Source organism: Nocardioides hungaricus, from assembly GCF_054782915.1.
On the sequence record NZ_BAAGRO010000035.1, the window covers coordinates 112,330 to 157,355 of the forward strand.

At 72.2% G+C, this 45,026-nt stretch carries 42 protein-coding genes, 1 tRNA gene and 1 other RNA gene (1 of these 44 running past the window's edge); 12 read left to right on the forward strand and 32 right to left on the reverse strand.

The window, feature by feature from the left end:
• The 3 genes in view from ACYVKX_RS15750 to ACYVKX_RS15760 are tightly spaced (each overlapping or abutting the next) and all read right to left on the reverse strand, a layout consistent with a single transcriptional unit that may run on beyond the window.
• Positions 1–33, reverse strand: the 5' portion of a protein-coding gene (locus ACYVKX_RS15750; protein ID WP_460834254.1) for an NAD-dependent epimerase/dehydratase family protein. It extends 1,008 nt beyond the left edge of the window; 33 of the gene's 1,041 nt are visible here — the first part of the coding sequence; it begins with the start codon at positions 31–33; its stop codon lies off the left edge, out of view.
• A complete protein-coding gene (locus tag ACYVKX_RS15755) occupies positions 30–800 on the reverse strand; it encodes a glycosyltransferase family 2 protein (protein WP_460834256.1) in 771 nt (256 codons plus the stop codon). The genes ACYVKX_RS15750 and ACYVKX_RS15755 overlap by 4 nt, the downstream gene beginning before the upstream one ends.
• Positions 797–1,996, reverse strand: a complete 1,200-nt coding sequence (locus ACYVKX_RS15760) for a nucleotide sugar dehydrogenase (protein ID WP_460834258.1) — start codon at positions 1,994–1,996, stop codon at positions 797–799. Before ACYVKX_RS15760 ends, ACYVKX_RS15755 begins: the two co-directional genes overlap by 4 nt.
• Positions 1,997–2,129: 133 nt before the next feature.
• Here ACYVKX_RS15760 and ACYVKX_RS15765 point away from each other — a divergent pair, with 133 nt between their 5' ends.
• Together ACYVKX_RS15765 and ACYVKX_RS15770 are read left to right on the forward strand one after the other, a co-directional pair.
• Positions 2,130–3,971: a hypothetical protein gene (locus ACYVKX_RS15765; protein ID WP_460834260.1), complete on the forward strand. Its 1,842-nt coding sequence runs from the start codon at positions 2,130–2,132 to the stop codon at positions 3,969–3,971.
• The gene (locus ACYVKX_RS15770) at positions 3,968–5,182 is read left to right on the forward strand and encodes an acyltransferase family protein (protein WP_460834262.1); all 1,215 of its coding nucleotides are present in this window, start codon (positions 3,968–3,970) and stop codon (positions 5,180–5,182) included. Before ACYVKX_RS15765 ends, ACYVKX_RS15770 begins: the two co-directional genes overlap by 4 nt.
• Here the strand turns inward: ACYVKX_RS15770 and ACYVKX_RS15775 are convergent.
• Both ACYVKX_RS15775 and ACYVKX_RS15780 read right to left on the reverse strand, forming a co-directional pair.
• The gene (locus ACYVKX_RS15775) at positions 5,080–9,207 is read right to left on the reverse strand and encodes an alpha-(1->3)-arabinofuranosyltransferase domain-containing protein (protein WP_460834266.1); all 4,128 of its coding nucleotides are present in this window, start codon (positions 9,205–9,207) and stop codon (positions 5,080–5,082) included. The two genes, ACYVKX_RS15770 and ACYVKX_RS15775, sit on opposite strands and share 103 nt — an antisense overlap.
• Positions 9,204–9,944, reverse strand: coding sequence for a class I SAM-dependent methyltransferase (locus ACYVKX_RS15780; protein ID WP_460834268.1), 741 nt, complete (start codon positions 9,942–9,944; stop codon positions 9,204–9,206). The genes ACYVKX_RS15775 and ACYVKX_RS15780 overlap by 4 nt, the downstream gene beginning before the upstream one ends.
• A gap of 39 nt (positions 9,945–9,983) precedes the next feature.
• On the opposite strand from ACYVKX_RS15780, the gene ACYVKX_RS15785 reads away from it, so the two are divergent.
• Positions 9,984–11,141, forward strand: coding sequence for a glycosyltransferase family 4 protein (locus ACYVKX_RS15785; protein WP_460834270.1), 1,158 nt, complete (start codon positions 9,984–9,986; stop codon positions 11,139–11,141).
• Positions 11,142–11,152: 11 nt separating this feature from the next.
• Here ACYVKX_RS15785 and ACYVKX_RS15790 read toward each other — a convergent pair whose 3' ends face one another.
• Both ACYVKX_RS15790 and ACYVKX_RS15795 read right to left on the reverse strand, forming a co-directional pair.
• The gene (locus ACYVKX_RS15790) at positions 11,153–11,308 is read right to left on the reverse strand and encodes a hypothetical protein (protein ID WP_460834273.1); all 156 of its coding nucleotides are present in this window, start codon (positions 11,306–11,308) and stop codon (positions 11,153–11,155) included.
• Between the two features lie 34 nt (positions 11,309–11,342).
• Positions 11,343–13,073, reverse strand: a complete 1,731-nt coding sequence (locus ACYVKX_RS15795) for a hypothetical protein (protein WP_460834278.1) — start codon at positions 13,071–13,073, stop codon at positions 11,343–11,345.
• 30 nt (positions 13,074–13,103) lie between these two features.
• Between ACYVKX_RS15795 and ACYVKX_RS15800 the strand changes: the two genes are divergently transcribed.
• Complete coding sequence (locus ACYVKX_RS15800) at positions 13,104–14,372, forward strand: lipopolysaccharide biosynthesis protein (RefSeq protein WP_460834281.1); 1,269 nt, start codon at positions 13,104–13,106, stop codon at positions 14,370–14,372.
• Here the strand turns inward: ACYVKX_RS15800 and polA are convergent.
• The gene (polA, locus tag ACYVKX_RS15805; protein ID WP_460834283.1) at positions 14,331–17,009 is read right to left on the reverse strand and encodes a DNA polymerase I; all 2,679 of its coding nucleotides are present in this window, start codon (positions 17,007–17,009) and stop codon (positions 14,331–14,333) included. The two genes, ACYVKX_RS15800 and polA, sit on opposite strands and share 42 nt — an antisense overlap.
• Before the next feature lie 42 nt (positions 17,010–17,051).
• Here polA and ACYVKX_RS15810 point away from each other — a divergent pair, with 42 nt between their 5' ends.
• Positions 17,052–17,483, forward strand: a complete 432-nt coding sequence (locus ACYVKX_RS15810; protein ID WP_460834286.1) for a PaaI family thioesterase — start codon at positions 17,052–17,054, stop codon at positions 17,481–17,483.
• A gap of 152 nt (positions 17,484–17,635) precedes the next feature.
• On the opposite strand, the gene ACYVKX_RS15815 is transcribed toward ACYVKX_RS15810, so the two are convergent.
• Positions 17,636–18,217 (reverse strand): GNAT family N-acetyltransferase, encoded by a 582-nt coding sequence (locus ACYVKX_RS15815; protein WP_460834290.1) that lies wholly within the window; start codon positions 18,215–18,217, stop codon positions 17,636–17,638.
• Between the two features lie 109 nt (positions 18,218–18,326).
• On the opposite strand from ACYVKX_RS15815, the gene ACYVKX_RS15820 reads away from it, so the two are divergent.
• On the forward strand, positions 18,327–19,073 hold the full coding sequence (locus ACYVKX_RS15820) for a DUF554 domain-containing protein (protein ID WP_460834293.1): 747 nt from the start codon (positions 18,327–18,329) through the stop codon (positions 19,071–19,073).
• Positions 19,074–19,103: 30 nt separating this feature from the next.
• Here the strand turns inward: ACYVKX_RS15820 and ACYVKX_RS15825 are convergent, their stop codons facing one another.
• The 6 genes from ACYVKX_RS15825 to ACYVKX_RS15850 all read right to left on the reverse strand — a co-directional run bounded on the left by ACYVKX_RS15825 (position 19,104) and on the right by ACYVKX_RS15850 (position 24,815).
• Positions 19,104–19,817: an ABC transporter ATP-binding protein gene (locus ACYVKX_RS15825; RefSeq protein WP_460834295.1), complete on the reverse strand. Its 714-nt coding sequence runs from the start codon at positions 19,815–19,817 to the stop codon at positions 19,104–19,106.
• Positions 19,807–20,601 carry an ABC transporter ATP-binding protein gene (locus ACYVKX_RS15830; RefSeq protein WP_460834299.1) on the reverse strand — a complete coding sequence of 265 codons (795 nt, stop codon included), beginning with the start codon at positions 20,599–20,601 and terminating at the stop codon, positions 19,807–19,809. The genes ACYVKX_RS15825 and ACYVKX_RS15830 overlap by 11 nt, the downstream gene beginning before the upstream one ends.
• Entirely contained in the window at positions 20,594–21,760 is a 1,167-nt protein-coding gene (locus ACYVKX_RS15835) for a branched-chain amino acid ABC transporter permease (RefSeq protein WP_460834303.1), read from the reverse strand. Before ACYVKX_RS15835 ends, ACYVKX_RS15830 begins: the two co-directional genes overlap by 8 nt.
• Entirely contained in the window at positions 21,760–22,776 is a 1,017-nt protein-coding gene (locus ACYVKX_RS15840) for a branched-chain amino acid ABC transporter permease (protein ID WP_460834306.1), read from the reverse strand. Before ACYVKX_RS15840 ends, ACYVKX_RS15835 begins: the two co-directional genes overlap by 1 nt.
• Positions 22,777–22,860: 84 nt before the next feature.
• Positions 22,861–24,003 (reverse strand): branched-chain amino acid ABC transporter substrate-binding protein, encoded by a 1,143-nt coding sequence (locus ACYVKX_RS15845; protein WP_460834308.1) that lies wholly within the window; start codon positions 24,001–24,003, stop codon positions 22,861–22,863.
• Between the two features lie 197 nt (positions 24,004–24,200).
• Positions 24,201–24,815 carry an ANTAR domain-containing response regulator gene (locus ACYVKX_RS15850; RefSeq protein WP_460834313.1) on the reverse strand — a complete coding sequence of 205 codons (615 nt, stop codon included), beginning with the start codon at positions 24,813–24,815 and terminating at the stop codon, positions 24,201–24,203.
• Between the two features lie 85 nt (positions 24,816–24,900).
• Here ACYVKX_RS15850 and ACYVKX_RS15855 point away from each other — a divergent pair.
• Positions 24,901–24,973: transfer RNA gene (locus ACYVKX_RS15855), tRNA-Leu, on the forward strand.
• 20 nt (positions 24,974–24,993) lie between these two features.
• Here ACYVKX_RS15855 and ACYVKX_RS15860 read toward each other — a convergent pair.
• Positions 24,994–25,272 carry an HPr family phosphocarrier protein gene (locus tag ACYVKX_RS15860; protein WP_460834316.1) on the reverse strand — a complete coding sequence of 93 codons (279 nt, stop codon included), beginning with the start codon at positions 25,270–25,272 and terminating at the stop codon, positions 24,994–24,996.
• A gap of 213 nt (positions 25,273–25,485) precedes the next feature.
• Between ACYVKX_RS15860 and ACYVKX_RS15865 the strand changes: the two genes are divergently transcribed.
• On the forward strand, positions 25,486–25,758 hold the full coding sequence (locus ACYVKX_RS15865; RefSeq protein WP_460834319.1) for a type II toxin-antitoxin system Phd/YefM family antitoxin: 273 nt from the start codon (positions 25,486–25,488) through the stop codon (positions 25,756–25,758).
• Positions 25,759–25,919: 161 nt separating this feature from the next.
• Here the strand turns inward: ACYVKX_RS15865 and ACYVKX_RS15870 are convergent, their stop codons facing one another.
• From ACYVKX_RS15870 to trpC, 8 genes are all read right to left on the reverse strand, one after another.
• Complete coding sequence (locus tag ACYVKX_RS15870) at positions 25,920–26,888, reverse strand: ketopantoate reductase family protein (RefSeq protein WP_460834322.1); 969 nt, start codon at positions 26,886–26,888, stop codon at positions 25,920–25,922.
• A gap of 43 nt (positions 26,889–26,931) precedes the next feature.
• On the reverse strand, positions 26,932–28,392 hold the full coding sequence (pyk, locus tag ACYVKX_RS15875; RefSeq protein WP_460834325.1) for a pyruvate kinase: 1,461 nt from the start codon (positions 28,390–28,392) through the stop codon (positions 26,932–26,934).
• A 53-nt stretch (positions 28,393–28,445) separates the two neighbouring features.
• The gene (locus ACYVKX_RS15880) at positions 28,446–29,912 is read right to left on the reverse strand and encodes a glutamate synthase subunit beta (RefSeq protein ID WP_460834328.1); all 1,467 of its coding nucleotides are present in this window, start codon (positions 29,910–29,912) and stop codon (positions 28,446–28,448) included.
• Entirely contained in the window at positions 29,905–34,455 is a 4,551-nt protein-coding gene (gene gltB, locus ACYVKX_RS15885) for a glutamate synthase large subunit (protein WP_460834330.1), read from the reverse strand. The genes ACYVKX_RS15880 and gltB overlap by 8 nt, the downstream gene beginning before the upstream one ends.
• A gap of 137 nt (positions 34,456–34,592) precedes the next feature.
• Positions 34,593–35,477 carry a prolipoprotein diacylglyceryl transferase gene (gene lgt, locus ACYVKX_RS15890; RefSeq protein WP_460834332.1) on the reverse strand — a complete coding sequence of 295 codons (885 nt, stop codon included), beginning with the start codon at positions 35,475–35,477 and terminating at the stop codon, positions 34,593–34,595.
• A gap of 8 nt (positions 35,478–35,485) precedes the next feature.
• Complete coding sequence (gene trpA / locus ACYVKX_RS15895) at positions 35,486–36,286, reverse strand: tryptophan synthase subunit alpha (RefSeq protein ID WP_460834334.1); 801 nt, start codon at positions 36,284–36,286, stop codon at positions 35,486–35,488.
• Entirely contained in the window at positions 36,283–37,509 is a 1,227-nt protein-coding gene (gene trpB / locus ACYVKX_RS15900) for a tryptophan synthase subunit beta (protein ID WP_460834336.1), read from the reverse strand. The genes trpA and trpB overlap by 4 nt, the downstream gene beginning before the upstream one ends.
• A complete protein-coding gene (gene trpC / locus ACYVKX_RS15905) occupies positions 37,506–38,297 on the reverse strand; it encodes an indole-3-glycerol phosphate synthase TrpC (protein ID WP_460834371.1) in 792 nt (263 codons plus the stop codon). The genes trpB and trpC overlap by 4 nt, the downstream gene beginning before the upstream one ends.
• Before the next feature lie 110 nt (positions 38,298–38,407).
• Here trpC and ACYVKX_RS15910 point away from each other — a divergent pair, with 110 nt between their 5' ends.
• On the forward strand, positions 38,408–38,734 hold the full coding sequence (locus ACYVKX_RS15910; RefSeq protein ID WP_460834338.1) for a DUF4190 domain-containing protein: 327 nt from the start codon (positions 38,408–38,410) through the stop codon (positions 38,732–38,734).
• 9 nt (positions 38,735–38,743) lie between these two features.
• On the opposite strand, the gene ACYVKX_RS15915 is transcribed toward ACYVKX_RS15910, so the two are convergent.
• The 3 genes from ACYVKX_RS15915 to hisI form a co-directional block, all read right to left on the reverse strand.
• Positions 38,744–39,181: a DUF2752 domain-containing protein gene (locus ACYVKX_RS15915; protein WP_460834340.1), complete on the reverse strand. Its 438-nt coding sequence runs from the start codon at positions 39,179–39,181 to the stop codon at positions 38,744–38,746.
• A 4-nt stretch (positions 39,182–39,185) separates the two neighbouring features.
• Positions 39,186–39,386 (reverse strand): HGxxPAAW family protein, encoded by a 201-nt coding sequence (locus ACYVKX_RS15920; protein ID WP_460834342.1) that lies wholly within the window; start codon positions 39,384–39,386, stop codon positions 39,186–39,188.
• A 137-nt stretch (positions 39,387–39,523) separates the two neighbouring features.
• Entirely contained in the window at positions 39,524–39,871 is a 348-nt protein-coding gene (gene hisI / locus ACYVKX_RS15925; RefSeq protein ID WP_460834344.1) for a phosphoribosyl-AMP cyclohydrolase, read from the reverse strand.
• Between the two features lie 53 nt (positions 39,872–39,924).
• Here hisI and rnpB point away from each other — a divergent pair.
• Both rnpB and ACYVKX_RS15935 read left to right on the forward strand, forming a co-directional pair.
• Positions 39,925–40,321, forward strand: an RNA gene (rnpB, locus tag ACYVKX_RS15930) — RNase P RNA component class A.
• A 251-nt stretch (positions 40,322–40,572) separates the two neighbouring features.
• A complete protein-coding gene (locus tag ACYVKX_RS15935) occupies positions 40,573–40,857 on the forward strand; it encodes a type II toxin-antitoxin system ParD family antitoxin (protein ID WP_460834347.1) in 285 nt (94 codons plus the stop codon).
• Positions 40,858–41,465: 608 nt separating this feature from the next.
• On the opposite strand, the gene ACYVKX_RS15940 is transcribed toward ACYVKX_RS15935, so the two are convergent.
• Genes ACYVKX_RS15940 through ACYVKX_RS15955 form a run of 4 tightly spaced genes read right to left on the reverse strand, consistent with a single transcriptional unit; the run spans position 41,466 to position 43,703 of the window.
• Entirely contained in the window at positions 41,466–41,918 is a 453-nt protein-coding gene (locus ACYVKX_RS15940; protein WP_460834349.1) for a hypothetical protein, read from the reverse strand.
• A 53-nt stretch (positions 41,919–41,971) separates the two neighbouring features.
• Positions 41,972–42,379, reverse strand: a complete 408-nt coding sequence (locus ACYVKX_RS15945) for a molybdopterin cofactor-binding domain-containing protein (RefSeq protein ID WP_460834352.1) — start codon at positions 42,377–42,379, stop codon at positions 41,972–41,974.
• Positions 42,298–43,131, reverse strand: a complete 834-nt coding sequence (locus ACYVKX_RS15950) for an IS5 family transposase (RefSeq protein ID WP_460834354.1) — start codon at positions 43,129–43,131, stop codon at positions 42,298–42,300. The genes ACYVKX_RS15945 and ACYVKX_RS15950 overlap by 82 nt, the downstream gene beginning before the upstream one ends.
• Positions 43,092–43,703, reverse strand: a complete 612-nt coding sequence (locus ACYVKX_RS15955) for a molybdopterin cofactor-binding domain-containing protein (protein WP_460834358.1) — start codon at positions 43,701–43,703, stop codon at positions 43,092–43,094. Before ACYVKX_RS15955 ends, ACYVKX_RS15950 begins: the two co-directional genes overlap by 40 nt.
• Before the next feature lie 100 nt (positions 43,704–43,803).
• On the opposite strand from ACYVKX_RS15955, the gene ACYVKX_RS15960 reads away from it, so the two are divergent.
• Positions 43,804–43,980: a hypothetical protein gene (locus tag ACYVKX_RS15960; RefSeq protein WP_460834361.1), complete on the forward strand. Its 177-nt coding sequence runs from the start codon at positions 43,804–43,806 to the stop codon at positions 43,978–43,980.
• A 79-nt stretch (positions 43,981–44,059) separates the two neighbouring features.
• Here ACYVKX_RS15960 and metF read toward each other — a convergent pair whose 3' ends face one another.
• Positions 44,060–44,950, reverse strand: a complete 891-nt coding sequence (metF, locus tag ACYVKX_RS15965) for a methylenetetrahydrofolate reductase [NAD(P)H] (RefSeq protein ID WP_460834365.1) — start codon at positions 44,948–44,950, stop codon at positions 44,060–44,062.
• Between the last annotated feature and the right edge of the window lie 76 nt (positions 44,951–45,026).

The following is a 45,026-nucleotide window of genomic DNA, read 5'->3' on the forward strand; positions in this document are numbered from 1 at the left end:
GACCAGCACCCGCCGACCCGAACCGTCGCTCACGACCGCCCCCTCCCCTCGTTGCGGGCGGCGATTCTCGCACCCTCCGCGCGCACCTGCTCGACCGTCAGCTCCGGCCCGAACGCGAAGCGGTACCAGCGCAGGTACTTCGGGATCCAGCCCGTGAGGTCGAAGCTGGACTCGCCGATGGCGCGGTCCAGCCAGATCGTCGGGAGCTCGGCCACCGGCCGGCGCAGCCGGCGCGCCTTGGCGGTCAGCTCCAGCCCGATCTCGAAGCCGCTGCGGCTGTCGATGCCGACCTCGCGGACGAACTCGGTGGAGTAGGCCTTGAAGCTGTTGGTCGCGTCGTCGGTCCCGACCCGGGCGAAGGTGCCGAGCGTGCGGCCGGCCGTGCGCGACAGCATCCCCTTGAGGATCGGGCCGCCGACCTGCTGGCCGCCCGGCGAGTACCGGGACGCGGCGGCGACGACCACGCCGCGCTCCACGAGCCGGGCCATCGGGTCGATCATCCGCGGGTCGTCGCTGCCGTCGGCCATGGTCACGACCACGACCGGGTGCCGGGCGGCGTCGATGCCGTAGCGGATCGCGTTCGCGGGGCCACGTCCGTAGGTGTTGACGAGCGTGCGGACCCGCGGGTCGCCGGGCCCGCGCTCGTGCACGGCGGCCAGCGTCGGGTCGGCCTCGTCGTCGACGACGACGAGGATCTCGAACGTCGAGGAGATCCCGTCGATGAGCCGGTCCAGGACCCGGCCGATGCCCTCCTCCTCCCGGTAGGCCGGGAGGATCACCGACACGGCGGTCGGCGTCACAGCGCCGACCCCTCCCCGCGCAGGTTCCAGACGTCGACGACCGGCTGGTCGACGACCAGGTCGCGGTACGCCGCGTGCGGCGCGCCCACGACGAGCAGGTCGGCCTCGGCCAGCACCCGCTCCAGCGGCCGCAGGTCCGGGTCGTCGGCGACGTAGGGGTCGGTGGTCAGGACCCGGCCGGCGCGGAACGACAGCACGCGCTTGAGTCGGTAGGACAGGCTCGAGCGCCGATCGTCGCTCTCCGCCTTGAAGGCCATGCCGAGGATGCCGACGGTCAGCGCGGGCAGGTCGTGCTGCTGCTCCATCCGGCGGACGAGGTAGTCCGGCAGCCCTTCGTTCACGAGCATCGCCGAGTGGCCGAGCGCGAACGAGCCGCCGGTGACCGACGCGAGCTGCATCGTGTCCTTGAACAGGCACGGCCCGGCCGCGAAGCCGGCGCCGGGCAGGTCGGCGGAGCGCGGGTAGTCCAGGGTCATCGCGTCCCGGATCCGGGCGAAGTCGAGGCCCAGGTCGTTGGCGATCATGTAGTACTGGTTGGCCGCCGCGAACTTGATGTAGCGCCAGGAGTTGGTGAACAGCTTCGCGAGCTCCGCCTCCTCGGGCACCAGCTCGACGACGGTGCCGGTGAGCTTGCCGAACAGCGCGCTCGCCCGCTGCCTGGCCCGGTCGGTCCGGGCGGCGACCAGCTGCGGCAGCGTGAACAGCTCGGTCATCGCCCGGCCCTCGGCGATCCGCTCGGGGCAGCAGGCGAGGTCGACGTCCGGGCAGGTCGGCGCGAGCAGCTGCTCCACCCGGCGGGTCACGCCCGGGAACACCGTGCTCCGCAGGACGACCAGCTGGCCGGGGACCAGCAGGTCCTGGAGCTCGCCGACCACCCGCGGCACCGCCTCCGGGTCGGGGCTGAGGTACTGGTCGACGGGGGTGCCGACCACGATCACCACGTGCTCGGCCCGGCTCACCTGACGGCGGTCGGCGCTCGCCACCAGCCGGCCGGAGGCGAGCGCCTCGCCCAGTGGCTCCAGCACACCGGGCTCGAGGAACGGCGACCGGCCGGCGTTGATCGCCTCGACGACCGCGGCGTCGATGTCGTAGATCGCCACGCTCAGCCCGCGGGAGGCGAACGCGACCGCGAGCGGGAACCCGACGTGCCCGCCACCGCCCACCACGCACACGTCGAAGTCGAACTGGTCTGCCATGGCTGCTGGTGCTCCGTCGTTCTGGGTCGTCGGTCCGGGTCGTCGGCTCGCGCCCAAGGTACCTGCATCGGCCCGTCGCGACCGTGCGATCCGGACACGGCCGTGTGGCAGACTCCGGCGCTGAGGAGGTCGCGTGCGCAAGCTGTTCGCCCGGGCCGGTCAGTGGCTCGCGGAGGCCGACCGCACCGGCCACACGCGCGACCTCGTGCTCGGCGCGGCCGTCGTGCTGATCCTCGCCCAGCTCGGCCTGCGGGCGTGGGCGCTGTACCGGAGCTGGTTCTACCTCGACGACTACAACCTGCTGCTGGACGCCCAGGGCCGGTCGGTCGGCGCGGACTACCTGCTGACGCCGTACAACAGCCACCTGATGCCGGCCGGCCGGCTCATCGCCTGGCTGGTGGAGTCGTCGGGCTCGCTGAACTGGAGCGCCGCGGCGACCTCGGTGATCGTCCTCCAGGCCACCGCCAGCGCCGCCGCGCTGTGGATGCTGGTCAGCCTGTTCGGCGTCCGCTGGGGGATCCTCGCCCCGCTCGCGCTCTACCTGTCCTCGCCGATCACCGTCCCCGCGATGATGTGGTGGACCGCGGCGCTCAACCAGGTCTTCCTCCAGACCACGTTCTTCCTCGTCGTCGGGGCCGCGGTCCGCTACCTGCGCGGCCGCCACGTGGGGTGGCTGCTGGCCAGTGTCGGCCTGATCGCGCTCGGGCTGCTGTTCTACGTCAAGGCGGTGCTGCTCGGCCCGGTGCTGGCCTACCTCGCCCTCGCCTACTTCACCGAGGGCACCCCGGTCGCGCGGGCTCGGCAGGCGCTCGCGCGCTACTGGCCGGCGGCCGTCGGCGGCGCGGCCCTCGTCGGCGCCTACGCCGTCTACTACACCCGGAACGTCAGCGAGCCGTTCACCGGCACCAGCGCCGCGCTCGTGGGCCGGCTCGCCGACAGCATGATCGGTACGGCGTTCGGCTCGGCGCTGCTCGGCGGCCCCTGGCGCTGGGAGGCCACCGCGCCGCCCAACGCCTTCGCCGACCCGCCTCCCTGGACCGTCCACCTCGCCTGGGTCGCCGCGGCGCTGGTCGTGCTGTACGCCGCCCTCACCCGGGTGCGCACGCTGCGGGCGTGGGTGCTGGTGCTCGGCTACCTCGCCGCGCTGCTCGCGCTGCTGGTCAACAGCCGGGCGCCGGTCTACGGCAGCATCATCGGCCTCGAGTACCGCTACCTCACCGACGCCGCCTGCGTGGTCGCGCTCGCGCTGGGCCTGGCCTACCTCCCGCTGCGAGGCGCGGTCGGGGCCAGCGAGCCCCGGCCGGAGCCGCTGCTGCGGCTGCGGGTGCGACCGGCCGCCACCGGCGTGCTGGTCGCCCTCGTCTGCGTCTCCTCGGTCGCCAGCACGCTGCCGTACGTGCGCGGCTGGCACGCCGACAACGCCAGCCGGGGCTACCTCGGCACCCTCGAGAGGGAGCTGCGCGACCACGGCACCGTCGACCTGGCCGATCAGGAGGTCCCCGAGGACGTCGTCTCGAGGGTGTTCGCACCGGACAACCAGCTGCGCCGGCTGATGCCGCTGCTCGACGCCACGGCGGCCTTCCCCTCCTCGACGGCCGAGCTCGCCGGCGTCGACGAGGACGGCGTCCTCCGCGAGGCGGTCGTCGAGCCCGACGTCTCGTCCCGCCCCGGCCCCCGCGCCGGCTGCGGCTGGCCGGTGCGGGAGGCGGGGCGGACTATCCCGCTCGCGGGCCGCGCGTTCGACTGGACCTGGTGGATGCGGATCGGCTACCTCGCCTCCGCCGACTCCGCCCTGGTGGTCAGCGCGGGCGACACCGTCGAGGAGGTCGAGGTGCAGCGCGGCGTCAACTCGCTGTTCGTCAAGGTCGAGGGCGGCTTCGACCGGGTCCGGCTGAGTGGACTCGGCGACGGCGTGGCGGTGTGCGTGGACACGATCGACGTCGGCCAGCCGTCGGCGGCGGGAGCGCCGCTGTGACGCCGGCGACCGCGCCGCGGGTCGAGATCGCACCGGAGTTCCCGGTGCTCGACAGCCTGCGCGCCGTCGGCGCGCTCGCCGTCCTCACCACCCACGTCGCCTTCCAGTCCGGCGCCTACGTGCGCGATGGCACGTGGGGCGCCCTGATGTCCCGCCTCGACGTGGGCGTCGCGATCTTCTTCGTGCTGTCCGGCTTCCTGCTCGGCCGGCCGCACTTCGCCCGCCGGATGGCCGGCGCGCCGGCGCCGCCGGCCGGCCACTACTACTGGAAGCGGCTGCTGCGGATCTACCCGGCGTACGTCGTGACGGTGGTGCTCGCGCTCGCGCTGATCCCGGAGAACCGGGCGCTCGGCGCCGCCGAGTGGGCACGCGCCCTGACGCTGACCGACACCTACCTCACCGGCGCGTTCCCCCAGGGCCTGACCCAGATGTGGAGCCTCGCGGTGGAGGTCTCCTTCTACCTCGTGCTCCCGCTGCTCATGCTGCTCGCGCTCGGCCGCCGCGCGCCGCTGCGGCCGCTGCGCGTCGCCGCGCTGCTCGTCGCGATGGTCGCGGTCGCCTGCTGGTGGCACCTCGACCTCGCCGCGCGGCTCGACGCGTACAGCGGCGGCGCCCCGGCGCAGTGGCTGCCGGCGTACCTGAGCTGGTTCGCGGTCGGCCTCGGCCTGGCCCTGGTGCACGTGCTCGACCAGGCGCGCCCGGAGCGGACCCGCCTGGGCCGTGCGGTCGAGGCGCTCGCCGCCTCGCCCGGCGCGTGCTGGGCCGCCGTGCTCGGCCTGATGTTGGTCGCCTCCACCCCGGTCGCCGGCCCGACGCTGCTCTACGTCGCGACCGACGTGGAGTCGCTCACCAAGAACCTGCTCTACGCCGTCATCGGCGGCCTCGTGGTGGTCACCGGCCTGCAGACCTCGGCGGCCGGCCGCTACACCCGGATGCTGTCGGCACGGGTGCCGCGGCACCTCGGCCACATCTCCTACAGCGTGTTCTGCGTCCACCTACCGATCCTGTACCTCGTCATGGAGGGCATCGGCTTCCCGCTCTTCGGCGGGCACACCTGGGAGATCTGGGTGCTGACGGTGGTGCTCAGCCTGGCGGCGTCCGAGGCGCTCTACCGGGTCGTGGAGCGGCCGGCGATGCGCCTGCGCGACCTCGGCCGGCGCCGGTCGACGAGCGCGCCCACGACCAGGCACAGCGCGGCCAGCACCAGGTAGTGCGGCCAGGCCAGCGCGCCGGCCCAGCCGTCCCGGCTCGCCCACGGCCGGAGCAGGTACGCCGCCCCGGCGGGCGCCATCGCCGCGATGACCAGCCAGGGGGCGACCGCCGGAGCCCGGGCGCCGGCGAGGGCGCCGGACGCGACCGCGACGACGCCGACGACGAGGCCGGGCCACCCGCCGAGCACGCCCGCGGCGAGCACCCCGGTCGCAGCGACCAGGCCGCCCGGGAGCCGGGCCGGGCGCAGCGGCGGCCGGGCCGACCCGCTCCACAGCCGCCACGGGAGCGCGCCGGCCAGCAGGAGGAGCAGCGCCGCGACGGCACCGCCGAGCAGGCCGGCCCGGTAGCCGCGGTCGGGCTCGAACTCCGCCCGGACCTCCCCGCCGCTCCCCAGCTGCCAGCCCTGCTGCCAGCCGTCGACGACGACCGGGGCGAGCTCCTCGCCGTCCTGGCGCGCGACCCAGCCGGGGTTGACGTTCTGGGGCACGGTGAGCAGGCCGCCGGAGGTCGCGGGCCGGACTCGCAGGTCGACCGGGGAGGCCGCGTCGAGGCCGGCCGGCGCGGTCGCCGCGGACCAGGTCCGGCCGTCGGAGAGCACCAGCGAGGCCGGGGCGAACAGGTCCGACGCGACGGCCGAGATCGTGCTCTGCCCCGCCGGCAGCTCGGCGCCGCCCGCGCCGCAGACCCGGGCGGTGACCGTCGCCCCGTCGTACAGCTCGCGGGCGGTCGCCCGCACCGAGGTGCGGAAGGCCCGCCCCGCGATCGTCAGGTCCGGGCCGGCGCCGCACCGGGTGCGGACGACGCCGTCGGTCACCGGGCGCGGGAGGTACGGCACGCCGACGACCCGCAGCTCGGAGACGCCGATCGGCACGGGCGAGGCCACCTGGTCGAAGTCCAGGTCGACGGCGGGGTCGGCCTCCTGGACGCCGATCGTGAGCCGGTCGGTGCGGATCGGCGGGAACCGGACGCCGCCCCCGGAGTCGACCGAGACGGTACGCCGCCCGCCGGGCCAGGTGAGCACCAACCGGTTCGGCAGCCGCGCGTCGGCCTCGGGGAGCAGGCGCAGCTCGAGCCCGCGCACGGTCCGGGTGTCGACCCAGCGCAGCTCGAGCTGCGGGTTGAGGTCCGCGAGCGCGGCGGACCAGGTCGTGCCGGGGTCGCCGTCGATGGCCGCGAGGGCCGCGGAGCGCAGGTCGGGGCTGCTGCTCGACGAGGCCGTCGCGACGGCGACCTGGCCCCGGTCGAGCAGGGCCTGCAGCCGCGGCCCGACCCGGCCCCGGACGCGCAGGTCGACCTCGTCGTACCTCGCGGACTCCGGCAGGGTCACGACGCGCCGGAAGCCGAGCGGCTCCTCGGGCGCCGCGGCGCGGCCCGGGACGCAGCGGACGCTGCCCTCGACCTCGACGCAGCCGGTGCGCGCGTCGGGCACCGCGCGCAGCACGATCCGCTGCGGGCTCCCCCACGCCTCGGGCACGGGCGGCAGCACGAGCGAGCGGGTCGCGGCGACACCCGGCACGTCGACCTCGGCGAGGGTCATCCGGTAGCCGGTCCGGCCGGATGCGTCCTCGACGCGGACCGAGTCGACGGAGCCGGCGTCCAGCCGGACCGTGCGGGTGTCGCCGGCCGGGATCGTCACCGGCTCGCTGGTCTCGCCGCCCGCGACGACCCGGACCAGCTCGCGGTCGTCGGGGCCCGCGGTCACCGACACCTCGCCCACGTCGCGCGCCGAGCCGAGGTCGACCTGCCACCAGCCGGCCTCCCCGGTCCGCGCTGCCTCCCAGGCGGTCGCGGTGGACCCGTCGAGCGCGGCATAGGGCAGCTGCCCGCGCTGGACGACGCCCGGCGCGTCGGCGTCCGAGCGCGACGAGGAGGCGCTGACGCCGGCGACGCCGCCGTAGCGCGCCCACGTCACCCAGGGGCCCGCACCGTCGGGGAGGTAGTCCCGCGTGGGGTTGCCGAGCCGCCGCGGGTCCCCGGGCGCCAGCGTCGCCGACTGGCCGTCGTGGAGCCGGCCGAAGTGCCGCTCGACGGCCCGCAGCCCGTCGGTCAGCACGACCGGCCCGGCCGCGGGCCGGTCGGTCGGCACGTCGAAGGCCATCCGCGTGGGCTCGTCGGCCAGCACCCCGAGCTCGGTCAGGTCGAGCAGGTCCTCCGGCCCGCCGACCACCACGGGCGCGACCGCGCTGGTCCGGGCGGCGGCGGCCGTCCCGGCGACGGCGTACACCTCGATCGCGGGGTAGCTGCCCTGCCAGCCGCCGTTCACGACGATGCGGGAGCCGTCCTCCGCCTCGAGGTAGCCCTCGCCGCCGACGTCGGGCCCGAACGTCGCGACCCGGAGCAGCCCCGGCGACCTCGCCAGCGCCTGGTGCACCAGCACCGGGTCGGGGATGTCGCCGGTGCGGTCGAGGTCGTTGCGGACCACGAGGTGGGTGACGCCCGCGCGGCGCAGGTACGACGCGAACGCGGGCGAGCCGCTGCCCTGCGCCAGCCGCTCCTCGACGGCGTCGAGCATCCGGATATTGCCTGCCGGGGCGAGGGGGACGGCGTTGCGGACCGCCCACGGGCTCTCGGCGAGGGGCTGGATGGGCTCGTCCTGCGGGAAGCCCCAGACGTAGTCGCCGAACGAGGAGCCCGGGATCAGCAGCGCCCGGGCGTCTCGCCGCTCGAGCCAGTCCGCGGTCTGGGACCAGTAGCCGGGGATCGCGGCGAAGCCCCCCGTCGGCGTGATCCGGCCGGTGGCCGCGGGGATCGCCGCGCCGAGGACCGCGGCCACGGAGGCGAGGACCAGGCCCCATGCGGTCGCCCGGTCGAGGGTGGCGGTGGTGCGGTCGCGGCCGGTCGCCGCCGACCGGCGGCGCAGCTCGAGGAGGCCGTCGACGGTCCAGGCGAGGCCCAGCACCATCGGCAGCCGGACGACCGGGTCGAACTTGTGCACGTTGCGCAGCGGCGCCAGCGCCCCGTCGAGCGCCGCCTGGAGGTCGCCGGCGAACCAGCCCTGCACCGAGCCGGTGTGGCCCATGGTCACCAGCGCCATGCCGACCAGCACGCTCAGCACGAGGAAGGCGCGCTCGGGGTTGCGGCGCAGCAGCATCCCGACCAGGCCGAGGACCACGACCACGGCGCCGTTGAGCACCAGGATCGGATCGCGGAGCAGGTCGCTGCCGGCGCGCGAGACGCCGCCGACGTACGCGACCCAGTTGGAGGTGCCGCGCAGCGAGTCGTAGAGGGTCGTCGGGAACGTGGTGTTGGAGGCCGACTCGATGAAGTCGAGGAACGGCGGGCTGTAGGCGCCGAGCACGAAGAGCGGCACCAGCCACCAGAGCGTGCCCACCACCGTGAACAGCGGCCACCAGACCAACATCGTGGTGCGGCGCCGGCCGCGGCCGCGCGTCAGCAGCCACACCACGCCCAGGGGGATCACCGCGAACGTCGCCGCCGCGTTCACGCCGCCGACCATGGCGACCGCGAGCGCGGCCCGGGCGGCCGCCCGGCGCGCGGACCCGCGGGTCGAGCCGATCACCAGCGGCAGCAGCACCCAGGGGGCGAGGGCGCTCGGCCACGCCTCGATCGAGATCTGGCCCAGGGTGCTGAGCATCCGCGGCGACAGCGCGAAGGCGAAGCCGCCGAGGATGCAGGCGAGGTCGGAGCGGACCCCGAGCTCGCGGGCGAGGCGGGCCGCGCCGACGAGCGCGACACAGAGCACCAGTGCCAGCCACAGCCGCTGCACCAGCCAGCCGGGCAGACCGGCCTCGACGCCGCCGAGGAAGAACGGGCCCATCGGCCACAGGTAGCCGTAGGCCTGGTTCTGCAGCTGGCCCAGCGCGCCGACCGGGTCCCACAGGTGCACCGCCCGCGCGAGGAACCGGCCGGGGCTGACCGCGAGGTCCAGCTTGGTGTCCGCGACCAGCAGCCCCGGCGACTGCACCAGGGCCACGCCGACGAGGAGCAGACAGGCCGACGCGAGGCGCAGCCGGAACCTGGACCGCATGCCGGTCGGGGGCCCGGCCGGGGCCTGGCCCGTCACCGCTTCCTCAGCACGATCACGAGGTTCCAGGTCACCAGCTCCCGCAGCACCGGCACGCGGGTCAGCCCGTAGGCCCAGCGCGGGCTGTAGCGCGGGACCACCGCGAGCACCTCGCCGGCCTGCTGGCGCCGGGCCCAGGCCACGCCGTCTCGGACGGTCACGGCGAACAGCGACTCGCCGTACCTGTTCTTCGGCTCGTGCCCGTGCCTGCGCCGGTAGCGGCGGCGCGCGCGGGCGCCCCCGAGGTAGTGCCACGGCGAGGTCTCGTGCCCGCCCCACGGCCCCCACCACAGGGTGTAGGAGACGAAGGCGACGCCGCCGGGCTGGGTGACCCGGAGCATCTCGTCGGCCAGGTCCCAGGGCCGTGGCACGTGCTCGAGCACGTTGGAGGAGTAGCACAGGTCGACGGCGCCGTCGCGGAACGGCAGGCTCATGCCGTCGCCGACGACCGTGCCGCGGGCGATCCCGCCGCGGCCGGAGAGCTCGCCGACGTCCGCGTCGAGGGCCCAGTACGTCGCCCCGGCCCGCCGGAACGCCTCGCCGAAGTAGCCGGGGCCGCCGCCGACGTCGAGGACCGTGGCGCCGGCCAGATCGAGGCCGGCCACCTCGAGGTAGGCGCCGAGCTGGCCGACCGAGTCGTCGGCGAGCGCGCGGTAGAAGCGCTCGGGGTCGCTCTGCTCGACCCGGAAGTCCCGGAGGAGGCGCACCGACCGCTTCAGGTCGGGGCGCCAGGACATGGCCGCGACCCTATCCGAACCAGCCGGTAACCTCGCCGGGTGCCGACGACCGACGTACTCGCCGGATGCCACGTGGCGTTCTTCAGCTGGCGGGACACCCGCAACCCCGAGGGCGGCGGTGCCGAACGGTACCTGGAGAGGATGGCCGCCGGCCTGGTCGAGCGCGGCTGCCGGGTCACGATCTTCTGCGCCGCCTACGCCGGCGCAGCGCCCGACGAGGTCGTCGACGGCGTCCGGTTCGTGCGCCGCGGCACCAAGCTCTCGGTCTACCCGCTGGGCATGTGGACGCTGCTGCGCCGCCGGCTCGGCCGCGTCGACGTCGTGGTCGACGTGCAGAACGGGCTGCCGTTCTTCACCCCCCTGGTGACCCGCAAGCCGGTGATCGTGCTCGTGCACCACGTGCACCGCGAGCAGTGGCCGGTCGTCTACCCCGGCCGCACCGGGCGGGTCGGCTGGTGGGTCGAGCGCTGGCTCGCGCCCCGGCTCTACCGGCGCAAGCAGTACGTCGCCGTGTCGCGCGCCACCCGCGCGGAGCTGCGCGAGCTGGGCGTCGCCGGCCCGCGGGTCGCGGTCGTGCACAACGGCGCCGACCCGGTCGTGAGCGTCGACGTGGGCAAGTCGCCGCACCCGTCGATCTGCGTCGTGGGCCGGCTGGTCCCCCACAAGCAGGTGGAGCACGCGGTCGACGCGGTCGCCGCGCTGCTGGAGGAGTTCCCGGACCTGCGGCTGCGGATCGTCGGCACCGGCTGGTGGGAGCCGGAGCTGCGCGACTACGCGGCGCCGCTCGTCGAGCGCGGCGCGGTGATCTTCGACGGCCACGTCTCCGAGGTGCGCAAGCAGGAGATCTACGCGGAGTCGTGGCTGATGGCGCTGCCCTCGCTCAAGGAGGGCTGGGGGCTGGTGGTGGGCGAGGCCGCCGCGCACCGGACCCCGGCGGTCGCCTACGCCGGCGCCGGGGGCACCCGCGAGTCGATCGTCGACGGGGTGTCCGGCGTACTCGTGGACACGCCGGCCGAGCTTACCGCGGCGCTCGGCGCGCTGTTGCGCGACGAGGCCGGCCGCCGGCGGCTGGCCGACGGGGCGCTGCGCCACAGCGCGGGCCTCTCGTGGGCGCACTCGCAGGCGGCGTTCGCGCACGTGGTCGCGGAGGCGCAGCGAGGCGTCCTGGTCAACGACCAGGACGCGACCGAGGACTGATCAGCCCCGGCTCACTCGGTGGAGCCGTACTCCAGCACCGGGTTCGAGACGTTGGCCGGGGACTTGTCGGGAGGGGCGGTCTGGCTGTTCACGAGACCGACGACGGTCGCGCCGGCGAGACCGCCGCCGACGAGCATGCTCGCGAACGTGATGATGATTGCCTGCACGTAACTTCCTCCCTCTCGTGCCGCCGAAACGGTATCACCCGAGTGGGCGCCTGACCCGGATTCGCGAGGTCACGATCTGGAACAGGTTCCACAGGCCGAGGAGGAGCAGGCCGGCGAACGCCGCCCAGCCCGCGCCGACCGCGAGCCGCCACCCCGCGGGCGTGTCGCGGGCCTCGACCGGGACGTCGAGCAGGGTGATCTCGAGGCCGGCGCCGTCGTGGACGACGGTCCCGGCGACCGCGCCGTCGTACACCTCCGAGGTCGGGGCCTCCCTGTCGCGCACGACCGCGCCGATGCCCAGGCCGGCCAGCGCGACCGCCCGGTCGCCGGCCTCCGGCAGGGCCAGCGCGGCGAGCACGTCGGGCCCGCGCGGGTCCTCCCCCACGATGACCCGGCCGTCGACGGCGAGCTGGTCGTTCACGACGTAGTTCGGCTCGAGGTAGCGCGGCAGCGGGTCGACCACCTTGCGGTCGTGGTTCCACGCCGGGGCGCGGTAGCTCGTGAACGGCAGCACCAGCAGGTCGCCCCGGCCCTCGCCCAGGCTCGCGCGGGCGGCGGCCCACTCGGCGGGGTAGTCGATAGGCCGCAGCGCGCCGCCGATCCCCCAGGCGGCGTCCGGGAGGAACGCGAGCGGCACCAGCGCCGCGGCGATCCCGATCAGCGCCCTCGACGCACGCTGGACGCACCGCCGGGCACACCACTGTGCACACCACTGTGCACACCACCGGGCGCCCTCGGCGACCGCCACCGCGGTCAGCGGGGCGCACAGCGCGAGCGAGCGGCTGCCGTCGCGGAGCAGGCCTCCGGCGGGGACCGTCTCGACCAGCCAGCCGACCGCGCCGGGCGCCGCCCACGACAGCACCGCGAGCAGGTAGCCGGCGAGCCACAGCCCGACCAGCGCGCCCGTCGTACGCCGCCCGAGCCGGCGCGCGAGCGGCCGGAGCCCGACCGCGGCCAGCGCGCCGAGCACCAGCGTCAGCGCGAGCGGCAGCACCAGCAGCTCGCGGGAGCCGGGCACCACCTCGGCGTTCCAGACACCGCCCAGGGTGAGCGCGGCGATCGGCGCGGGCAGCGGCCCCTCGGCGTCGAGCCCGAACACCGTCCCGGCGGTGCTCGACGTCGCGGTGCCCAGGTGCAGCAGGCCGGCCACCAGCCAGGGCGCGTTGGCCATGAGGACCAGGGCGACCAGCCGGCCGGCGTTGTCGCGGGTCGCGCCGACCGCGAGGAGCGTCGCGGCCGCCATCAGGCCGGCGTTGGCGGAGAGACTGCCGGCGAGCAGGAGGAACGGCAGGGCGGCCCCGATCCGCGGGTCGGCGCGCAGCCGGACGCCCGCGCGGACCAGCCACGGCAGCACCGCCCAGCACAGCAGGAGCGGCCAGTGCCCGATCCAGAGCCGCTCGACGACGTACGGGCTCCAGACGTAGCCGCTCACCGCGACCAGCCGCGCGACCGGCGAGCGGCCGGCGAGGGCGGCGGCGCCGAGGCCGCCGAGGACCAGCGCGCCGAGCAGAACGGCCTTCTGGAGCAGCATCCCCGGCACGACCTCGTCGAGGACCGCGACCACGGCGTCGGACGGCACCGCCCGCGGCAGGGCGGTCCCGAGGCCCAGGAAGTCGCCGCGCAGCGCGAGGTCGGGCACCCACACCATGTCGTAGGTGAGCAGGTAGCCGGGGCCGAGCGCGGGGCCGAGGAGCAGCACCGGGAGGGCGACCGCCCAGACGACCGGCGCGGCTCGCCGTACGGTTGCGGCACCACCCCCGGTCACGGCCGCGAGTCTCGCATACGCTTCGGTTCCGTGGCCCCTACCCGTCGCCTGACCCGGCTGCTTCGTGGGCTGCTCGGCGGCGGTGGCTCCATCGCGGTGGCGATGGCGGTCATGAACGTGGCGACGTACGGCTTCACGATGATCGCCGCGCGCCTGCTCGGCCCCCAGGCGTACGGCGCCTTCGCGAGCCTGATGGCGACGCTGCTCGTCATCACCGTGCTCCAGCTCGGCCTCCAGGCCACCGCGGCGCGGCGGATCGCGGCGGAGCCGGAGCACGTCGCGCAGATCGAGAGGACCATCCTCGGCGTCACCTACCGCGCGTCGATCGCGCTCGGCGCGCTGCTCGTGCTGCTCGCGCCGCTGGTGAACCTGGTGCTCCGGCTGGACAGCCTGCTCACCGCCCTGCTGCTGGCGTTCGTGTCGGTGCCGTTCACGGTGATGGGCGGCCAGGCCGGCATCCTCCAGGGCGAGCGCCGGTGGGGCGCGCTGGCGATCGTCTACGTGCTCAGCGGGGTGCCGCGCCTGGTGATCGGCACGCTGCTGGTCCTCTGGCACCCGAGCTCGTCGGTCGCGCTGCTCGGCACCGGCATCGGCGCCTGCGCGCCGGTCGTCGCCGGCTGGTGGCTCCTCCGCCGTCCGCGCGACCCCGGAGCGTCCAGCCAGGAGCACGGCTTCCGCCGGGTCATCGGGGAGTCGTTCCACAACTCCCAGGTGCTGCTCGCGTTCTTCGCGCTCTCCAACGCCGACATCGTGATCGCCCGCAACGTGCTCGACGAGCACGACGCCGGCCTGTACGCCGGCGGCCTGATCCTCACCAAGGCGGTGCTGTTCCTGCCGCAGTTCGTCGTCGTCGTCGCCTTCCCGTCGATGTCCACCGCCGCCGAGCGGCGGCGCGCCCTCACCGTGAGCCTGTCGCTGATCGCGGTGCTCGGCGCCGCCGTCACCGCCGGCTCGGCCCTGCTGCCGGACCTCGCGCTGGTCTTCGTCGGCGGCGAGCAGTTCGCGAGCATCGCCTCGCACCTGTGGATCTTCGCGATCCTCGGCACCGTCTTGTCCATGCTCCAGCTGCTCGTCTACTCCGTGCTCGCCCGCCGCGGCCAGCGCTCGGTCTACTTCGTGTGGGCGGCGTTCGCGACCCTGGTGCTGCTCGGCCTGACGACCACGTCCCTGCCCGGCCTGCTGTCGGTCGTGATCGGCGTCGACGCGGTGCTGCTGGCCGCGCTGCTGGCGATCAGCCTCTACGCGATCCGGCCGTCGTCAGTGGGCCGCGTCGTGCCAGCTCCGGCCGAAGCCGACTGACACGTCCAGCGGGACGGCGAGGTCGGCGGCGTTGCCCATGTGCTCGCGCACCAGGGTCTCCAGGGCCTCCTGCTCCCCGGTCGCCACCTCGAACACGAGCTCGTCGTGGACCTGGAGCAGCATCCGGGACTTCAGGCCGGCGGCGGCGATCTCCCGGTCGACGTTGAGCATCGCGATCTTGATGATGTCGGCGGCCGAGCCCTGGATGGGGGCGTTGAGCGCCATCCGCTCGGCCATCTCACGGCGCTGGCGGTTGTCGCTGGTGAGGTCGGGCAGGTAGCGGCGGCGTCCCTCGATCGTCTCGGTGAAGCCGGTCCTGCGGGCCTCCTCGACGACGCCGCCGAGGTAGTCGCGGATGCCGCCGAAGGTCTGGAAGTACTCGTCCATCAGCCCGCGCGCCTCGGCCGGCTCGATGCCGAGCTGCTGGCTCAGGCCGAACGCGGACAGGCCGTAGGCGAGGCCGTAGTTCATCGCCTTGATCTTCGCCCGCATCTCGACGGTGACGTCGTCGGCCGGGACGCCGAAGACCCGGGCGGCGGTGATCGAGTGGAAGTCGCGGCCGGACCGGAACGCCTCGATCAGCAGGTCGTCCTCGGAGAGGTGCGCCATGATCCGCATCTCGATCTGGCTGTAGTCGGCGGTCATCAGCGACTCGAACCCGGCGCCCACGACGAAGGCCTCCCGGATCCGGCGGCCCTCCTCGGTGCGGATCGGGATGTTCTGGAGGTTCGGGTCGGTGCTGGAGAGCCGGCCGGTCGCCGCGATCGTCTGGTTGAACGTCGTGTGGATGCGCCCGTCGCCGGCGACCGTCTTGAGCAGCCCCTCGATGGTCTGCCGCAGCCGGGACACGTCGCGATGGCGCAGCAGGTGCAGCAGGAACGGGTGCTCGGTCTTCACGTACAGCGCCTGCAGCGCGTCGGCGTCGGTGGTGTAGCCGGTCTTGGTGCGCTTGGTCTTCGGCATGCCGAGCTCGTCGAAGAGCACCCCCTGGAGCTGCTTGGGCGAGCCGAGGTTGATCTCCTTGCCGATCACCGCGAACGCCTCCGCGGCGGCGCCCCGCACCTCGGTCGCGAAGTGACCCTCCAGCGCCTCGAGGTGGTCGGTGTCGACCGCGATGCCGGTCTGCTCCATCCGCGCCAGCAGGTCGACCAGCGGCAGCTCGATGTCGTTGAGCAGGCGGGTGCCGCCGCGCTCCTCGAGCTCCTCGTCGAGCGCCGCGGCCAGGTCGAGGACGGCCCGCGCGTGCAGCATCTCCACCTCGCCGGCGCTGGGCCCGTCCACGGCCTCTGCGATGCCGTCGAGGCTGAGCTGGCCGTCGTCGGCGCCGCCCTGCCTGAGCTCGCGCTTGAGGTAGCGGACGGTCAGGTCGGCGAGGTCGTAGGAGCGCTGGTCCGGGCGGGCGAGGTACGCCGACAGCGCGGTGTCGCGGTCGAGGCCGGCCAGCGGGAGGCCCCACGCCGCGAGCGCGAGCATCGGGCCCTTGGCGTCGTGCAGCACCTTGGGCTGCTCCGGGTCCGCGAGCCAGGCCGCGAGGGCCGCCTGGTCGGCCGGGTCGAGCTGGTCGGCCGCGATCCAGGCGGCGGCGCCGTCGGTGGTCGCGAGCGCGAGGCTGGTCACGTCGCCGGTGCCGCCGCCCCAGCGGCCGACCACGTGGAGGCCGACCCGCTCGCCGGCGGCGTTCTGCTCGAGCCAGCCGGGGAGCTGGCCGGACGAGAGCACCGTCATCGCCACGTCGAACCCGGAGTCGTCGATGTCCTCCTCCGAGGTCAGCGTCTCGAACAGCCGGTCGCGCAGCACCCGGAACTCCAGGCCGTCGAAGAGCGTGTGGACCTCCTGGCGGTCCCACGGGCGCAGGGCCAGATCGGCGGGGGTCAGGTCGAGCGGCAGGTCGCGCACCAGCGCGTTGAGCTGGCGGTTGCGGATCACCTCGCCGAGGTGCTCGCGCAGCGCCTCGCCCTTCTTGCCGGTGATCTCGTCGGCGTGGGTGATGACGTTGTCGAGGCCGTCGTACTGGTTGATCCACTTGGCGGCGTAGCCCTGCCCGACGCCCGGGACGCCGGGCAGGTTGTCGGAGGTCTCCCCCACGATGGCGGCCAGCTCGGGGTAGCGGGCCGGCGGCACGCCGTACCTCTCCTCGACGGCGGCGGGCGTCATCCGGGCCAGGTCGGAGACGCCGCGCATCGGGTAGAGGACCGTCGATCGCTCGGTCACCAGCTGGAGGGAGTCCCGGTCGCCGGTGAGGATCAGCACCTCCATCTCCTCGTCCTCGAGGGCCCGCGTGACGAGGGTGGCGATGATGTCGTCGGCCTCGTAGCCGTCCTTCTTCAGGAACGGGATGTTGAGGGCGCCGAGCACCTCCTCGATCAGCGGCAGCTGGCTGCTGAACTCCGAGGGCGTCTTGTTGCGCTTGGCCTTGTAGTCGGCGTACTGCTCGAGCCGGAAGGTCTGCCGCGAGACGTCGAACGCGACGCCGACGTGGGTCGGCTGCTCGTCGCGGAGGACGTTGATGAGCATCGAGGTGAAGCCGTAGACCGCGTTGGTGTGCTGCCCGGTGGTCGTCGAGAAGTTCTCGACCGGCAGCGCGAAGAACGCGCGGTAGGCCAGCGAATGTCCGTCGAGCAGCAGCAGGCGGGGCACCCTCGGAGCCTAGTCCCCGCCGCCGACAGGCAGGATGGCCCCATGAGCGACCCGCTGACGATGGAGCAGTTCCTCGCCGACATGCCGCACGGCATGGGCGGCCTCAACGAGAGGCTCGGCGTGGAGATCGTGGAGTTCTCCGCCGAGCGCGTGGTCGGGACCATGCCGGTCGAGGGCAACACCCAGCCCTATGGACTGCTCCACGGCGGCGCCTCCGTCGCCCTCGCCGAGACGCTCGGCTCGATCGGGTCCGCGGTCCACGCCCTCCCCGACCGGCTGCCGGTCGGCATCGAGATCAACGCGACCCACCACCGCTCCGCCACGTCCGGCACCGTCACCGGTACGGCGACCGCGATCCACCTGGCACGCACCACGGCGACGTACGACGTCGTCATCACCGACGACCGCGGCCGGCGGCTCTGCACCAGCCGGATCACCTGCGCGCTGATGCCCCGCGAGCGCTACGCGCCCTGACCGCGACTCGGCGCAACTTGCCCGCCACAAGGGCGCGACTCGGCGCAACTTGCCCGCCACAAGGGCGCGACTCGGCGCAACTTGCCCGCCGCCCGGGCAAGACGCGCCGACTCAGCACCCCCAGCCGGGCAAGACGCGCCGAGTCGGCGGGGTCAGCCCTCGGCAGAGGCGCGGGCGCGGGAGCGGCGCAGCGAGCGGCGGGCGGCGAGCACCTGGGTGAGCTGGCGGCCGCCGGTCGAGGTGGCCGGGCGGCGATGCGAGGTGAGGCGCGAGCGCACCGCGTGGGTGGTGGCGACCCGGAGCACGGCGTAGGGGCCGAGCGCGATCCGGGCCATGAAGCGGTTGCCGTCGCGCGAGCCCGCGACGGCCGCGGTGGCGACGTGCCCGATGCCGAGCTCCTCGGCCCACGAGACGGCGGTGTCCATCAGCGCGCTGCCGATGCCGTGGCGCCGGAACCGGGGCAGCACGTGCGGCGAGAGGGCGCGGACGATCGGCTCCCGGTTCAGCGCGGACATGGTGGTGGCCTGCAGGTGGACCGCACCGGCGAACTCGCCGTCGTACTCCGCCACGACGATCCGCTCGTCGGGCGTGCCGTCGACGCGCGCGAGCACGGCCTCGACGTCCGCGACCTGGTCCGCCCGACCGGTCCGGCGCAGGACGTCGGTCCAGAGCTCCGCGAGGGGTGCGGCGTCCAACGGATCGGCCGCGCGCAGCGACACCAGCGAACGGGTCATGGGTCCAGGCCTTCCAGGTCAAGCGTGACGCGCCGCGCTTCCCGTCCCCCGGACGCGGCACCACTGCAGGAGACTACGCTCAGCCGCGCCGTTCTGTCAGAGGAGTCCCGTGATCATCGGTATCGGTACCGTCGTCAACGTCGTCGCCGTCCTCGTCGGCAGCACCGTCGGCGTCCTCCTCGGCAACCGGCTGCCCGGCCGGACCCGCGACGTGGTGACCGACGCACTGGGCCTGGTCACACTGCTGATCGCCGGTACGTCGGCGATGGCGGTCCTCGACGGCGACCTGGCCGACCAGGTCGGCTCGAGCGCCCCGATGCTGATCGTGCTCGGCGCGCTGCTCATCGGCGGGATCGTCGGATCGCTGCTGCGGCTGGAGTCCCGGGTGGAGGGCTTCGGCGGCTGGCTGCAGCGCCGACTCGCGGGCGAGGCGTCCAGCGCGGACCGGCGCCGGTTCATCGAGGGCTTCGTGGTCTCGTCGCTGGTCTTCTGCACCGGTCCGCTGACGATCCTGGGGTCGCTCGACGACGGGCTGGGGAACGGCGCGGAGCAGCTCGTCCTCAAGTCCGCGCTCGACGGCTTCGCGGCGATCGCGTTCGCGGCGTCGTTCGGCTGGGGCGTGGCCGCCAGCGCGATCACGATCGTGGCCGTGCAGGGCTCGCTGACCCTGCTCGGGCTCGCCATCGGCGACGTACTCCCGGACGCCCACCTGGCCGCGATCACCGCCACCGGCGGCCTGCTGCTCGTGGGCGTGGCGCTGCGCCTCTTGCGCATCCGGGAGATCCCCGTCGCCGACCTGCTGCCGGCGCTGCTGGTCGCCCCGATCCTCGTCCAGGTCGTCGCGACCGTGCGCTGAGACGACACTCCCGCGGGACGAGCCCGTCGATCAGAGGTCGCCGCCGAGGTACGCCGCGCGCACCGACTCGTCGCCGGCGAGCTTGGCGCCGGTGCCGGAGCGGACGATCTCCCCGGTCTCCAGCACGTACGCCTGATCGGCCGCCTTGAGCGCCTGCGCGGCGTTCTGCTCCACGAGCAGCACGGTGGTGCCCTGCTCGTTGATCTCCTTGATGATCGCGAAGATCTGCTGGATCAGCTTGGGGGCCAGCCCCATCGACGGCTCGTCGAGCAGCACCAGCCGCGGGCGGGCCATCAGCGCGCGTCCGATCGCCAGCATCTGCTGCTCGCCGCCCGACAGCGTGCCGGCGACCTGCGTGATCCGCTCCTGCAGCCGGGGGAAGAGCCCGAGCGCGCGGTCCAGGTCGGCGGCCATCGCGGCCTTGTCCCGGCGCGCGTAGGCGCCCATGTCGAGGTTCTCGCGCACCGTCATGCCCGGGAAGATCCCGCGACCCTCGGGTGACTGGCTCAGTCCGAGCTTCACCCGCTCGTACGGCGGCAGGTGCGTGATGTCCTTGCCGTCGAAGACGACCCGGCCCTCACGCACCCGGCGCAGGCCGGACAGGGTCTTCATCGTCGTCGTCTTGCCGGCGCCGTTCGCGCCGATCAGGGTGACGACGGACCCCTCCTCGACGGTGAAGCCGATGTCGCGGATCGCCTCGATGTGGCCGTAGTTGACGCACAGCCCGTCGACCTCAAGAAGCATCTTCTTCGTCCACTCCGAGGTAGGCGGCGATGACGGCCGGGTTGTCGCGGATCTCCGCCGGGGTGCCCTCGGCGATCTTGCGGCCGAACTCGAGCACCACGATCCGGTCGGTGACGCCCATCACCAGGCGCATGTCGTGCTCGATCAGCAGCACCGTGATGCCCTGGTCGCGCACCTTGCGGATCAGCTCCATCAGCCGCTGCTTCTCCGCCGGGTTGAAGCCGGCGGCCGGCTCGTCGAGACAGAGCAGCTTGGGGTGCGTGGCCATCGCGCGGGCGATCTCCAGCCGGCGCTGGTCGCCGTACGAGAGGTTCTCGGCCAGCTCGTCGGCCCGGCCGCGGACGCCGACGAAGTCCAGCAGCTCGAGCGCCTCCTCCCGGGCCGCCGCCTCGGTACGCCGGTGCAGCGGCGTACGGAACAGCGCGTTGAGCAGCCCCACCCTGCTGCGGGCGTCGGCACCGACCATCACGTTCTCCAGCGCGGTCATGGCCCGGAAGAGACGGATGTTCTGGAACGTGCGCGCGATCCCGAGCTTGGTGATCCGGTGTCGCTTCATCCTCGCCAGCCGGGTCCCGGCGAAGCGGATCTGGCCGCTGGTCGGCTGATAGACGCCGGTCATCACGTTGAAGCACGTGGTCTTGCCCGCGCCGTTGGGCCCGATCAGGCCGAGGATCTCGCCCTCCTCGATGTCGAACGACACCGAGTCGAGGGCGGTCACGCCACCGAACCGGATCGTGACGTCGTCGACCTCGAGCAGCGCCGAGCGGGTGGGGTTCTCAGACATCGACCGGCTCTCCTTCCAGCTCGTCGATCTTCTCCTGGGCCGCGATCGCGCGCCTGGTCCGGCGCGGCGGCAGCAGGCCCTGCGGCCGCCAGATCGCCAGCAGCATCAGCGCCAGGCCGAAGAACATCAGTCGGTAGTCGGCGAAGTCGCGGAACCGCTCGGGCAGGTAGGCGACGATGGCGCCGCCGAGGATCGCACCCCAGCGGTTGCCGGCCCCGCCGACGATGACCGCGGCCACGAAGAGCATCGACAGCAGCAGCGGGAAGCTCTGCGGGTTGATGTAGCCGCTCTGGCTGCTGGCGTAGAACGAGCCGGAGAGCCCGCCGATCGCCGCGCCCATCGCGAACGCGAGCAGCTTGTAGCGGAACGTCGGCACGCCCATCAGCTCGGCGGCGTCCTCGTCCTCCCGGGTCGCCTCCCATGCCCGGCCGACGCGGCTGGACAGGATCATCTTGTCGGCGACGAAGACGAGGATCAGGACCGTCAGCACCAGCCAGTAGTAGGGCACGGCGTCGAGCGCACCGAAGGTCAGGAAGTGGGTCTGGCGCTCACGGTCGATCGAGGGCACCAGGCCGTTCCACTCCAGGCGCGGGATCGCGAACCAGCCGCCCGGGTCGTACGGCGGCTTCGGCTCGGGGCCGAGGTTGTTCGGGTGCGGGATGTTCTTGATGCCTGCGGCCGCGCCCAGCCACTCGACGTTGGTCACCGTGATCCGGATGATCTCTCCGAACCCGAGCGTGACGATGGCCAGGTAGTCACCGCGCACGCGCAGGGTGGGTGCACCCAGGATCACGCCGGTCAGCATCGTGACGGCGATGGCGAGCGGCAGCGCCAGGAAGAACGGCCAGGAGAAGTGGTACGTCGTCAGCACGGCCGTCGTGTAGGCCCCGACGCAGTAGAACCCGACGTACCCGAGGTCCAGCAGGCCGGCGTAGCCGATGACGATGTTGAGCCCGAGCGCGACCAGCGCGAACGCGATGACGCGGAACATCACGCCGCCGAAGTCGATGCTGGTCGTCGTCACGACCGGCGGTCGCAGGAGCGGCAGTGCGTAGACGAGGACCAGCAGCAGCGTGACGACGAGGACCTTGAAGATCCTGGGCTGGGCGCTGTACCGGTCGACCAGACGGTTCCAGCCGTCTCCGATGCGTCCGGACATCACGCACGCGCCTTTCCGAGGGACTCGCCCAGGATGCCGGATGGACGGACCAGGAGGATCAGGACCAGCAGCACGAACGAGACGACGTCTCGCCACTGGTTGCCGAAGACGGCCGCGCCCCAGTTCTCCATGACGCCGAGGACCAGCCCGCCGAGCAGGGCGCCGCGCAGGTTGCCGATGCCGCCCATGACCGCGGCGGTGAACGCCTTGACGCCGAGGAGGAAGCCGGCGCTCTGCTTGGTCGAGCCGATCTTCATCATGTACAGGGTCGCGGCGACGCCCGCCGCGAGGCCGCCGATGAGGAAGGTGATCTGCACGACCCGGTTCGAGTTGACGCCCATCAGGGCCGCGGACTCCGGGTCCTGGGCCACCGACCGGATGCCGCGGCCGAACCGCGTACGGCGCACGAGCTGGTCGAGGACCACCATCATCACCAGGGCCGCGACGATGATCGTCAGGTCCACGTCGGTGACCGTGTAGCCGCCGATGTCGAACAGGCCGCGTGGCTGGATCGCCACCGGGTTGGAGTAGACGTCACGCGCCTTGTCGGGGCTGACGTAGTCGGCCAGCTTGCCGTCCAGCCCGACCCAGCCGGCCAACCGGTCGCGCAGCCCCATCGCCTCGGCCAGCGCGAAGGACGCGCCGATGGCCGAGATCAGGCAGATCAGCTTCGGCGCGCCCTTCTTGATCAGCGGCCGGTAGGCGACGCGCTCGAGCAGCAGCGCGATGAGTGCCGACATCGCCATGGCCGCGACCAGCGCGACCAGCAGGGTCGGTGCGGCCCTCCCGAGGCTCCACGTCGCCGAGCCGGTGCCGTGCAGGAGCACGAAGACCCACGCCACGGCGAAGGTCCCGTACATGAAGACCTCTGAGTGGGCGAAGTTGATGAGCTGCAGGACGCCGTACACCATCGTGTAGCCCAGGGCGATGAGCGCGTAGATCGCGCCGAACACCAGGCCGCCGACGGTGAAGCTGAGGAAGCTGTCGAAGCTGCCGAAGAGGGCACCGAAATCCAAGGGAGGTCTCCTCCGTCGAGCTGATGGGCTGCGGCCGGGCGACTCCCCGGCCGCAGCCCGTGTCAGTGCCGCAGGCGATCGGGACTAGGAGATCGCCTGCGGGTTCTCGACGTCCAGCTTGCCGTCCTTGACGAAGTAGGCGTAGATCTTCGACTCCTTGATGTCGCCGTTCTCGTCGAAGGCGATCGGGCCGCTGATGCCGTCGCCGGTGTAGCTGCCGATGAAGTTGTTGATCTCCTCCGGCGTCGAGGCGCCGTCCTGGAGCGCGGCGAGGAAGATGTTCGCCGCGTCGTAGGACTGGGTGGCGTACAGGCCCGAGGCGCTGAAGCCCGACGGCGGCGGGCCGGCGGGGGCCGAGAGGACAGCTCCCTCCGCGGCGTCGGCACCGGCGACCTTCACGAAGCTCGGGTCCTCCGAGCCGTCACCCGACATGAAGGTGCCCGTGAAGCCGCCCTGGCGCAGCGCCTTGGCGAGCAGGCCCGCCTCGGTGTAGTAGCCACCGTAGAAGACCGCGTCGGCACCGGAGGCCTTGACCTTGGTGACGGCGGCCGACATGTCGGTCTGGCCGACCGAGATCTGGTCCGAGTCGACGAGCGCGCTGCCCAGCGCCTCCTTGACCGTGCCGGCGAGGCCCTTGCTGTAGTCCTGGCCGTCGTCGATGACGAAGACCTTGGTCGCGCCGGCGGTGCCGGTCAGGTACGCCGCGTCGGCCTTGCCCTGGGCGTCGTCGTTGCCGATGACGCGGTGCCAGGTGGTCCAGCCCTGCTGGGTGATCGTGACGTTGGTGGCCGATGGGGAGATCGACGGCAGACCGGCCTCGAAGAAGGTCTTGCCGGTCGCGAGCGACTCACCGGAGAACCCGGGACCGATCAGGCCGAAGATGGTGTCGTCGTTGACGATCTGGGTGGCCAGGCCCGGCGCGGTGTCAGGGCTGCCCTGCGAGTCGAACGTCTTCAGGCTGACCTGGCAGTCGGGGTTCTTGTCGTTGTACTCCTTCAGCGCCAGGTCGATGCCACCGACCATGTTCTGGCCGAGCGCACCGGCGTCGCCGGTGAGGGCGCCCATGAAGGCCAGGCTCTTGCCACAGAGGTCGCTGGTGCTGGTGCCCGAGCTCGGACCGCCCTCAGCCCCCTCACTGCCGCCGGAGTCGCTGCCGCAGGCGCTGAGCATCAGACCCGTGGCGGCCACGGCGGCCAGCACTCGGGCCGACTTGGTGAAGCGAATCATGGAAGTCCCTCCAATCAGACTCATGGACTCCGCACCGGACGGCTCGGAGAATGAAGTGTCGATCGCGGACAACCTAGTGGCTCGGGACGCGTTCGCCGCAAGGTTTGTCCCGCCCATGTCGTCACGTTGTCGATTTGTGACCTTCAGGGGCGCGCGGCGGCCGTCGGGCCCCGCCTCGCGCCGTGCCACCGCGCGGGTCAGCCCGCGATGCCCGGGCCGTGCTCGATCACGCCGTCGGCGACCTGACGCATCGACAGCCGCAGGTCCATCGCGGTCTTCTGGATCCACCGGAACGCCTCCGGCTCGGAGAGCGAGAGCTCCTTCTGGAGCACACTCTTGGCGCGGTCGACCGCCTTGCGGGTCTCGATCCGCTCGGTCAGGTCGGCGACCTCGGCCTCCAACATGGCCAGCTCGGCGAACCGGCTCACGGCCATCTCGATCGCGGGCACCAGGTCGGACTGGGTGAACGGCTTCACCAGGTAGGCCATCGCCCCGGCGTCGCGGGCCCGCTCGACCAGGTCGCGCTGGGAGAACGCCGTGAGGATGACGACCGGGGCGATCCGCTGCCCCGCGATCCGCTCGGCCGCGGCGATCCCGTCGAGCACCGGCATCTTCACGTCCAGGATCACCAGGTCGGGACGCAGCTCCTCGGCCAGTGCGACGGCGGTCGCGCCGTCGCCGGCCTGGCCGACGACCTGGTAGCCCTCCTCGGCGAGCATCTCGGCGAGGTCCATCCGGATCAGCACCTCGTCCTCGGCGATGACGACGCGGCGGCTCGACGCTGCCGCCTCGGGGCGCACGGGCTGGCTCACGGGCAGCAGGGTAACCGGCTCCCCTCCGGCGTACCCGGCCGGCTCGGCGGGCCGGTCCCCTTCGGATAGGGTTCCTTTGCTCTTGGCCCCGGTAGCCCAACGGCAGAGGCGATGCTCTCAAACAGCATTCAGTGTGGGTTCGAATCCCACCCGGGGCACCCGGGGCACCTCGGCCTCGTCAGATGCACCCTCCCGCGAGAGGCAGCGCCAGCCCGCCCGCATCCAGCTCCTGCTCGATCAGAGTGGCGATCCGGTCGACATCGGCCTGAACGTCTCCCGCCACCTCGACGACGTCGCCTTGCTCCGCACGCAGAGTCATGATCATCAGCGCTGAACTCGAGTCCACACCGTCGATCGTGACCGTGGACGACAGCCCGGCGGCCGCGTGCGCGATCTTCGACGCAGGGCGGGCGTGGAGGCCGACCGAAGAGCCGACCTTCGCAGTCACCCTGGGCATGCGTCGTCCTTCACGGGTAGCGGATGGCAATGACCAGTCTTCACCATTCGGCGGCTGCCCGGGGCGCGGGCGGCGCCGTAGCCTGCTCCCATGGCGGGTGTCCGGGTGGCGGTCGTCGCGGCCGGGCCGCCTGACCGGCGTCACGCTGCCCGCGAGCAGCGGCGACCGCGACTGCCCCCAGCCGCTGCTGGCCAAGGAGCGTACGGTCGGGTCGTGACCACGGTGAACGTCGGCCAGGCGAAGACAGAGCTCTCCCGGTTGATCGCCCTCGCCCTGACCGGGGAGGACGTGCAGATCGCACGCGACGGCGTCCCGGTGGTGCGGCTGGTCGCACTCGAGACGGATCCGGGCGTCCGGTTCCTCGCCGCGAGCGGCTCGCTGGCGGGGGAGATCCGGATCGGCGACGACTTCGAGCTCACCGACGCCGAGCTCGACGAGATGCTCGGCCCCGTGAGGCTGCTCCTCGACACCCATGTCGTCCTCTGACACCCGTTCGACCGACTGAATCATCGCCCAGGCCATGATCGAAGGTCTGACCGTCGTCACGGCCGACACCCGCTTCCACGCCTACGAGATCCGACTGCTGGAGGCATGACTCCCGTCCTCGACCGGTGGCAACGGGAGTTCGTGGGGACGGATCGGGGGCCTCACCGGGGATCCACGATGGCGAGCACGCTCTCCTCGGGAGTGCCTGCGATGGGGACCTGTCCGGATGTCACGCCGTGCGTCAGGCGCTGCATGATCTCGTTGGCCGGCGCAGCGAGGCCCGCGAGACGTGCGAGCCGGACGATCTCGCCGCAGAGGTAGTCGACCTCGGTGGGCTGTCCTCTCGTCGCGCTCTGCCACAGCGAGCCGCCCGGGCGCGGGCCGTCGATGTCGTGCAGTTGCAGCAGGTCGGCGCGGCGCGCCTCGTCCTCGGCAGCCGATGCGTACTCGATCAGGTGATGGTCGAGTACCGATCGTGCCTCGTCCTGGAGCAAGTCGGTCAGCGGGCCTCCCCGAGCCGCCGGCCCGCAGACCGCCTCGACTGCGTTGCCGAGGTTGGTGATGAGCTTGGTGTACTTCCATCGGGCGATGTCCGCGACCGCTCGGGACGAGTAGCCGGCCGCCTGCCAATCACGCGCGATCGCCTCGCCGACCTCTGAGCTGCCGGACGGGTACCGGCCGACGTCCAAGATGCCGACCGTCGGTGCGGAGTAGGCGGCGACCACGCCGGGCTCCAGGTGGAGCGTCGGGCACTGCACCAGGACCCCGTAGACGTTCGCGAACCATCGCAGCGCCTCGCGCTCGTTGCCGACGCCGTTCTGCGCGCAGACGACGTGGACACCGGGTGGGGCGGCGCCCGCCAGCTGGGACAGGACGGTGCCGGTGTCCTGGCTCTTCACCGCGATGACGACCACGTGGTCGTCGGCAAGGTCGATGTCGTCGACGCTCGACGACACGTCGAGCGGCACCCGACGATCGCCGTCCGGCCGACGCAGGAGCAGTCCGTGTCGTCGTACGGCGTCGGCGTGCGGGCCGGGCCGCGCCACCGCGACCACGTCGCTGCCCGACACGTGGAGCAGGCCGGCCAGCGTTCCACCGATCCCACCCAGGCCGACGATCACGTAGCGCACTGCGACCCCTCGCTGCGATGCATCTCGCCCTGACTCGAAACGCTCAGCTCGACCGGCGGTACGCCGGCGCCACCTCGTTGATCGCGTCGCCCATCCGGTGGATGCGCAGCGCGTTGGTGGAGCCGGGGATGCCCGGGGGCGAGCCGGCGATGATCACGACCAGGTCGCCCTCCTTGACCCGGCCGATCTGGAGCAGCTGCTCGTCGACCTGGCGGACCATCTCGTCGGTGTGCTCCACCGGCTGGGTCTTGAAGGTCTCGACGCCCCACGTCAGCGCCAGCTGCGAGCGCACCTGGGCGAGCGGGGTGAAGGCCAGGACCGGGATCGGGCCGCGGAGGCGGGACATCCGCTTGGCCGAGTCGCCGGACTGGGTGAACGCGACGACGTACGCGGCGCCGACGCGCTCGGCGACCTCGGCCGCCGCCTTGGCGATCACGCCGCCGCGGGTGTGCGGGTCCCAGTCGATCTCGGCGATCGTGCGGGCCCCCTCCGAGAGCGCGTGCTGCTCGGTGGCGGCGATGATCCGGGCCATCGTCTCGACGGTGTGCACGGGGTACTCCCCCACGCTGGTCTCGCCGGAGAGCATCACCGCGTCCGCGCCGTCGAGCACGGCGTTGGCGACGTCGGACGCCTCGGCCCGCGTCGGAGCCGGGTTGCTGATCATCGACTCGAGCATCTGGGTCGCGACGATGACCGGCTTGGCGTTGAGGCGGGCCTTCTCGACGATCCGCTTCTGCAGGAACGGCACGTCCTCGAGCGGGCACTCCACGCCGAGGTCGCCGCGCGCGACCATGAAGCCGTCGAAGGCCGCGATGATGTCGTCGAGGTTGTCGATCGCCTGCGGCTTCTCGATCTTGGCGATGACGGGCACACGCACGCCCATCTCGTCCATGACCCGCCGCACGTCGTCGACGTCCGCGGCGTCGCGCACGAAGCTCAGCGCGATGAAGTCGACGGTGAGCCCGAGCGCGAAGCGCAGGTCGCGCTCGTCCTTCTCCGACAGCGCCGGCACCGAGACCGCGACGCCGGGCAGGTTGATGCCCTTGTGGTCGCTGACCCTGCCGCCGACGAGCACCTCGGTGACGACGTCGGTCTCGTCGACCGCCGTCACCCGCAGTCGGACCTTGCCGTCGTCGATGAGCAGCGGGTCGCCGGGCTGCACGTCGCCGGGGAGTCCCGGGTACGTCGTACCGCAGATCGTGTCGTCGCCCGGCACGTCGCGGGTGGTGATGGTCCACTCCTGGCCGCGGCGCAGGACCACCGAGCCGTCGGCGAACGTCTCGAGGCGGATCTTGGGCCCCTGGAGGTCGGCGAAGATGCCGACCCCGTGGCCGCTGGCGTCGGAGGCCTCGCGCACGAGGCGGTATGCCTCGGCGTGGTCCTCGTGGCTGCCGTGGCTCATGTTCAGCCGGGCGACGTCCATCCCGGCGTACACGAGCTCGCGGATCCGCCGCGCGGAGGCGGTGGCCGGGCCGAGGGTGCAGACGATCTTGGCTCTACGCACGTGCCTCAGCCTACCGCGACTTTGATCGTTCAAATGATCAGCCTCCCGCCGGTTCAGACAACCAGGGGGCGCTCCGTGGGCGGGATCGGCGCCGGCAGCGTGGTCGACCCGGTGAGGTAGCGGTCCACCGCGGCGGCGGCGGCCCGGCCCTCGGCGATCGCCCACACGATCAGCGACTGGCCGCGGCCGGCGTCGCCGGCCACGAAGACCCCGTCGACCGAGGACAGGTAGGACGCGTCCCGCGCGACGTTGCCGCGCTCGTCGAGGTCGACGCCGAGCTGCTCGACCAGGCCGTCGGTCTCCGGGCCGGTGAAGCCCATCGCGAGCAGCACCAGCTCCGCCGCGATCTCGCGCTCGGTGCCCTCGACCTCGGTGAACCTGCCGTCCTCGAAGGCCACGTCGACGAGCCGCAGCGCGCGGACGTTGCCCTGCTCGTCGGCGAGGAACTCCTTGGTCGAGACGGCGTAGACCCGGTCGCCGGCCTCCTCGTGCGCCGAGGAGACCCGGAAGATCATCGGGTATGTCGGCCACGGCTGGCCCGCGGGCCGCCCCTCGGGCGGCTCGGGCATGATCTCCAGCTGCGTGATCGACGCGGCACCCTGCCGGGTGGACGTGCCGAGGCAGTCCGCACCGGTGTCGCCGCCGCCGATGATGACGACGTTCTTGCCGGTGGCAGTGATCTGGCCTTCGACCTCCTCGCCGAGCGCGACCCGGTTGGCCTGCGGGAGGAACTCCATCGCCTGGTGGATCCCGCCGATCTCCCGGCCGGTGGCCGGCAGGTCACGGGCGGCGGTCGCGCCGATCGCGAGCACGACGGCGTCGTACCGCTCCCTGAGCCGGTCGCCGGTGAGCTCGCCGCCGACGTCGACGCCGGCGCGGAAGACCGTGCCCTCCCTTCGCATCTGCTCCAGGCGCTTGTCGAGGTACTGCTTCTCCATCTTGAACTCGGGGATGCCGTAGCGGAGCAGGCCGCCGATCTTGTCGGCGCGCTCGTAGACCGCGACCGTGTGGCCGGCGCGGGTGAGCTGCTGCGCGGCGGCCAGACCGGCGGGGCCGGAGCCGATCACCGCGACGGTGCGGCCCGAGAGCCACTCGGGCGGCTGGGGCCGGACCAGGCCGGACTCCCACGCCCGGTCGATGATCGCGACCTCGACGTTCTTGATCGTCACCGGATCCTGGTTGATGCCCAGCACGCAGGCGGTCTCGCAGGGCGCCGGGCAGAGCCGGCCGGTGAACTCCGGGAAGTTGTTGGTCGCGTGCAGGCGCTCGATCGCGCCCTCCCAGTCGTCGCGCCAGACCAAGTCGTTCCACTCCGGGATGAGGTTCCCGAGCGGGCAGCCCTGGTGGCAGAACGGGATGCCGCAGTCCATGCAGCGGCCCGCCTGGGTGCCGATGATCGGGAGCAGCGCGCGGCCGGCGCTGCCCGGGTAGACCTCGTTCCAGTCCTTCACTCGCTCGTCCACCGGGCGCCGCTCGGCGACCTCCCGGCCGTGCTTGAGGAATCCGCGCGGGTCAGCCATGGAGTGCCTCCATCATCGCGTGGGCGGTCGCGTTCTCGTCGAGGCCGTCGGCCTCCGCCTTGGCCTTCGCCTCGAGGGACTTGCGGTAGTCGGTGGGCATGATCTCGGTGAACCTCGTCAGCGAGGTCTCCCAGTCGGCGAGCAGCGCCTCGGCGACCGTGGAGCCGGTCTCCTCGAGGTGCCCCCGGACCAGCTGCTCGAGCTCCGCGGCCGCGTCGCCGGTGACGGGGCCGAGCTCGACCAGCTCGGGGTTGACCCGCTGCTCCTCGAGGTCGAGCACCCAGGCGACGCCGCCGGACATGCCCGCGGCGAAGTTGCGGCCGGTCCTGCCGAGTACGGCGACGCGGCCGCCGGTCATGTACTCGCAGCCGTGGTCGCCCACGCCCTCGGTCACGGCCCGGACGCCGGAGTTGCGGACGCAGAACCGCTCGCCCACGCCGCCGCGGATGAAGATCTCGCCCGACGTCGCGCCGTAGGCGATCACGTTGCCGGCGATGATCTGCTCGCTCGCCTCGAACGTCGCCGCGCGGTCGGGCCGCACCACGATCCGGCCTCCGGAGAGCCCCTTGCCGAGGTAGTCGTTCGCGTCGCCCTCGAGCCGCAGCGTCATGCCCCTCGGCACGAACGCGCCGAACGACTGGCCCGCCGACCCGGTGAAGGTCAGGTCGATGGTGCCCTCGGGCAGCCCCTCGCCGCCGTACCTCTTGGTGACCTCGTGGCCCAGGATCGTGCCGACGGTGCGGTTGACGTTGCGGATCCGCACCTGCGCGCGGACCGGCTCGCCGCGCTCGAGCGCGTCCTTCGCGAGCGGGACCAGCTCGGTGACGTCCAATGCCCTCGCCAGGCCGTGCTCCTGCTGCTTGGTGCAGTGGAGGTCCTGCTCCGGGAAGGCATCGCGGTCGGGCTGGTGCAGGATCGGCGCCAGGTCGAGGCCGGCGGCCTTCCAGTGGTCGACCGCCCGCGTGGCGTCGAGGCTGGCGACCTGGCCGATCGCCTCGTCGAGCGAGCGGAAGCCGAGCCCGGCGAGCAGCTCGCGGACCTCCTCGGCGACGTACTCGAAGAAGTTGACGACGTACTCGGCCTTGCCGGAGTAGCGCTCGCGCAGCACCGGGTTCTGCGTCGCGACGCCCACGGGGCAGGTGTCGAGGTGACAGACCCGCATCATGATGCAGCCGGAGACCACCAGCGGGGCCGAGGCGAAGCCGTACTCCTCCGCGCCGAGCAGCGCGGCGACGACGACGTCGCGGCCGGTCTTGAGCTGGCCGTCGGTCTGCACGACGATCCGGTCGCGCAGGCCGTTGAGCAGCAGCGTCTGCTGGGTCTCGGCGAGGCCGAGCTCCCAGGGGCCGCCGGCGTGCTTGAGCGAGGTCAGCGGCGCCGCGCCGGTGCCGCCGTCGTGGCCGGAGATGAGCACCACGTCGGCGTGCGCCTTGGAGACGCCGGCCGCGACCGTGCCGACGCCGACCTCGGAGACCAGCTTCACGTGGATGCGGGCCCGCGGGTTGGCGTTCTTGAGGTCGTGGATCAGCTGCGCCAGGTCCTCGATCGAGTAGATGTCGTGGTGCGGCGGCGGGCTGATCAGGCCCACGCCCGGCGTCGAGTGCCGGGTCCGGGCCACCCAGGGGTAGACCTTGTTGCCGGGCAGCTGGCCGCCCTCGCCGGGCTTCGCGCCCTGTGCCATCTTGATCTGGATGTCGTCGGAGTTGGTGAGGTACTCCGCCGTCACGCCGAACCGGCCGGACGCGACCTGCTTGATCGAGCTGCGCCGCTCCGGGTCGTAGAGCCGCTCCGGGTCCTCGCCGCCCTCGCCGGTGTTGGACTTGCCGCCCAGCCGGTTCATCGCGATCGCGAGCGTCTCGTGCGCCTCCATCGAGATCGAGCCGTAGGACATCGCGCCCGTGGAGAACCGCTTGACGATCTCCGAGACCGGCTCGACCTCGTCGACCGAGATCGGCGGCCGGCCGGCCTCCTCGGCGCTCTTGAGCCGGAAGAGCCCGCGCAGCGTCATCAGCCGCTGCGACTGCTCGTCGACCCGCGCGGTGTACTGCTTGAAGACGTCGTAGCGGCCGCTGCGCGTGGCGTGCTGCAGCCGGAACACGGTCTCGGGGTCGAACAGGTGCGGCTCGCCCTCACGGCGCCACTGGTACTCGCCGCCGACCTCGAGCTCGCGGTGTGCCGGCGAGATGCCGCCGCGCGGGTACGCCGTGGCGTGCCGGCGTGCGACCTCCTCCGCGATCACGTCGAGCTCGATGCCGCCGAGCTTGGAGGTGGTGCCGGTGAAGTACTTGTCGACGACCACCTGCGAGAGGCCGACCGCCTCGAAGATCTGGGCACCGGTGTACGACGCGACCGTCGAGACGCCCATCTTCGACATCACCTTGAGCACGCCCTTGCCGAGCGCCTTGACCAGGTTGGCGACCGCCTTCTCGCCGTCGACCTTGACGTAGTAGCCCTCGCGCGCGAGGTCCTCGACGGACTCCATCGCGAGGTAGGGGTTGACCGCGGCGGCGCCGTACCCGACGAGCGTGGCGACGTGGTGGACCTCGCGGACGTCGCCGGCCTCGACGAGCAGGCCGACCTGGGTGCGGGTCTTCTCGCGGACCAGGTGGTGGTGCACGGCGCCGGTGAGCAGCAGCGACGGGATCGGCGCGAGCTCGGCGGTGCAGTGCCGGTCGGAGAGCACGATGACGCGGGCGCCCTCGGCGATCGCCGCGGACACCTCCGCGCAGATCTCGTCGATCCGCCGCGCCATCGCCGCGCCCCCGCCCTCGACCGGGTAGAGGCCCCGCGAGACGTGCGTGATGAAGCCCGGCATGTCCCCGTCGCGGTTGATGTGCCGGACCTTGGCCAGGTCGTCGTTGGAGATGACCGGGAACGGCAGCACGACCATCCGGCAGGACGCCGGCGTCGGCTGGAGCAGGTTGGCCTCCGGGCCGATGGTGCCGGCCAGCGAGGTGACGAGCTCCTCGCGGATGGCGTCCAGCGGCGGGTTGGTGACCTGCGCGAAGAGCTGGCTGAAGTAGTCGAACAGCAGCCGCGGCTTGTCGCTGAGCGCCGCGATGGGGGTGTCGGTGCCCATCGAGCCGATCGGCTCGGCACCGGTGTTCGCCATCGGGGTGAGCAGGACGCGGAGCTCCTCCTCGGTGTAGCCGAAGACCTGCTGGCGGCGGGTGACCGAGGCGTGTGTGTGCACGATGTGCTCGCGGTCCGGTACGTCGTCGAGGTGGATCAGGCCGGCGTGCAGCCACTCGTCGTACGGGTGCTCGGCCGCGAGCTCGGCCTTGACCTCCTCGTCCTCGATGATCCGGTGCTCGTCGGTGTCGACGAGGAACATCCGGCCCGGCTGGAGCCGGCCCTTGCGGACCACGGTCGCGGGGTCGAGGTCGAGGACGCCGACCTCGGAGGCGAGGACGACCAGGCCGTCGTCGGTGACCCAGTAGCGCGAGGGGCGCAGGCCGTTGCGGTCGAGGACCGCGCCGATCTGCGAGCCGTCGGTGAACACCACGCAGGCGGGGCCGTCCCAGGGCTCCATCATCGCGGAGTGGAACTCGTAGAAGGCGCGCCGCTTGGCGTCCATCTCGCCGTGGTTCTCCCACGCCTCGGGGATCATCATCAGCACCGAGTGCGGCAGCGAGCGGCCGCCCATGTGCAGCAGCTCGAGCACCTCGTCGAACGACGCGGAGTCGGACGCGCCGGGCGTGCAGATCGGGTAGAGCCGCTCGAGGTCGCCCGGGATCACGTCGGAGGCGAGCAGCGCCTCGCGGGCGCGCATCCAGTTGCGGTTGCCCATCACGGTGTTGATCTCGCCGTTGTGGGCGATGAACCGGAACGGGTGGGCCAGCGGCCAGCTCGGGAAGGTGTTGGTCGAGAAGCGAGAGTGGACGACGGCCAGCGCCGAGGTCACCCGCTCGTCGAGCAGGTCGGGGAAGAACCGGTCGAGCTGGTCGGTGGTCAGCATGCCCTTGTAGACCAGGGTCCGCGACGAGAGCGACGGGAAGTACGCGTCGGTCTCGTGCTCGACCCGCTTGCGCAGGCAGAAGGCCAGCCGCTCCAGCGCCATGCCGGTCACCCGCGAGCCGGAGCCCGCGACGAAGAGCTGGGCGAACGCCGGCATCACGCCGAGCGCCATGCCGCCGAGCTCGCCGGGGTCGGTGGGCACCTCGCGCCAGCCGAGGACGGTCAGGCCCTCCTCGGCCGCGATCTCCTCGACCCGGGCGCGGGTCTTGGCGACCTGCTCGTCGTCGCCGGGGAGGAACGCCGTGCCCACGGCGTACGCGTGCTGCGGCGGGAGCTCGAAGTCCACGACCGCGCGCAGGAACCCGTCGGGCACCTGGAGCAGGATGCCGGCGCCGTCGCCGGTGTTCTGCTCGGCGCCCGCGGCGCCGCGGTGGTCGAGGTTGCGCAGGGCGGTGATGCCCTGCTTGACGATGTCGTGGCTGGCGACGCCGGTCAGGGTGGCGACGAAGGCCACGCCGCACGCGTCGTGCTCGTGGCGGGGGTCGTACAGCCCTTGGGGCGGCGGGAATGCGTGCGAGTACGGCACCGGGCATTCTCCCGTCGTCTCTGCGCCGACAGGGCCCCACGACGTTGTCGGGCCGGCGCCGGCGGATCGGCAATGCGATGGAGCGGTGTTGCGGGGGACGACATTGGCCCTAGCGGAGAGTTCAGGCTACCACCCGGTCAGGCCGGGGACGCGCCGTCCTCCTCCACGCGGACGGCGGGCTCCGGCCGCTCGACGTAGACGCTGTGCTCCCGGCCCGGATGACGGCGCGCGCTGACCACGAACCACACCAGGCCCACCAGGAACATCGCGATCGAGGTCCACACGTTGAGCCGCAGGCCCAGCACGTCGTCGAGCTGGACGCCGTCGACGCGGAGCATCTCGATCCAGGCGCGACCTGCGGTGTAGGCCATGATGTAGAGCGCGACGACGCGGCCGTAGCCGAGCTGGAAGCGGCGGTCGGCCCAGATGATCGCCGCGAACGCCGCCAGGCACCACAGGCTCTCGTAGAGGAACGTCGGGTGGAAGGTCGTGCCGGGCGGGTAGCCGGCGTTCACCGCGGTGCTGTCGCTCACCGAGAGCGCCCAGGGGAGGTCGGTCGGCCGGCCGAAGAGCTCCTGGTTGAACCAGTTGCCCCAGCGACCGAACGCCTGCGCGACGAGGACGCCGGGCGCGACCGCGTCGAGGACGGGGAGCAGCCTGATGCCCTTGCGCCGGGCGCCGATCACCATGCCCAGGGCGCCCATCGCGATCGCGCCCCAGACACCGAGGCCGCCGCGCCAGACGTAGAGCGCCTCGATCGGGCTGCCGCCCTCGCCGAAGTAGAGCTGGTTGTCGGTGATCACGTGGTAGAGCCGGCCGCCGACCAGGCCGAACGGCACCGCCCAGATGGCCAGGTCCTGGATCTCGCCGGGCTTGCCGCCGCGGGCGACCCAGCGCTTCTCGCCGATCCAGATCGCGGCGACGATGCCGAGGATGATCGCGAGCGCGTAGCCGCGCAGGGGCAGCGGCCCGAGGTACCAGACGCCCTCGGAGGGGCTCGGGATCGACAGTGCGGTGAGCATCGGCTACCTCAGTTCGGCGGGGTGGAGTGGGCGACGGCGCGGCGGACTCCCCCGGCCAGGTCCTCGGTGAGCGCGGTGAGCGCGGGCAGGCCCTCGCGCAGCGCGCGGACGAACGCCGTGCCCACGATCACGCCGTCCACGTGAGCCGAGAGGTCCGCGGCCTGCGCGCGGGTGCTGACCCCGACGCCCACGCCGACCGGGAGATCGGTGGCGGCCCTGGTCCGGCCGATCAGGGGCGCGACCCCCGCCGCGGTCGCCTGCGTCGTGCCGGTGACGCCCATGATGCCGGTGGCGTAGACGAAGCCACGGCAGCTGCTGGTGGTCATCGCGATCCGCTCGTCGGTCGACGAGGGCGCGACGAGGAAGACCTTGTCCAGGTCACGGGCGTCGGCCGCCTCGATCCAGTCGGGCACGACATCGGGCGTCACGTCGGGGGTGATCAGGCCCGCGCCGCCCGCGTCGTGGAGCTGCTGGGCGAAGTGGTCGACGCCGCGGCGCGCGATGGGGTTCCAGCTGGTCATCACGAGCGTGGGGGCCCCGGTCGCCGCGACCGCCTCCACCACCCGGAACAGGTCATCGAGGCGGAAGCCGGCGTCGAGGGCCTCCTGGACCGCGGCCTGGATGACCGGCCCGTCCATGACCGGGTCGCTGTAGGGCAGGCCGACCTCGATGATGTCGCACCCGGCCGCGACCATCGCCTTGATCGCCTCGATCGAGCCGGCGATGTCGGGGAAACCGGCGGGCAGGTAGCCGACCAGCGCCGCGCGACCGTCCGCCTTCGCCTTCTCGAAGACCACGCTCGTGCTCACTCGGGCTCCCCCGTCTCGGCGTTCGCGTCGCCCAGCCCGAACCAGCTCATCGCGGTCTCCATGTCCTTGTCGCCGCGGCCCGAGAGGTTGACCAGCAGGGTCTGGCCCGGCCGCTCCTCGGCGAGCCGCAGCACGCCGGCCAGCGCGTGCGCCGACTCGACCGCCGGGATGATCCCCTCGGTGCGCGCGAGCAGTGCCATCGCGGACATCGCCTCGGCGTCGGTGACCGGGAGGTACGTCGCCCGCCCGACGTCCGAGAGGTACGCGTGCTGCGGGCCGACGCCCGGGTAGTCCAGGCCCGCGGAGATCGAGTGCGACTCGATGGTCTGGCCGTCCTCGTCCTGGAGCACGAACGTGCGGGCGCCGTGCAGCACACCGCGGTCGCCGGCGTGGATGGTCGCCGCGTGGCGGCCGGTCTCGAAGCCCTCGCCGCCCGCCTCGAAGCCGTAGATCGCGACGTCCGAGTCGTCGAGGAACGCGGTGAACAGGCCGATCGCGTTGGAGCCGCCGCCGACGCAGGCGGCGATCGCGTCGGGCAGCCCGCCGTACTGCTCGAGGCACTGTGCGCGCGCCTCGTCGCCGATGCCCCGGCAGAAGTCGCGGACCATGCTCGGGAACGGGTGCGGGCCGGCGGCGGTGCCGAAGAGGTAGGCGGTGTGGTCGACGCTCGCCACCCAGTCGCGCAGCGCCTCGTTGATCGCGTCCTTGAGGGTCGCGCTGCCGGAGTCGACGGCGACGACCTTGGCGCCGAGCAGGTTCATCCGGGCGACGTTGAGCGCCTGCCTCTTGGTGTCGACCGTGCCCATGTAGACGGTGCAGTCGAGGCCGAAGTACGCCGCCGCGGTGGCGCTCGCGACGCCGTGCTGCCCAGCGCCGGTCTCGGCGATGACCCGGGTCTTGCCCATCCGCCGGGTGAGCAGCGCCTGGCCGAGCACGTTGCGGATCTTGTGCGCGCCGGTGTGGTTGAGGTCCTCGCGCTTGAGCAGGATCCGGGCGCCGACGCGCTCGCTCAGGCGCTCCGCGTGGTAGAGCGGGCTCGGCACGCCGGCGTACTCGCGCAGGATCTGCTCGAACTCCGCGACGAACGCCGGGTCGGCCATCGCCTCCTGCCAGGCCGCCGTGAGCCCGTCGAGCGCGGCGACCAGGGCCTCGGGCATGAACCGGCCGCCGAAGCCCGTCGCCGGAGGACCGAACCACCCCCGCTCGTCGGCCTCGTAGCTCACGGAATCACTCCTGTCATGGCCGCGACCGCGGCCTCCGGGTCGCCGTCCCTCACCAGCGCCTCGCCGACGAGTACGGCGCGGGCGCCCTCGCCCACGAACCGCTTGACGTCGGCGGGGCCGAAGATGCCGCTCTCGGCGACCAGGACCCGGTCGTCCGTCGTCGAGCAGAGCAGCGGCGCCAGCCGGCCGAAGGTGTCGTCGTGGATCTCGAGCGTCTTGAGGTTGCGCGCGTTCACGCCGACCAGCTCCGCGCCGAGCGCGACCGCCCGCTCGGCCTCGGCCTCGTCGTGCACCTCGACCAGCACGGTCAGGCCGAGCTCGCGGGCCTCGTCGTACAGCCGGCGCAGGGTGTCGTCGTCGAGCGCGGCGACGATCAGCAGCGCCAGGTCGGCGCCCGCGGCGCGGGCCTCGATGAGCTGGTAGGTCGCGACGATGAAGTCCTTGCGCAGGATCGGGGCGTCGACCGCGGCACGGACCGCGCGCAGGTCGTCGAGGCTGCCGCCGAACCGGCGCCGCTCGGTGAGCACGCTGATCGCGGCGGCACCGCCGGCGGCGTACCTCCGGGCGAGCTCGGCGGGGTCGGGGATGTCGGCGAGGGTGCCCTTGCTCGGGCTGCGGCGCTTCACCTCGGCGATCACGCTGGAGCCGGGCGCGCGGAGGTGCGGCATCGGGTCGCGTGGCGGGTCGACGTCGGCCAGCGCGGCGCGGAGGTCGGCCAGGGGCGTCGCGGACTCCCGTTCGGCGAGGTCGGCGCGCACGCCGGTCACGATCTCGTCGAGCACGGACATCTGACCCCCTGACATGGACTCAGTGTTTCACGCTGCGTGAACCCGTCTCAGGTGGGTAGTGTCCGGCGCAACGGCCGGCAGACGGACGGCCATGACGAAGGGTTCTCGCTGTGAGCTACTCCGAACCGCCTCCCCCGCCGCCGCAGTACGGCGCACCGCAGCCGCCGATGGGCGGTGCACCGCAGAAGACCAACGGCAAGGCCATCTGGGCCCTCGTGCTCGGCATCCTCGGCCTGATCTGCTGCGGGTTCTTCACCGGCATCCCCGCGATCATCCTCGGCAGCATGGCCAAGAAGGAGATCCACGCCGGCCGAGGGACCGGCCGAGGCATGGCCCAGGCCGGCTTCATCCTGGGCATCATCGCGGTCGTCTTCGGCATCCTCGGCCTGATCCTGTGGGCCACCGGTGTCGTGAACGTCAGCGGCAGCACCTCCTGACCGGTCGGGTCAGGGGGCGAGCCAGCTGCCGGGCAGGTTGCGCAGCACCGTGAAGGCCAGCAGGACGACGACCGCGGTCACCACGAGCGGACGACGCCAGGCGCGGGGCACCGTGCGCCTGGTCCCGCGCCAGCGGTCGACGAGCCAGAGGCCGAGCGCGACGAGTACGACCGGCAGCACCACGACGAAGAGCAGGTTGCTCGAGGCCGCGGCGCCGACGTCGCCGTTCGCCAGGTCGTTGACCGCACGCAGGCCACCGCAGCCGGGGCAGGAGACGCCCATCGCGGCGGACGGGCAGATGCCCCAGGTGCCGCTGCCGTGCGGGTCGCGGGCATAGAGGGCCGCGGTCGCGGCGGCGAGCCCGCCGATCGTCGCCAGCGGCGCGATCAGCCGCCGGCGGCGGGCGGGCGTGGCCACCGAGGTGGACGCCACGGTCGCCTGGCCCATCGGCTCAGTGGCCCGACTCGTGGAAGCCGAGCCTGACCATCACCGCGAAGATCACCAGGGACGCCACGCCGAGCGCGACGCCGATCCAGAAGATCGTCATGTTGACCGGCGAGAGGAGCAGCCCGACAGCGCCCACCACGAAGCCGAGCATGGCGACCGTGACGGCCGTCCAGGCTGCGGGGGTGTTGCCGTGGTTGTCAGACATGCGGGCTCCTCGTCGCGATCGTGCGGGTCGCGGACAGTCTATTCAGGCTGGTGAGGGTCGGCCGCCGTCGGGTCGCGGCCCTCGGCCATGGCCTCCAGGGCTCCAGGCCGGAGGTACGGCGGCGGTCCCTCGCGGGCTCAGCCGTCGATGGGGACCAGGTCGGCGTCGAAGCAGGTCCGGTCGCCGGTGTGGCAGGCGGCCCCGACCTGGTCGACCTTGACCAGCAGGGTGTCGCCGTCGCAGTCGAGCCGGACCTCCTTGACCCACTGCACGTGGCCGGAGGTGTCGCCCTTGACCCAGTACTCCTGGCGACTGCGGCTCCAGTACGTCGCCCGGCCGGTCGCGATCGTCCGCGCCAGCGCCTCGTCGTCCATCCACCCCAGCATCAGCACCTCGCCGGTGTCGTGTTGCTGCACGACCGCGGGCACGAGCCCCTCGGCGGTGCGCTTGAGCCGGTCCGCGATCGCGGGGTCGAGCGTGGTCATGCCTCCAGTATCGCGGGTGGCCGACGGGGCGACGCTCTATCCTTGAGCGCGGACGGGCTGGCCGGGCGACCGCGTCACCCCCTTTGACGAGGAGGTGCCGAGGAAGGTCCGGGCTCCACAGGGCAAGGTGGTGGGTAACACCCACCCGGGGCGACCCGCGGGACAGTGCCACAGAGAACAGACCGCCTCCCTCCCGCTGCGGCGGGGCGGAGGCAAGGGTGAAACGGCGGTGTAAGAGACCACCAGCGACCGGGGCGACCCGGCCGGCTCGGCAAACCCCACCTGGAGCAAGGTCAAGAAGTCCGGTGCCCGCACCGGACGCGCGCACGACTGAGGGCGGCCCGCCCGAGTGCGCGGGTAGACCGCTGGAGGGCGTCGGCAACGGCGCTCGTAGATGGATGGTCGCCACGCTTCGGCGTACAGAACCCGGCCTACAGGCCAGCCCGTCCGCAAAACCTTGTCTGATGCGAAAGCAGGTTGGGGGGGTCGTACTGTGCCCACGATTTTCATTCGCCGTCAGTCGGTGGCCATCGATGACCGCTGCTGATCGCCACCGAGAAGCTCGTCGACGATCGCCCGGCTGCGAGTGTCCTCGTCGCCCATCAGGTGGCCGTAGGTGTTCCAGGTCTCGACGGCCGACTTGTGGCCTCAGCCTCACCCCGTTTGTCGACTAGACTGACCGCACTCAAGGAGGTGGTCTCATGACCGCAGAGCAGGTTTCGCTCTCCCCGCACGCGCAGGAGTTCGTGGCCTCGATCGTCCAGAGCGGCGAGGTCAGCGATGCTGCCGAGGTAGTGGACATTGCGCTGCGCCGCCTTGAGCAGGAGCGTGCGTCCAAGCTGGCAACCTTGAAGTCCGAGGTCCAGAAGGGCTTCGACGACATCGAGCAGGGTCGCTACACCGACCTCCACGGTGAGGACGAGTTGAAGGCGCACCTCGCGAAGCTTCGCGAGGAGCGCGCCGCGGAGCGTTCCGCGCGCGCTTGATGACCCTGAACTATCGCCTCAGCCAGGCAGCCGATCGGGACTACAAGGACATCTTGAACTGGTCCGAGGATCAGTTTGGGCAGGCCGCGATGGAGCGGTACGACGCTCTTCTGGAAGCGGCCCTGCTTCACGCCGCCCGGCGCAGGGACGGCTTCGGATTCCGACAGCGTCCAGAGCTCTGCGCCGGCGTCGTCAGCTGGCACCCGAAGCACTGGCGGCAAGGTCAAGAGCCCTCGCCACGTGCTGTATTGCCGCTGGGACGATGACGTCCTCGTCGTCGGCCGGATCTTGGGCGACGTCATGGAGCCTGAGCTTCACATCACGCCGGACATGGACTGGGAATAGATCAGAGCTCAATCCCGCGGCCCGGCGAGGGTGCCTGCGGGCCTCCTCGACAGACTCGGCGACGAGGTGAGCTGAGGACGTCGGAAACGGGCACCGTGGAGCCTTGCGCGCCGTAGGCAGTGGTCGCGTGGGGCCAACTCGACATGCTGGCGGCGACGACAAGCTCCCAGCGTTGCGAGGAGCGCCATCTGCTGCTGGCGTTCGACGTCGCTGGCATGCACGACGATCTCACGGCGGTGGCGACGTCCAGTTGCAGCGAAGCGTCAGCACCGGGTCCGCAGGTCGGCGAGGACGGCGGCGTCGACGACCCAGCGCTCGGCGTCCGCCAGCTCCGGCTTGAAGTGGAAGCCCAACGGCACCAGCTCTACGCCTGCTCGGTCGAGCTTGACGTCCAGCGGCTGGAGCGCATATCCGGCGCGCCCTTGGACCTCTGTACGGGCGAGGACCTGACACTTCGCGTAGTAGGCCGTGACGCCGCGTACCGCGACGACGGTCGCGAGCCCGCGGGCGTCCAGGTTGGCGCAGGTCTCGCGTCCGGCCACTGACACGAGGATGGCCGATCCGTCGTCGGAGACGCCGATCTGCGCCGACGAGAGCAAGGCCACGTGGGGATGACCGGAGTCCGCGACGGTGAGGAACGGGAACGCTTGACTGGTCGATTCTCCACCGAAGATGTCGTCGGTCGCCAGGAGGTCGACCAGCTCGTCAGGCAGCATCTGCACACGTCCTTTGCTTGCGTCGTGCATGGGCAACGTCGACAGGTCCGGGATCAGGCTCCTCGTGAGCGCATCGCTTCATAGACCCTCTCCGGCGTCATCGGAAGAACGTCCGGGCACACGCCGACGGCGTTCAGGATCGCGTTCGCCACGGCTGGTGCCGCCAGGATGATACTCGGCTCGCCCACCCCCTTGGCGCCGAAGGGACCGGTCGGATCGGGCATCTCGACGATGACGGTCTCGACTCTCGGGCCGTCGAGGACTGTGGGCATCCGATAGTCCATGAACGTCCCGGTCAAGGTGGCCCCACTGGTGGGGTCCACCACCAGATCCTCGGTGAGCGCGTAGCCGAGACCCTGAGTACGTGTTGGGAAAGGCCCTATCTGGTGGCGCTGGGCTGCCAGGGTCGTCGGCCCGGAGTGGGTGCGAGACGTCGAGTCATGAGTCCGATCATGGTCCACTTGATCATGGCCTCGGAGTGGGCGGGCAGTCGCTCGTAGTCACGGGCCAGGCGCCGGGTCCGCATCAGCCAGGAGTTGGTCCGCTCGATGACCCACCGGCGTGGGAGGACCTCGAAGGTTGGGCGTTTGTCGGTGCGCTTGACGATCTCGACCACGATACGAAAATGGTGCTGGGCGAAGGCCAGGAGCTTGCCGGCGTAGCCGCCATCGGCCCACGCCAGCACGATGGAAGGCATCTTGATCTTCGCTCGCTCCAGCACGAGCCGGCCACCGTCGCGGTCTTGCAGTGCAGCGCTGGTCACGAGCACGACGATGAGCAGGCCGAGGGTGTCGGTCACGATGTGCCGCTTGCGGCCGTTGATCTTCTTACCCGCGTCATAGCCGCGAGTGTCCGCCCCGACGGTGTCGGCGCCCTTGACGGACTGGGAGTCCACGATCCCCGCGCTGGCCATGGGGTCACGACCATCTCCATCGCGGACCGCGTCACGCAGTGCGTCGTGGATCCGGTCGGTGGTGCCGTCCTCGGCCCAGCGCTGGAAGTACCAGTACACGGTGTCCCAGGGTGGGAAGTCGTGCGGCATCTGCCGCCACGAGCATCCCGTCCGGTTGACGTAGAGAATCGCGTCCACGATCCGGCGGCGTGGGTGCTTGGCTGGCCTACCGCCCGGTTTGACCGCGACCATCGGCTCGATCAGAGCCCACTGCTCATCAGTCAGGTCCGAGGGGTAGCGGGCTGGGGAAGAAGACCGCATGCCCCCACGCTGGTCCTTAAGTCCTGGTCACCAGCGGAGGCGCGCCGACCGCTTTCCCAACACGTACTAAGTACGTGTTGAGAATGGGTCATGGCCTGCTGCGTGCCGCCCCGGCACGCACCTGGACCGCGTTGTCGTCGGTCGCCGGGACTCCGTCCCGCCTCCCTCCTCCGCCTTGCCAGGCACGCACCGGATACGACGCTCGCGACGGCCGACCCCTTTCTCAACACGTACTGATAGGCACCGCCCTCGATCTGGCCCTCGATGAGCATGGGGTTGATCGCCTTGCCCACGTCGTGCACCGCAACCAGCCGGGTGACGCGGACCTGCCCGGTGTCGACGTCGACCTCCACCTCGGCGAATTGCGCCGGTCTATGTACACGCCCGCGCGCTCCCGTTGAGCTCGCTCGCGCTCTTCTACCCTCTGTTCGGGCTGGTGCTCGCGCTCGCTCCCATCGCCTTGGGCGGCATGTCCGATCGCATCGGACGCGAGCGGACCATTCGGCTCGGGTGCGCGGTTGCGATCGGTGGACTGCTCCTTGCCTCGATGCCCGTCGACAGCTTCTCGACATTTCTCGTAGGTGCGGCGGTCGTCGGCGCAGCGAGCTCGATGGTGACCGCGGCGCTAGCCGCCGCGACGATCGGGCAGATCCCGACCGTATCGGCAGCGCGATGGCTACCTACTCGATGGGATATCAGTTGGCCGCGGGCCTGGGTGCGCTGCTCTGGGGGACGCTGATCTCGGTCCTCGGCTTCCCGGCTCCGTTCGTCGTCGCCATCGGACTCCAGGTGATGACCGTGGTCCTCGTCCGCCTCTTGGGCGGCGAGGACCGCCCCGCGAAGGCTTGACCGAGCTCGCGGATCCCGGTCCTATGGCCGGGTCGGCCGGGGATCGCGGCGCCACGCCCGCCGAGCGCGACGGTGCGCGTCACACCGCCATGTTGAGGGCCGCGAAGATCTCACGCGTCGCCTTGGAGCGATTGAGCGTGTAGAAGTGCAGGCCCGGCGCGCCCCCGGCCAGCAGCTCGTCGCACAGCTCGGCGGCGATCGCGATTCCCTCGGCACGCAGCGCGACCGGGTCGCCCTCGTGGACCTGCACCCGGGCGACCACCTCCGTCGGCACGTCACGGCCGGACAGCTCGGCCATCCGGGCGACCTGGCGCAGGTTCAGGATCGGCATGATGCCGGGCACGATCGGGATCTCGACGCCCGCCGCGCGCGCTCGCCGGACGAGCCCGAAGTAGTCGCTCGCGCGGAAGAACATCTCCGTGATCGCGAACTCCGCGCCGGCCCGCTGCTTGCCCAGCAGGACCCGCACGTCGTCGTCGAGCGTCGCGCACTCGCGGTGGCCCTCCGGGAACGCCGCGACGCCCACGCTGAACTCCCCGGTCTCCTTCACCAGCGCGACCAGCTCGTCGGCGTAGCTGAGGCCGCCCGCGGTCGCGGTCCACGGGGTGCCCGGCCCGCCCGGCGGGTCGCCGCGCAGCGCGAGGACGTTGTGGACCCCGGCGGCGGCGTACGCCGCCAGGATGCTCCGGAGCTCGTCGCGGGTGTGGCCGACGCAGGTGAGGTGGCCCATCGGCGTCAGCGGCGTCTCGGCCGCGATCCGGCCGGTCACGCGGACCGTGGTGTCGCGGGTGGTGCCGCCGGCGCCGTACGTCACGGAGACGAACGTCGGCCGGTAGGGCTCCAGCTCGCGGATCGCCTGCCAGAGCTGCTCCTCGCCCGCCTCGTCCTTGGGCGGGAAGAACTCGAAGGAGAACGAGCGCTCGCCGTCGCGGATCAGGTCGCCGATCCTCCGAGTCCGCTCGTGCGCCATGCGCAACAGTCTAGGGAATCGCTGATCAACGGACCATTGGCAGGTGAGGTTCCGCGGACTGGCCTGGGCGAGCTGC

Coding starts and splice junctions, on each gene's coding strand:
- ACYVKX_RS15760 (WP_460834258.1), bottom strand. CDS start 1,996: ATGGCAGACCAGTTCGACTTCGACGTGTGCGTGGTGGGCGGTGGCGGG.
- ACYVKX_RS15780 (WP_460834268.1), bottom strand. CDS start 9,944: ATGTCCTGGCGCCCCGACCTGAAGCGGTCGGTGCGCCTCCTCCGGGAC.
- ACYVKX_RS15810 (WP_460834286.1), top strand. CDS start 17,052: ATGAGCGACCCGCTGACGATGGAGCAGTTCCTCGCCGACATGCCGCAC.
- ACYVKX_RS15815 (WP_460834290.1), bottom strand. CDS start 18,217: ATGACCCGTTCGCTGGTGTCGCTGCGCGCGGCCGATCCGTTGGACGCC.
- ACYVKX_RS15825 (WP_460834295.1), bottom strand. CDS start 19,817: ATGCTTCTTGAGGTCGACGGGCTGTGCGTCAACTACGGCCACATCGAG.
- ACYVKX_RS15830 (WP_460834299.1), bottom strand. CDS start 20,601: ATGTCTGAGAACCCCACCCGCTCGGCGCTGCTCGAGGTCGACGACGTC.
- ACYVKX_RS15835 (WP_460834303.1), bottom strand. CDS start 21,760: ATGTCCGGACGCATCGGAGACGGCTGGAACCGTCTGGTCGACCGGTAC.
- ACYVKX_RS15845 (WP_460834308.1), bottom strand. CDS start 24,003: ATGATTCGCTTCACCAAGTCGGCCCGAGTGCTGGCCGCCGTGGCCGCC.
- ACYVKX_RS15860 (WP_460834316.1), bottom strand. CDS start 25,272: ATGCCCAGGGTGACTGCGAAGGTCGGCTCTTCGGTCGGCCTCCACGCC.
- ACYVKX_RS15880 (WP_460834328.1), bottom strand. CDS start 29,912: ATGGCTGACCCGCGCGGATTCCTCAAGCACGGCCGGGAGGTCGCCGAG.
- lgt (WP_460834332.1), bottom strand. CDS start 35,477: ATGCTCACCGCACTGTCGATCCCGAGCCCCTCCGAGGGCGTCTGGTAC.
- trpC (WP_460834371.1), bottom strand. CDS start 38,297: ATGTCCGTGCTCGACGAGATCGTGACCGGCGTGCGCGCCGACCTCGCC.
- ACYVKX_RS15915 (WP_460834340.1), bottom strand. CDS start 39,181: ATGGGCCAGGCGACCGTGGCGTCCACCTCGGTGGCCACGCCCGCCCGC.
- ACYVKX_RS15920 (WP_460834342.1), bottom strand. CDS start 39,386: ATGTCTGACAACCACGGCAACACCCCCGCAGCCTGGACGGCCGTCACG.
- hisI (WP_460834344.1), bottom strand. CDS start 39,871: ATGACCACGCTCGACCCCGCGATCGCGGACCGGCTCAAGCGCACCGCC.
- ACYVKX_RS15935 (WP_460834347.1), top strand. CDS start 40,573: ATGACCGCAGAGCAGGTTTCGCTCTCCCCGCACGCGCAGGAGTTCGTG.
- ACYVKX_RS15940 (WP_460834349.1), bottom strand. CDS start 41,918: ATGCTGCCTGACGAGCTGGTCGACCTCCTGGCGACCGACGACATCTTC.
- ACYVKX_RS15950 (WP_460834354.1), bottom strand. CDS start 43,131: ATGCGGTCTTCTTCCCCAGCCCGCTACCCCTCGGACCTGACTGATGAG.
- ACYVKX_RS15955 (WP_460834358.1), bottom strand. CDS start 43,703: ATGTCGAGAAGCTGTCGACGGGCATCGAGGCAAGGAGCAGTCCACCGA.
- ACYVKX_RS15960 (WP_460834361.1), top strand. CDS start 43,804: ATGGCTACCTACTCGATGGGATATCAGTTGGCCGCGGGCCTGGGTGCG.
- metF (WP_460834365.1), bottom strand. CDS start 44,950: ATGGCGCACGAGCGGACTCGGAGGATCGGCGACCTGATCCGCGACGGC.